This is a genomic window from Pseudomonas brassicacearum subsp. neoaurantiaca (assembly GCF_013608025.1).
Classification (GTDB): domain Bacteria; phylum Pseudomonadota; class Gammaproteobacteria; order Pseudomonadales; family Pseudomonadaceae; genus Aquipseudomonas.
Genome location: NZ_VDLV01000020.1, coordinates 88511 through 143769, shown reverse-complemented (window position 1 = coordinate 143769; position 55259 = coordinate 88511). Strand labels below are relative to the sequence as shown.

56 protein-coding genes, 1 tRNA gene, 2 pseudogenes and 1 riboswitch (1 of these 60 cut by a window edge) are annotated in these 55259 nt (G+C 60.1%); of the genes and pseudogenes, 33 read left to right on the top strand and 26 right to left on the bottom strand.

Going from position 1 to position 55259, the window contains the following annotated elements; translation table 11 throughout:
• The 7 genes from FHK92_RS14210 to FHK92_RS14180 form a co-directional block, all read right to left on the bottom strand.
• A protein-coding gene (locus FHK92_RS14210) for a di-heme oxidoreductase family protein (RefSeq protein ID WP_181288585.1) crosses the window boundary here: on the bottom strand, positions 1-203 show its 5' portion. Its footprint begins 1225 nt before the window's first position; 203 of the gene's 1428 nt are visible here — the first part of the coding sequence; it begins with the start codon at positions 201-203; its stop codon lies off the left edge, out of view.
• A 242-nt stretch (positions 204-445) separates the two neighbouring features.
• Entirely contained in the window at positions 446-1786 is a 1341-nt protein-coding gene (locus FHK92_RS14205) for a sensor histidine kinase (RefSeq protein WP_181288584.1), read from the bottom strand.
• 68 nt (positions 1787-1854) lie between these two features.
• Positions 1855-2292, bottom strand: a complete 438-nt coding sequence (locus FHK92_RS14200) for a Spy/CpxP family protein refolding chaperone (protein WP_181288583.1) — start codon at positions 2290-2292, stop codon at positions 1855-1857.
• A 272-nt stretch (positions 2293-2564) separates the two neighbouring features.
• Positions 2565-3242 carry a response regulator transcription factor gene (locus FHK92_RS14195; protein ID WP_181288582.1) on the bottom strand — a complete coding sequence of 226 codons (678 nt, stop codon included), beginning with the start codon at positions 3240-3242 and terminating at the stop codon, positions 2565-2567.
• A gap of 7 nt (positions 3243-3249) precedes the next feature.
• Positions 3250-3660: a translation initiation factor 2 gene (locus FHK92_RS14190; RefSeq protein WP_181288581.1), complete on the bottom strand. Its 411-nt coding sequence runs from the start codon at positions 3658-3660 to the stop codon at positions 3250-3252.
• A gap of 112 nt (positions 3661-3772) precedes the next feature.
• Complete coding sequence (locus tag FHK92_RS14185) at positions 3773-4072, bottom strand: YciI family protein (protein WP_181288580.1); 300 nt, start codon at positions 4070-4072, stop codon at positions 3773-3775.
• A gap of 1 nt (position 4073) precedes the next feature.
• Positions 4074-4670 carry a septation protein A gene (locus tag FHK92_RS14180; protein ID WP_030142498.1) on the bottom strand — a complete coding sequence of 199 codons (597 nt, stop codon included), beginning with the start codon at positions 4668-4670 and terminating at the stop codon, positions 4074-4076.
• A gap of 87 nt (positions 4671-4757) precedes the next feature.
• On the opposite strand from FHK92_RS14180, the gene FHK92_RS14175 reads away from it, so the two are divergent.
• The 5 genes from FHK92_RS14175 to rluB all read left to right on the top strand — a co-directional run bounded on the left by FHK92_RS14175 (position 4758) and on the right by rluB (position 9613).
• A complete protein-coding gene (locus FHK92_RS14175; protein WP_181288579.1) occupies positions 4758-5621 on the top strand; it encodes a PHP domain-containing protein in 864 nt (287 codons plus the stop codon).
• A gap of 13 nt (positions 5622-5634) precedes the next feature.
• Positions 5635-6264, top strand: a complete 630-nt coding sequence (locus FHK92_RS14170) for an L-threonylcarbamoyladenylate synthase (protein ID WP_181288578.1) — start codon at positions 5635-5637, stop codon at positions 6262-6264.
• Positions 6265-6396: 132 nt separating this feature from the next.
• Entirely contained in the window at positions 6397-7095 is a 699-nt protein-coding gene (locus tag FHK92_RS14165) for a segregation and condensation protein A (protein WP_160893268.1), read from the top strand.
• Positions 7096-7106: 11 nt separating this feature from the next.
• The gene (gene scpB, locus FHK92_RS14160) at positions 7107-8057 is read left to right on the top strand and encodes an SMC-Scp complex subunit ScpB (protein ID WP_181288577.1); all 951 of its coding nucleotides are present in this window, start codon (positions 7107-7109) and stop codon (positions 8055-8057) included.
• Between the two features lie 320 nt (positions 8058-8377).
• Complete coding sequence (gene rluB, locus FHK92_RS14155; protein ID WP_030142493.1) at positions 8378-9613, top strand: 23S rRNA pseudouridine(2605) synthase RluB; 1236 nt, start codon at positions 8378-8380, stop codon at positions 9611-9613.
• 226 nt (positions 9614-9839) lie between these two features.
• Here rluB and FHK92_RS14150 read toward each other — a convergent pair whose 3' ends face one another.
• Positions 9840-10805: a leucyl aminopeptidase gene (locus tag FHK92_RS14150; protein WP_181288576.1), complete on the bottom strand. Its 966-nt coding sequence runs from the start codon at positions 10803-10805 to the stop codon at positions 9840-9842.
• Between the two features lie 84 nt (positions 10806-10889).
• On the bottom strand, positions 10890-11027 hold the full coding sequence (locus FHK92_RS14145; RefSeq protein ID WP_003178782.1) for a hypothetical protein: 138 nt from the start codon (positions 11025-11027) through the stop codon (positions 10890-10892).
• 938 nt (positions 11028-11965) lie between these two features.
• On the opposite strand from FHK92_RS14145, the gene FHK92_RS14140 reads away from it, so the two are divergent.
• Positions 11966-13384 carry an amino acid permease gene (locus FHK92_RS14140; protein WP_181288575.1) on the top strand — a complete coding sequence of 473 codons (1419 nt, stop codon included), beginning with the start codon at positions 11966-11968 and terminating at the stop codon, positions 13382-13384.
• A gap of 220 nt (positions 13385-13604) precedes the next feature.
• Positions 13605-14018 carry an alternative ribosome rescue aminoacyl-tRNA hydrolase ArfB gene (gene arfB, locus FHK92_RS14135; protein WP_181288574.1) on the top strand — a complete coding sequence of 138 codons (414 nt, stop codon included), beginning with the start codon at positions 13605-13607 and terminating at the stop codon, positions 14016-14018.
• On the opposite strand, the gene FHK92_RS14130 is transcribed toward arfB, so the two are convergent.
• From FHK92_RS14130 to FHK92_RS14120, 3 genes are all read right to left on the bottom strand, one after another.
• Positions 14015-15214, bottom strand: coding sequence for an MFS transporter (locus tag FHK92_RS14130; protein WP_181288573.1), 1200 nt, complete (start codon positions 15212-15214; stop codon positions 14015-14017). The two genes, arfB and FHK92_RS14130, sit on opposite strands and share 4 nt — an antisense overlap.
• Positions 15215-15297: 83 nt before the next feature.
• Complete coding sequence (locus tag FHK92_RS14125; RefSeq protein ID WP_181288572.1) at positions 15298-15510, bottom strand: hypothetical protein; 213 nt, start codon at positions 15508-15510, stop codon at positions 15298-15300.
• Between the two features lie 75 nt (positions 15511-15585).
• Positions 15586-15729 carry a hypothetical protein gene (locus FHK92_RS14120; protein ID WP_181288571.1) on the bottom strand — a complete coding sequence of 48 codons (144 nt, stop codon included), beginning with the start codon at positions 15727-15729 and terminating at the stop codon, positions 15586-15588.
• Positions 15730-15809: 80 nt separating this feature from the next.
• Between FHK92_RS14120 and FHK92_RS28145 the strand changes: the two are divergent.
• Positions 15810-16757: pseudogene (locus FHK92_RS28145) on the top strand (HAMP domain-containing protein); the annotation flags it as partial.
• 117 nt (positions 16758-16874) lie between these two features.
• Complete coding sequence (locus FHK92_RS28140) at positions 16875-17642, top strand: methyl-accepting chemotaxis protein (protein ID WP_375154612.1); 768 nt, start codon at positions 16875-16877, stop codon at positions 17640-17642.
• Positions 17643-17829: 187 nt separating this feature from the next.
• On the opposite strand, the gene FHK92_RS14110 is transcribed toward FHK92_RS28140, so the two are convergent.
• The 3 genes from FHK92_RS14110 to FHK92_RS14100 form a co-directional block, all read right to left on the bottom strand.
• Complete coding sequence (locus tag FHK92_RS14110; protein WP_181288569.1) at positions 17830-18852, bottom strand: transporter; 1023 nt, start codon at positions 18850-18852, stop codon at positions 17830-17832.
• A 172-nt stretch (positions 18853-19024) separates the two neighbouring features.
• The gene (locus FHK92_RS14105) at positions 19025-19330 is read right to left on the bottom strand and encodes a PepSY domain-containing protein (protein ID WP_030142484.1); all 306 of its coding nucleotides are present in this window, start codon (positions 19328-19330) and stop codon (positions 19025-19027) included.
• Between the two features lie 122 nt (positions 19331-19452).
• Complete coding sequence (locus FHK92_RS14100; RefSeq protein WP_181288568.1) at positions 19453-20580, bottom strand: glycerophosphodiester phosphodiesterase; 1128 nt, start codon at positions 20578-20580, stop codon at positions 19453-19455.
• A gap of 239 nt (positions 20581-20819) precedes the next feature.
• Here FHK92_RS14100 and FHK92_RS14095 point away from each other — a divergent pair, with 239 nt between their 5' ends.
• Entirely contained in the window at positions 20820-21146 is a 327-nt protein-coding gene (locus tag FHK92_RS14095) for a DUF2025 family protein (protein ID WP_181288567.1), read from the top strand.
• A gap of 212 nt (positions 21147-21358) precedes the next feature.
• Here the strand turns inward: FHK92_RS14095 and FHK92_RS14090 are convergent, their stop codons facing one another.
• Entirely contained in the window at positions 21359-21676 is a 318-nt protein-coding gene (locus FHK92_RS14090; protein WP_181288566.1) for an antibiotic biosynthesis monooxygenase family protein, read from the bottom strand.
• Positions 21673-22383: a CTP synthase C-terminal region-related (seleno)protein gene (locus tag FHK92_RS14085; RefSeq protein WP_181288565.1), complete on the bottom strand. Its 711-nt coding sequence runs from the start codon at positions 22381-22383 to the stop codon at positions 21673-21675. Before FHK92_RS14085 ends, FHK92_RS14090 begins: the two co-directional genes overlap by 4 nt.
• A gap of 14 nt (positions 22384-22397) precedes the next feature.
• Here FHK92_RS14085 and FHK92_RS14080 point away from each other — a divergent pair, with 14 nt between their 5' ends.
• The gene (locus tag FHK92_RS14080; protein ID WP_181288564.1) at positions 22398-23345 is read left to right on the top strand and encodes a LysR family transcriptional regulator; all 948 of its coding nucleotides are present in this window, start codon (positions 22398-22400) and stop codon (positions 23343-23345) included.
• A 3-nt stretch (positions 23346-23348) separates the two neighbouring features.
• Here the strand turns inward: FHK92_RS14080 and FHK92_RS14075 are convergent, their stop codons facing one another.
• Positions 23349-23957, bottom strand: a complete 609-nt coding sequence (locus FHK92_RS14075; RefSeq protein ID WP_181288563.1) for a TetR/AcrR family transcriptional regulator — start codon at positions 23955-23957, stop codon at positions 23349-23351.
• A gap of 183 nt (positions 23958-24140) precedes the next feature.
• Here FHK92_RS14075 and FHK92_RS14070 point away from each other — a divergent pair, with 183 nt between their 5' ends.
• Entirely contained in the window at positions 24141-25181 is a 1041-nt protein-coding gene (locus tag FHK92_RS14070; RefSeq protein WP_181288734.1) for an MBL fold metallo-hydrolase, read from the top strand.
• A gap of 11 nt (positions 25182-25192) precedes the next feature.
• Here the strand turns inward: FHK92_RS14070 and FHK92_RS14065 are convergent, their stop codons facing one another.
• Positions 25193-25510 carry a helix-turn-helix domain-containing protein gene (locus FHK92_RS14065; RefSeq protein WP_181288562.1) on the bottom strand — a complete coding sequence of 106 codons (318 nt, stop codon included), beginning with the start codon at positions 25508-25510 and terminating at the stop codon, positions 25193-25195.
• A gap of 82 nt (positions 25511-25592) precedes the next feature.
• Positions 25593-26368 (bottom strand): annotated as a pseudogene (locus tag FHK92_RS14060) (AraC family transcriptional regulator).
• 112 nt (positions 26369-26480) lie between these two features.
• Here FHK92_RS14060 and FHK92_RS14055 point away from each other — a divergent pair.
• From FHK92_RS14055 to FHK92_RS14045, 3 genes are read left to right on the top strand one after another with little or no spacing between them, the layout of a single operon-like run.
• Complete coding sequence (locus FHK92_RS14055) at positions 26481-27296, top strand: sulfite exporter TauE/SafE family protein (RefSeq protein ID WP_181288561.1); 816 nt, start codon at positions 26481-26483, stop codon at positions 27294-27296.
• Positions 27297-27340: 44 nt separating this feature from the next.
• Positions 27341-27691, top strand: coding sequence for a hypothetical protein (locus FHK92_RS14050; RefSeq protein WP_181288560.1), 351 nt, complete (start codon positions 27341-27343; stop codon positions 27689-27691).
• A gap of 18 nt (positions 27692-27709) precedes the next feature.
• Positions 27710-28405 carry a DUF6933 domain-containing protein gene (locus FHK92_RS14045; protein ID WP_181288559.1) on the top strand — a complete coding sequence of 232 codons (696 nt, stop codon included), beginning with the start codon at positions 27710-27712 and terminating at the stop codon, positions 28403-28405.
• 19 nt (positions 28406-28424) lie between these two features.
• Here the strand turns inward: FHK92_RS14045 and FHK92_RS14040 are convergent, their stop codons facing one another.
• From FHK92_RS14040 to FHK92_RS14020, 5 genes are all read right to left on the bottom strand, one after another.
• Entirely contained in the window at positions 28425-29408 is a 984-nt protein-coding gene (locus FHK92_RS14040; protein ID WP_181288558.1) for a hypothetical protein, read from the bottom strand.
• Positions 29409-29678: 270 nt separating this feature from the next.
• Positions 29679-30188, bottom strand: coding sequence for a BRO-N domain-containing protein (locus tag FHK92_RS14035; protein WP_181288557.1), 510 nt, complete (start codon positions 30186-30188; stop codon positions 29679-29681).
• A gap of 392 nt (positions 30189-30580) precedes the next feature.
• Positions 30581-31831: a ribonucleotide-diphosphate reductase subunit beta gene (locus FHK92_RS14030; protein ID WP_181288556.1), complete on the bottom strand. Its 1251-nt coding sequence runs from the start codon at positions 31829-31831 to the stop codon at positions 30581-30583.
• A 489-nt stretch (positions 31832-32320) separates the two neighbouring features.
• Positions 32321-32536, bottom strand: coding sequence for a hypothetical protein (locus FHK92_RS14025; RefSeq protein WP_181288555.1), 216 nt, complete (start codon positions 32534-32536; stop codon positions 32321-32323).
• A gap of 29 nt (positions 32537-32565) precedes the next feature.
• Positions 32566-32829, bottom strand: coding sequence for a DUF2790 domain-containing protein (locus tag FHK92_RS14020; protein WP_181288554.1), 264 nt, complete (start codon positions 32827-32829; stop codon positions 32566-32568).
• A gap of 431 nt (positions 32830-33260) precedes the next feature.
• Between FHK92_RS14020 and acs the strand changes: the two genes are divergently transcribed.
• From acs to astE, 13 genes are all read left to right on the top strand, one after another.
• Positions 33261-35216, top strand: a complete 1956-nt coding sequence (gene acs / locus FHK92_RS14015) for an acetate--CoA ligase (RefSeq protein WP_181288553.1) — start codon at positions 33261-33263, stop codon at positions 35214-35216.
• A gap of 764 nt (positions 35217-35980) precedes the next feature.
• Entirely contained in the window at positions 35981-36754 is a 774-nt protein-coding gene (locus FHK92_RS14010; protein ID WP_181288552.1) for an ABC transporter substrate-binding protein, read from the top strand.
• A 90-nt stretch (positions 36755-36844) separates the two neighbouring features.
• Positions 36845-37534 carry an ABC transporter permease gene (locus FHK92_RS14005; protein ID WP_181288551.1) on the top strand — a complete coding sequence of 230 codons (690 nt, stop codon included), beginning with the start codon at positions 36845-36847 and terminating at the stop codon, positions 37532-37534.
• Positions 37531-38229, top strand: a complete 699-nt coding sequence (locus tag FHK92_RS14000; RefSeq protein ID WP_030142460.1) for an ABC transporter permease — start codon at positions 37531-37533, stop codon at positions 38227-38229. The genes FHK92_RS14005 and FHK92_RS14000 overlap by 4 nt, the downstream gene beginning before the upstream one ends.
• Before the next feature lie 56 nt (positions 38230-38285).
• On the top strand, positions 38286-39050 hold the full coding sequence (locus FHK92_RS13995) for an ABC transporter ATP-binding protein (RefSeq protein WP_181288550.1): 765 nt from the start codon (positions 38286-38288) through the stop codon (positions 39048-39050).
• 113 nt (positions 39051-39163) lie between these two features.
• Positions 39164-40144: a transcriptional regulator ArgR gene (gene argR / locus FHK92_RS13990; protein WP_030142458.1), complete on the top strand. Its 981-nt coding sequence runs from the start codon at positions 39164-39166 to the stop codon at positions 40142-40144.
• A gap of 359 nt (positions 40145-40503) precedes the next feature.
• Positions 40504-41724 carry an aspartate aminotransferase family protein gene (locus tag FHK92_RS13985; protein WP_181288549.1) on the top strand — a complete coding sequence of 407 codons (1221 nt, stop codon included), beginning with the start codon at positions 40504-40506 and terminating at the stop codon, positions 41722-41724.
• Positions 41725-41958: 234 nt separating this feature from the next.
• Positions 41959-42978, top strand: a complete 1020-nt coding sequence (aruF, locus tag FHK92_RS13980; protein WP_030142456.1) for an arginine/ornithine succinyltransferase subunit alpha — start codon at positions 41959-41961, stop codon at positions 42976-42978.
• Between the two features lie 47 nt (positions 42979-43025).
• Positions 43026-44051, top strand: a complete 1026-nt coding sequence (gene astA, locus FHK92_RS13975; protein ID WP_030142455.1) for an arginine N-succinyltransferase — start codon at positions 43026-43028, stop codon at positions 44049-44051.
• Complete coding sequence (gene astD, locus FHK92_RS13970) at positions 44048-45517, top strand: succinylglutamate-semialdehyde dehydrogenase (RefSeq protein WP_181288733.1); 1470 nt, start codon at positions 44048-44050, stop codon at positions 45515-45517. Before astA ends, astD begins: the two co-directional genes overlap by 4 nt.
• Before the next feature lie 131 nt (positions 45518-45648).
• Complete coding sequence (gene astB / locus FHK92_RS13965; protein WP_181288548.1) at positions 45649-46995, top strand: N-succinylarginine dihydrolase; 1347 nt, start codon at positions 45649-45651, stop codon at positions 46993-46995.
• Between the two features lie 69 nt (positions 46996-47064).
• Complete coding sequence (locus tag FHK92_RS13960) at positions 47065-47352, top strand: topoisomerase II (protein WP_181288547.1); 288 nt, start codon at positions 47065-47067, stop codon at positions 47350-47352.
• 12 nt (positions 47353-47364) lie between these two features.
• A complete protein-coding gene (gene astE / locus FHK92_RS13955) occupies positions 47365-48372 on the top strand; it encodes a succinylglutamate desuccinylase (RefSeq protein WP_181288546.1) in 1008 nt (335 codons plus the stop codon).
• A 126-nt stretch (positions 48373-48498) separates the two neighbouring features.
• Here the strand turns inward: astE and FHK92_RS13950 are convergent, their stop codons facing one another.
• Entirely contained in the window at positions 48499-49008 is a 510-nt protein-coding gene (locus tag FHK92_RS13950; protein WP_181288545.1) for a 6,7-dimethyl-8-ribityllumazine synthase, read from the bottom strand.
• Between the two features lie 98 nt (positions 49009-49106).
• A riboswitch (FMN riboswitch) is annotated at positions 49107-49274 on the bottom strand.
• Positions 49275-49526: 252 nt separating this feature from the next.
• On the opposite strand from FHK92_RS13950, the gene ltaE reads away from it, so the two are divergent.
• The 5 genes from ltaE to FHK92_RS13925 all read left to right on the top strand — a co-directional run bounded on the left by ltaE (position 49527) and on the right by FHK92_RS13925 (position 55153).
• Positions 49527-50531, top strand: coding sequence for a low-specificity L-threonine aldolase (gene ltaE, locus FHK92_RS13945; RefSeq protein ID WP_181288544.1), 1005 nt, complete (start codon positions 49527-49529; stop codon positions 50529-50531).
• 146 nt (positions 50532-50677) lie between these two features.
• Positions 50678-53299 carry an alanine--tRNA ligase gene (alaS, locus tag FHK92_RS13940; RefSeq protein ID WP_181288543.1) on the top strand — a complete coding sequence of 874 codons (2622 nt, stop codon included), beginning with the start codon at positions 50678-50680 and terminating at the stop codon, positions 53297-53299.
• 85 nt (positions 53300-53384) lie between these two features.
• Positions 53385-54626: an aspartate kinase gene (locus FHK92_RS13935; protein WP_030142447.1), complete on the top strand. Its 1242-nt coding sequence runs from the start codon at positions 53385-53387 to the stop codon at positions 54624-54626.
• A 185-nt stretch (positions 54627-54811) separates the two neighbouring features.
• Positions 54812-55000 carry a carbon storage regulator CsrA gene (csrA, locus tag FHK92_RS13930; protein ID WP_003178872.1) on the top strand — a complete coding sequence of 63 codons (189 nt, stop codon included), beginning with the start codon at positions 54812-54814 and terminating at the stop codon, positions 54998-55000.
• 62 nt (positions 55001-55062) lie between these two features.
• Positions 55063-55153, top strand: a tRNA-Ser gene (locus FHK92_RS13925).
• Positions 55154-55259 lie beyond the last annotated feature (106 nt).

Sequence of the window (55259 nt, the reverse complement as noted above, 5' to 3'; positions counted from 1 at the left end):
CCAACGCTGAAATCCACGCGCCGCGAGGGCGGCAGGTTGGCCGAAGGCAGGGAAAAGGCATTCTGGTCGGCCTTGCGTACCGTCGCGTTGCCACCGGACTTGGCTTCGCCGGGTTCGGCCTGGGTGAAACGCGGGGCGTCATCGCAGGCACTCAGGCCCAAGGCCAACAGCAGAGCGCATAAGCGAAGAGGCAACGACGGCATCGGAAATCCTGCGGGACGAGTAAAACGCGGGCGCAAAGTCTAACAGGGCGGGGCGGTTTGAATAAGAGGAATTATCGTTTGGTTGTATTCATTGTGGCGAGGGGATTTATCCCCGTTGGGGTGCGAAGCGCCCCCCATATATGCCTGCCATCGCGTTGAATCAGATAAACCAAGGGGCTGCTGCGCAGCCCAGCGGGGATAAATCCCCTCGCCACAGATTTTTGCTCGTCGCATTGCCAGTCTTATGGCTGCGCTACCGCCCCTGGCACCAACGGCAATTCCAGCGTCGCGATAAACCCGCCCTCGGGATGGTTGGCCAATACCAGCGCGCCGCCATGACGTTCGGCGGCGCGGCGGGCGATCGCCAGGCCCAGGCCGTGGCCGGCAGCGGTCTGGCCGGGAGCGCGGTAGAACGGTTCGCCCAGTTGGCTCAGATGCTCGGCCTCGACGCCCGGCCCATGGTCACGCACGCTGATCAGGATCCGTTCCCCTTGGTGAGTCGCGCGCATCTCGACGGGCTGCCCATTTGGACTGAAGCGCAGGGCGTTGCGCAACAAATTGTCCACCGCACGCTCGATCATCGTCGGCCAGCCCTTGAGGGTCAGGTTCGGCTCGGTTTCCAGCTGCACGATTTGCTCAGGCGAAGCCATTTGGGCATCTTTTTGCAGATTGATCAGCAGCCCGTTGAGATCGACCTCTTCGGCACTGGCATTGTCGGCATCGACGCGAGCCAGGACCAGGATTTCGCTGATCAGCGCTTCCAGGCGATCACACTCACGCGTCAGGCGCGGCCAGAGCTTTTCGCGCTCTTCTGGGCTGGCTCGCTCTGCCAGTGCCAGGGCGATGCGCAGCCTGGCCAGGGGCGAGCGCAATTCGTGGGAAACATCGCGCAGTAATTGGCGCTGGCTGGCGATCAGGCTTTGCAGGCGCGCACCCATGCGGTTGAAATCCGTGGCCAGCACGCCAAATTCGTCGCGGCGGTTAGCCAGCTTGGCGAGGCTGTTCTGCTGATAGGCCGCTTGTCCCAGGTCATGCACCGCGCCGCGCAGGCGGCTCAGCGGTCGGGTGATGGAAAGAGTCACCAACAGGCTGAACAGCGTCAGCACCACCAGCGCGATCGCCAGTGCACTGAGGGGCCAGAGCAGGCTTTCGCGGTGCCAGGCGTCTAGCTCGGGATGCGGGATGCGATAGATAAACAGGTACGTGTCGCCGGTCTTGGCGCTGGTGAACTCGTCGGTCAGGCGCCGCCAGGGCAGGCGTCGGTCGTCGTTGTTCTGGCGCGCCTCGAAAGCAGCGGCACGGTGCGGGAAAGTGCCGCGCACCACCGGGTCGCCACTTTCATTGAGCACCTGGACGTCGATGTGATACTGGCGCTTGCGCTGTTGGAGGATGTCCTGGGCGGCGTCTTCGCCCTGGCTTTCGTAAGTCTGCGTCCATTCTTCGGCCAGGGTGTTGAGACCCGGATGGCGGCTGAGGATCCAGGCGTCCTGGTTCAACATGTGGCCCATCAGAATCGAAAGTCCCGCCACCAGAGCGATGGCCAGCCAGAAACTGGCCAGGACGCGCCAGAACAATGAACGCACGGATTTATCCTCGCAAACAAAGAAAGCCCAACGGCGGTGTGCCGTTGGGCTGCTGATACTTCAGGGCATTATTGCGCTTTTTGCGGTTGTTGCGCTTTCCAGGCCTTGAATTCGGCCCACTCGGCCCGACGTTCGGCCTGCTTCTTCTGGATCGCGTCGAATTCTTTCTGCTGTTCCGGCTTCAACAGTCCGCGGATCTGCGCATCGATCTTTTGATGCCGAGCCTCCATTTCGTCCTTCATGGCCTTCTGGTCGGCTGGCGACAGCTTGGCCAGGTATTTGTCCACCAGCTCACGTTGCTCGTGGCGTTGTTCGCCCATGATCCGACGAATCTGCTGGCGTTGCTCGTGGCTCAGGTCCAGTTGGCTGTAGGGACCTCTGTCATGCATCTGGCCACCGTGGCGCGGGCCGTCCATCGGGCCCATCGGGCCAGGACCTTCGGGCATGGCCATGGCAACGGTCGGCAGGGCAGCAGCGAACATCAGGGCGGTGAGGGTCTTGCGCATGGTGTTTCTCCTTGTCTCGTTCCCGGTCAGTTCCGGATGTGTGCAGATTACGGAGATCAAGGTCAGCGGCGGTCAGGGGTGGGTAAAGCTTGGGTAAAGACGGTTTGGTGCAGACCTGACAAACCCAGGGGCGAACACTAATCCCCGTGGCGAGGGAGCTTGCTCCCGCTGGGCTGCGCAGCGGCCCCAAAGATCTTGCGGTTGCTGCGCAACCGAGCGGGAGCAAGCTCCCTCGCCACAGGGTTAGCCATGTTCCTCGGTCCAAGCAGTGTTCAGAGGCTGTAGTAATAACCGCGACTACGCAGGGCGACGATTCGCGGACGGCCATCTGGATGAGGGCCGATTTTCTTGCGCAGATTACTCACGTGCATGTCCAGGCTGCGGTCGTACAGGGTCAGCTTGCGGCCCAGAGCGAGCTGCGCCAGCTCCTGCTTGTCCAGCGGTTCGCCTGGCTGCTTGAGCAGTGCTTCGAGCAGGCGGCTTTCGGACACAGTGAGCGTCTGTTCCTGCTCGTCGATGCTGACGACGCCGCGTACCGGGCTGAAGGTCAGATCGCCCAGTTCTATCTGGCTGGACACGGCCGTCGGGTGGCTGCGCCGCAGCACGGCGCGCAGGCGGGCGGTCAGTTCCCGAGGGTCGCAGGGTTTGGCGAGGTAGTCATCGGCGCCCAGTTCCAGGCCAAGAATGCGGTCCAGCGGTTCGCCACGGGCCGAGAGCATCAGCACCGGCAGTTCCGGGTGATCGTTGCGCAATTGCTTGAGCAGTTCCAGGCCACTGCCATCGGGCAGCATCACATCCAGTACTACCGCCGCCGGGGCGGTTTCGGCCAGGGCCTTGCGGGCGCTCTGGCCATCGTGGCAAGCGCGGACTTGGAACCCTTCCTGGCTCAACCAACTTACGAGGAGCTCGCACAGCTCCTGGTCATCATCTATCAGTAACAGCTCGCTCATGACTCACTCAATTTAGCCATTGCCGACGTTGTCTACGTCCACCGCTGGCAAAGATACCGCAGAGCAGGGCCAATAGCGCTACCCCGGCGCCCACCACGAACCATTGCTGCTGTTCGGTCAGCAGGCGTGGCAGGGGACTGGCCTGGGCTTCCTTGAGCTGCAGTTTCAAGCGCTGGTTTTCCTGGCGCAACCGTCCCACCAGCGCGCTTTCGCGTTCGCCGTTGGTGTTCTGTAATTGTTGGGTGAGCTCTTCACGCATGCGCTCGCTGTCTTTCAAGCGTTGCTGCAATTCGGCGATCTGGCCGCCTGCGCTCAACGACAAGGGCGTCGAATGGCCGGCTTCGGAGGTTTCCTCGCCATGGGCGGGAGCCCCGATCGCCAACGTGACCAACAACAGGCACAACGGACCTTTGCGCATTGCAGCTCCTGAATTCCAATCAAGATTTAGATTAGACAGGTTGTCGGCAGGCGGACGAGAACAATGAGCCATTGAGCGCAATGAGCCAGGAAGGCTCATCGCGCCGGGGGAATTACGGCAGGACTTGCTTGAACGGCTTGACCTCTACATTGGCATAGACGCCGGCTGCCACGAACTGGTCGGCCTTGGCCCAGGCTTGCGCGGCGGCCAGGGACTCGAACTCGGCCACGATCAGGCTGCCCGTAAAACCGGCAGCGCCCGGGTCGTTGCTGTCCACCGCCGGGTGCGGGCCGGCCAGCACGATGCGGCCTTCGGCCTTGAGCTGTTGCAGGCGCTCCAGATGCTCGGGTCGGGCGGCCAGGCGTTTTTCCAGGGAGTTGGCGACGTCGGTGGCGATGATTGCGTAGAGCATGTCAGTCCTCGGTTTTTGGCGTGGTGGGATCGGCATCGTGCAAGTGGCGGGACAGGTAGATGCCCTGGCCAATCAGGAACAGCAACGTCATGCCCAGGCTGCCGAAGACCTTGAAGTCGACCCAGTACTCCTGGAACGTGAACGCAACGAACAGGTTGGCGGCGCCACAGAACAGGAAAAACGCGATCCAGGCGATGTTCAAGCGGGTCCAGATCAGCTCTGGCAGGTTGATGGCATGGCCCATGATGCGCTTGATCAGCAGACGGTCGCCGATGAAGTGGCTGCCGATGAAGGCCAGGGCAAACAGCCAGTTGACCACCGGTGCCTTCCATTTGAGGAAGGTTTCGCTGTGGAAGGCCAGGGTCAGGCTGCCGAACACGAGGCAGGCGATCAGGGTCAGCCACTGGCTCTTCTCCAGCTTGCGCTGGGAGATGAACAGCGCGCCGTAGACCACCAGGGAGCTGATGATCAGCACCGCGGTGGCGCTGTAGATACCGCCTACAGTCAAGGAGTGACCGGCGATATCGACGGTCCGCGGATCAAGTTTGTAGACGATGAAAAACAGCAGGAGCGGGATGAAATCGATGAATTGTTTCACAGTGGCAGCCAGAAGCAGGATGTGGCGGCATAATAACAAACATCCTTGGCCGCGATAGGGCCAGCTGATTTGAGGTAACAAAGTCCCGTGAATGTTGATTTGCACTGCCATAGCACGGCCTCCGATGGCGCCCTGGCGCCTGCGGTTCTGGTGGCGCGGGCGTTCGAGCACGGCGTGCGAGTCCTGGCCCTGACCGATCACGATACCCTCGAAGGCCTCGACGAGGCCCGCAGCGCCGCGACCGCGCTGGGCATGCAGTTGGTCAACGGGGTCGAATTGTCCTGTACGTGGGGCGGGGCGACCATTCATGTGCTGGGCTATGGTTTTGACGTGCATGCGCCGTCCCTGGTCCAGGCCATTGCCGAGTTGCGTGATGGTCGTTGGCTGCGCTCCGAGGAGATCAGCCGCAAGCTCTCGCTCAAGGGCATGCCTGGCGCGCTGGAAGGTGCCCGGCAGATCCAGCAGGCGTTGGGCGACAGCGGCAACGCGCCGGCCCGGCCGCATTTTGCCGACTGGATGGTGCGCGAAGGTTTCGTCAAGGACCGCGCCGAAGCCTTCCGCAAATGGTTGGGAGCCGGCAAGCTGGGGGACGTCAAGCAGCATTGGCCGACGCTCGAGGAGACGGTCGGGACGCTGCGGGCCGCCGGCGCCTGGATCAGCCTGGCGCATCCCTGGCACTATGATTTCACCCGCAGCAAGCGCCGCCGCCTGATAGCCGACTATATTCAAGCAGGGGGCCATGCCATCGAAGTGGTCAATGGCCATCAGCCGGCCGAGCAGGTCGGCAGCCTGGCGATCCTCGCTCGGGAGTTTGGACTGCTGGTGAGCGCCGGCAGCGATTTCCATGGCCCGGGGGGCTGGTCCGAGATTGGCGAATACCGCCCGTTGCCGGAAGATCTGCCACCACTATGGTGTAGATTCAAACATGATCCCGTTATCGCCGACGTCTGAACAGGTAGAACACGTGAGTCAATTTTTCCAGATTCATCCGGAAAACCCGCAAGCGCGCCTGATCAAACAGGCCGTGGAGATCATCCGGGGTGGTGGTGTGGTGGTCTATCCCACTGACTCGTCCTACGCCATCGGTTGCCAGATCGGCGACAAGAATGCCGTCGAGCGGGTACGACGCCTGCGTCAGTTGGATGACAAGCACAACTTCGCGCTCATCTGCAGCGATCTTTCGCAGTTGGGGTTGTTCGCCAAGATCGATACCGGCACTTTCCGGCTGCTCAAGGCCCATCTACCGGGCCCCTATACGTTTATCCTGAATGCTACCCGGGAAGTCCCGCGGCTGTTGCTGCATCCAAAAAAACGCACCATTGGCCTGCGCGTGCCGAGCCACCCCATTGCCTTGGCGCTGCTGGCGGAGCTGGGTGAGCCGTTGATGAGCGTGACGCTGATCATGCCCGGCGAGACCGATCCGCTGACTGACCCTTACGAAATCCGCCAGTTGCTCGAACATCAGGTCGACCTGATCATCGACGGCGGTTTCGGTGGCATGAAGGCCTCCACGGTGATCAACCTGGCCGACGGCGAGCCGCAGGTGGTGCGCGTCGGCTGCGGCGACCCGACGCCGTTCATGGTCGAGGCCTGAATGTCCGTTGTGGAAACCGCCGTCGACAGCGTAGACAGCCAGGCCGGTGCGCAGCAGGAGCTGCCATTCGCCATGGTCTATGGCCAGGCGGTCATGGAAATGCCGCTGGACCTGTACATTCCGCCGGATGCGCTGGAGGTTTTCCTCGAAGCCTTCGAAGGCCCCCTCGACCTGCTGCTGTATCTGATCCGCAAACAGAACATCAACATCCTCGACATTCCCGTGGCGGAAATCACCCGCCAGTACATGGGCTACGTCGAGCTGATGCAGTCGGTGCGCCTGGAGCTTGCCGCGGAATACCTGGTGATGGCGGCCATGCTGGCCGAAATCAAGTCGCGCATGCTGCTGCCGCGCTCAGCCGAAATCGAAGAGGAAGAAGACGATCCTCGGGCCGAGCTGATCCGCCGCTTGCAGGAATACGAGCGCTTCAAGGTGGCCGCCGAAGGCATCGACGGCCTGAGCCGGGTTGGGCGCGATGTGGTGGTGCCCAAACTCGATGCCCCCGAGGCACGGGCGCGCAAGTTGTTGCCCGACGTCAGCCTGGAAGAATTGCTGATGTCCATGGCCGAGGTCCTGCGCCGGGGCGATATGTTTGAAAGTCACCAGGTCAGTCGCGAAGCGCTGTCCACCCGCGAGCGCATGAGCGATGTGCTGGAACGACTCAAGGGTGGCGGCTTCGTGCCGTTCGTCGAGCTGTTCACCGCCGAGGAAGGGCGGCTGGGCGTGGTGGTGACGTTTATGGCGGTCCTGGAATTGGTCAAGGAATCCTTGGTCGAGCTGGTGCAGAATGAGCCGTTCGCAGCGATCCATGTGCGGGCACGAGCCGAATAACGAGCAAATCAATGAATCTGACTGAACCCCGCGAGCTGGCCCCCTTGCTTGAAGCTTTCCTGTTGGCTTCGGGAAAGCCGCAATCGATGGAGCGTCTGTTCGAACTCTTCGAAGAAGGCGAACGGCCCGAGCCGGCCGTGTTCAAGAAAGCCCTGACGTTGCTAGGTAAATCCTGCGAGGGGCGGGCGTTTGAACTCAAGGAAGTGGCGTCCGGGTACCGCCTGCAAATCCGTGAGAAGTTCGCGCCGTGGGTCGGACGCCTGTGGGAAGAACGGCCGCAGCGCTACTCCAGGGCACTGCTCGAAACCATGGCGCTGATCGCCTATCGCCAACCGATCACTCGCGGCGAGATCGAGGATGTACGCGGCGTGGCGGTCAACAGCAACATCGTCAAGACCTTGCTGGAGCGCGAGTGGATCCGCGTCGTCGGTTATCGCGACGTGCCAGGCAAGCCGGCCATGTTTGCCACCACCAAGGCCTTTCTCGATCACTTCAACCTGAAGAACCTCGACGATCTACCGCCGCTGGCCGAATTGCGGGAGCTGGAGCCCGAGCCAATGCTGGAGTTCGACGACGCTCCGGTGCCCCAGGGCTTGCAGGAACTGGCCGACGCCAGTGCCGAGCCCGAAGAGCCGAAGGAAGAGACCAGTTTCCATTCGTTGTTGCTGGAGCTGGACACGATGGAGCAGGGCCTGAAGACCGACTTCGACGACTTGCTGCGTGAAGGTCCGGGCCCTGAAGAGGAGACGGATGAACCGACGCTGCCGCTGAGTGAAATCGAGCACGCGCCGGAGCCCGAGCCCGAAGAGGACATCCTTGGCGTCGCCGAAGCCCGGGAAAAATTGCTGGCCGCCGTCGCCGCCCTCCAGCCTCCGGAGCCCGAACTGAGCGACGAAGAGGCCGAAGCCCGCGCCTTGGCCGAAGCGATCGAGAACGAACGGCGCCAGCTCGACGACGATTGATCATGCTGATTTCACCGCGAATCCTTGTGGGAGCGAGCTTGCTCGCGATAGCGGTCTGATAGCCAACATCGTTGTTGAATGCAGGATAGCTATCGCGAGCAAGCTCGCTCCCACAATGGATCTGTAAAGATTCAATTGCCTGTGGCGCTGTCACCAGTCGGCGGAAAAAGCGCCAAGGGCATTTCGATCAGCTAGTCTCTGATGCGCAATCATCTCAACGAGCGTATGATTCGCGACCCTTTGGCGATCCCTTCGCCGAAAGACCCGTTTTCAAAGCGCCAGGCCAAGCCTGGTTCGACCACACCGGGAGGTGCCCAGAAATGAACGACCAAGACCAGAACGACAGCCAGGAAATCGGCCCAGCAGGCGAAAAACTGCAAAAAGTCCTCGCCCGCATCGGCGTCGGTTCGCGCCGTGACGTGGAAGCCTGGATCACCCAGGGCCGCATCAAGGTCAACGGCAAAGATGCCACCTTGGGCCTGCGCGTCGACATGCACGACGCCATCACCATCGATGGCAAGGTGATCAAGCGTGAAGAGGCCGCCGAAACGGTGCGCCGCGTGATCATGTACAACAAGCCCGACGGCGAGATCTGCACCCGTGACGACCCGGAAGGCCGTCCGACCGTGTTCGACAAGATGCCGCGCCCGAAAGAGGGCCGCTGGATCAACATCGGTCGCCTGGACATCAACACCACCGGTTTGCTGATGTTCACCACCGACGGTGAGCTGGCGAACCGTCTGATGCACCCGTCCTACGAAATGGACCGTGAATACGCCGTGCGCGTGCGTGGCGAAGTCGATGACGAGATGATCGAGCGTCTCAAGGCCGGCGTCGTGCTGGAAGACGGCCCGGCGCGTTTTACCGACATCAAGCAGGCGCCGGGCGGTGAAGGTTTCAACCACTGGTACCACTGCGTGGTGATGGAAGGTCGCAACCGCGAAGTGCGCCGTTTGTGGGAATCCCAGGGCCTGGTGGTCAGCCGCCTGAAGCGCGTGCGTTTCGGCCCGGTATTCCTCAACTCCGACCTGCCGATGGGCCGCTGGCGTGAAATGACCCAGCAGGAAGTCGACATCCTGGCAGCCGAAGTGGGCCTCAAGCCTGTGGCAATGCCGCAGATGACTGCCAAGAGCAAGGACAAGCTGGAGCGGATGCAGCGCAAGTCCTCGCGTCCAATGGGCAAGACCGAGCGCGTGCGTACGCTGCGCCCGGCGGCCGATGGAGTAGCGACTGGCCCGCGTCCTTCCCGTGAGCCGCAGATCGAAGGCGAACGTCCGGCTCGCAAGCCAGCACCGCGTCAGGACGGCGAACGTGGCCCGCGTGCGCCACGTCCGGCCAATGGTCGTACCGAGCGTGGCGAAGGCCGCGGAGCCCCGGCTGGTCGCGGTACGCCAGTAGCCGATCGTCCGGCCGACACCAAGCGTCCGGCCAAGCCTGCACCGAAAAAGCGTCCGGGCATCATCCTGGCCGATCGCGATGCTCCGTCGGGCAAGCGCCGTGGTGCCCCGGCCGGTTCGGGACAGCGTCCAGGGTTTGGACGTCGTAAGCCGGAGTGAGGCAGCGGTGAGTTTTTAGCTGCAAGCTGCAAGAAAAAACGCCAACCGTTGGGTTGGCGTTTTTTTTGTGCCTGGCTCTTAGCGATGCATTGCCTTTGAGTCCGCCTTCGCGAGCAAGCTCGCTCCCACAGGGACCATGTCGAGCACAAACCTATGGTTCACTGAAGATCAACTGTGGGAGCGAGCTTGCTCGCGATGGCGTCCGCAGCCAACAATCGATTCCAGCCTAAAGCACAAACCGCCCATCAAACATCGGCTCTTTATCCAGCGCCAGCACACCGCTTTCGAAAATCAGATCCAAGTGATGGCTACCCTTGGCCCCGCCGCCGAGTCCCAAGTGCAGGCCACAATGGCGTTCTTCAAAACCAGCATTGCGGGCGTACAGGCTCTTGACCCCTTCGTTGGTGCCGATCCCCAGTTCTTCGATGCGCCGGTTGGACGGATTGGCGTCCAGGTACCGGTTGAAATCGTGTTCCAGGCCCGGGACATCGGTGGCGATCTTCTGGATGGTCGAATCTTCGATCCACAACTCCAACGGCGATTGCAGCACGCCATATTTGCGTGCGAACGGAATTGTGCTCAGGAAAGTCCCTACGAACTTCACCCGACCATTGATGGTGTCGCTGTGGGTGGCGATTTCGCCTGGAGCCAGGTCGTAGTTGCCGACGCCGTTGATGTCGGTCCACTTCTTGACGTTGTTCAGCGCGGTGTCGAAATACGAGCCGTGCTCATCCTCGAAGCTCAATGTGGTGGCTTGGGACATGCGGCGGATCAGGTGGCTGTTGAGCCCGGCGATGCGTTGGGGAATGACGCTGAAGGTGTCGTAGAAGTACTCGCCGTAGTCCTTGAACAACAGCGATTTTTTCCAATTGTCCGCCATCACGGCCTGCAGCGCGCGGACAAAGTCCGGGCCGTCGGGGCGTGGGTTGGGCAGGGTGGATGAATCGTAGAAGAAAATGTACAGATCGCTGTCGGCAATAGCCTGGGACAGGCGCTCCGTGGGCTCGAGGTCCAGGCGCATGGCGCTGAAACGAAACGGCGAAGTGCTTCCGGCTTGTTCGGCAATGTTGCCGACCAGCGCTTCGTAATCGGCGGTGTGGCCGAGCAACACCTTGGCGAGCTGGACGCCGGCCAGGGCGGGATGATGTTCAAGGTAGTAAAGGAAATGTGAGATGGCTCGTTGTGTGTCCATGCTTATTCTTCCCTGACGATAGATTTGGCTTCCTGACAGCAGGATGCGGAGCCGACCGGCCGGATCAGCTCCGCCGGGTATCGCTTACAGAGGCCACATCGCCGTGCCGAACGGAACGACGGCGTCGGCTTGCATCATTTCAACGGCGGCTTCATGGGTCGGTGCCTCGAACCATTCGTCCAGTTGCAGTTCGGTTTCCAAGTCTTTGTCCAGTGCTTGCATAGTGAATCTCCTAGATGACTTTTACGGAAAACGCGGGCCGATTCGGCGGGTAATACCCGGCTGAATCGGCACCGCAAAAACTCGCCGGCACGATGCCTGGGCAAGTGGCTGAAAACCTAGTCGAGGGTTTTTTGGAATGCAAAAAATTATTTTATTTTTTTTGTTTGAACTTTTTGTTCCATTTTTTCGTAGGGAAATTAGCCGTTTAAAAACAGTCGTCTGGTGGGTTTTCTTCGTTAGGTAGCTACCTACCGTCAATTTGTGGTCAGGGTCCGCAAACACCCTCGACGGAAAATATGCTTTACGCGTTGTAAAGAAATGATTACGAAAAAAGCCACTCGTGCGGGTCGTAGAGGCAGGTTTTTCCTGTTGTAAGAAAAAGCTTCCGCATGGCCCCGGCGTGGACCGTTTCCGCAGCTCTGGCCCGCTTGTTTCAATGCTTCTTCAGGGGTGAGATGCGCTCCATGCCTGTCGTGCAGGTGAATAACAAAAAGGAGGCGCAATGAACGCCGTAGCTCCGTTTCCATTCTCCCGTGGTGGCGTTTTTCGCGCTCCGCACTTCAACGGCTCGCAAGAGCCCGGACCTGTTTTCGCAGCCGCTCGAAATGTTCGAGGCGGCCCCGTGCGATCCCGGCAAATGACACGCTGATCTGGTGGTGTCTGGCAGCAGGGGGTCAGCGGTGTACAATGCGCCGCGTTTTACTGTGACCCTTCGCGTAGCCACGCACTTTCAAGGTTATCCGCCTTGTTCACTCCGCCACGCCACAAGCGTGTCGGGTTCGATTTCGTCACAGATAAAAACAAACAGGTGACGCATGACCGTTGTAAAAACGCTGAATTCCTGGTGCCTGCGCTGGGGTTTGATCGGCGCTGCTTGAGATCCGATTCGAGCGGCAACGTCTAACGAACATCATCAAACCTTGCGTGAGACCCTTTTCATGAGTGGACAAAACTCGCATTCAGGCGAGCTGAAGCGCGGCCTGAAAAATCGCCACATTCAATTGATCGCCCTCGGCGGCGCGATCGGCACTGGTCTGTTCCTGGGTTCGGCGGGGGTGCTGAAATCAGCCGGCCCGTCGATGATCCTCGGCTACGCCATTTGCGGCTTCATCGCCTTCATGATCATGCGCCAGCTGGGCGAAATGATCGTCGAAGAGCCGGTGGCCGGGTCATTCAGTCATTTTGCCCACAAGTACTGGGGCGGTTTCGCAGGGTTCCTGTCGGGTTGGAACTGCTGGATCCTGTACATCCTGGTGGGCATGTCCGAGCTGACGGCGGTCGGCAAATACATCCATTACTGGGCGCCGGACATTCCGACCTGGGCCTCGGCGGCGGCGTTCTTCATCCTGATCAATGCGATCAACCTGGCCAACGTCAAAGTCTTCGGCGAGGCCGAGTTCTGGTTCGCGATCATCAAGGTCGTGGCGATCGTCGGCATGATCGCCCTGGGCAGCTACCTGCTGGTCAGCGGTCACGGCGGCCCGCAAGCGTCGGTCACCAACCTGTGGTCCCACGGTGGGTTTTTCCCCAACGGCGTGAGCGGCCTGGTCATGGCCATGGCGATCATCATGTTCTCCTTCGGTGGCCTGGAGATGCTCGGTTTCACCGCCGCTGAAGCCGACAAGCCGAAGACCGTGATTCCCAAGGCCATCAACCAAGTGATCTACCGGATCCTGATTTTCTACATCGGTGCCTTGGTGGTGTTGTTGTCCCTCACGCCTTGGGACAGCCTTTTGGCCACCCTTAACGCTTCCGGCGATGCCTACAGCGGCAGCCCGTTCGTGCAGGTGTTTTCGATGTTGGGCAGCAACACCGCTGCGCACATCCTCAACTTCGTGGTCCTGACCGCCGCATTGTCGGTGTACAACAGCGGCACCTACTGCAACAGCCGCATGTTGCTGGGCATGGCCGAGCAGGGCGATGCGCCCCGGGCCCTGGCGAAAATCGACAAGCGCGGCGTGCCGGTGCGCTCGATCCTCGCCTCGGCGGCGGTCACACTGGTGGCGGTGCTGCTCAATTACCTGATTCCCCAGCATGCGCTGGAGCTGCTGATGTCGTTGGTGGTCGCGACCCTGGTGATCAACTGGGCGATGATCAGCTACTCGCACTTCAAGTTCCGCCAGCATATGAACCAGTCTCGCCAGACGCCGCTGTTCAAGGCGTTGTGGTACCCATATGGCAACTACGTCTGCCTGGCGTTCGTGGTGTTCATCCTCGGCGTGATGCTGCTGATCCCCGGCATCCAGATATCGGTGTATGCGATTCCGGTGTGGGTGGTGTTCATGTGGGTGTGCTATGTGATCAAGAACAAGCGCGAGGCTCGGCATGAGCTGGCTGTGGCGGCTGCCGCCAAGTAAGCATCGCTGAAAGAAGACGAACCCGGCCGAGTGCCGGGTTTGTTGTTTCAGACCACATACAAATCCCCTGTGGGAGCGAGCTTGCTCGCGAAAGCGGTGTATCAGTTCTAGAAATGTCGACTGTACCGCCGCCTTCGCGAGCAGGCTCGCTCCCACAAGGGGCTAGGTGTTGTCTCTGGGATTCGCGGTATCCTGTGGAACCTGACACCGGACACTTTCCATGCTGGTCATTTCCAATACCGTGCACATTCCGGACGCCGAGATCGAGCTGACGGCTATTCGCGCCCAGGGCGCCGGGGGCCAGAACGTCAACAAGGTTTCCAGCGCTGTGCACTTGCGCTTCGACATCCCGGCCTCGTCGCTGCCCGAGTTCTACAAGGAACGGCTGCTGGCCCTGCGCGACAGTCGCATCACCGGTGACGGCGTGTTGATCATCAAGGCCCAGCAATACCGCACCCAGGAACAGAACCGTGCCGATGCGCTGGAGCGCCTGGTCGAACTGATCCTCAGTGCCACCAAGATCGAAAAGAAACGCCGCCCGACCAAACCGACCCTCGGCTCGAAAAAACGTCGCCTCGAATCGAAGACCAAGCGCGGTTCGATCAAGGCCGGGCGCGGCAAGGTGGATTTCTAGTTTTTCTCCCGCTCTTCACGGTAGCGAGGCGCCTGACGGTACAGGTAGACGCTCAATGCCAACCCACCCAAGGCCGCCAACGCAGCGAAAAGAAAGATCGAGGCAAAGCCGAAACCGGCGGCTATCGCCCCGGCCAGCGGGCCGGTGACGCCTAGCGATAAATCGATGAACAGCGAATAAGCCCCCACCGCCGCCCCACGGCTGGAGGCCGGCACCAGGTTGACGGCTTCCACGCCCAACGCCGGGAATACCAGCGAGAAACCGAAACCACTCAACGCCGCGCCCGCCAAGGCCCACTGCGCATCGGGCGCCAGCCACAACAGCAACAAACCCAGGGTTTCCACCGACAGGCAGGCAATCGCGACCCTGAACCCTCCGAGACGGTTGATCAAGTTGCCGAACAGCAGGCGCGCACCGATGAAGCAGGCACCGAACAGGCTCAGGCAAAGCACGGCGTTGTCCCAGTGCTGCGTGGCGTAGTACAGCGTGATGAACGTAGCGATCGTGCCAAACCCGATGGAGCCCAGGGCCAAGCCGCAGCCGTGGGGCAATACGCGCCCCAGCACATGCATGAACGGCAGGCGCTCGCCGACGACGATGGGCGCGGCGGTTTTCGGCCAGGCCAATGCCAGCCCGAGCACGGCCAGCAGGATGATGCTGAAGCCCATGCTCCAAAGTCCGAGTGATTTCACCAGCCACACTCCTAATGGCGCGCCGATCGCCAGCGCGCCGTAACTGGCGATGCCGTTCCACGAAATGACTTTGGCGGTATTCGCCGAGCCGACCCGGCCGATGCCCCAGCCGATCGAGCCCGAGCCCACCAGGCTTTCGGCGCTGCCCAGCACCAGGCGACCGATCAGCAGGCTGGTCAGGCTCAGGACCGGCGTGCCTGCGGTCCAGGCAGAAGCCAGCATGAACACGCCGCTCAAACCACACCCGGCCAGGCCGAACATGACCGCGCGCTTGCTGCCCAGGTTGTCGATGATGCGTCCCGCATAAGGACGGCTAAGCAGCGTGGCCAAGTATTGGACGCTGATCACCAGCCCGGCGATTACCGCGCCGAACCCCAGCTCGCCGTGGACGAACCCGGGCAGCACGGCCAAGGGGATACCGATGTTCAAATAGCCGATGAAGGTAAACAGGACGATGGATACGACTTGCAGCGTGACCGCCATGGGGCGCTGGAGATCTGGCATGGGAAAAGGGTCCACGGGAAAGCAGGATAGATAGGCTGCTTATGATAACGGTGACCGTGTGGGTGGCGCGCGGAAAAGTAAAACTATTTGCCGGACGGCGGTTCGGCGGTGGTTTTGCCTGCGACCATGTGCGCAGTGACCAGCGCGGCAATGGCATTTTCCTCCGTGCCGAACCGAGTCAACAGGGCGGCTTGTTTCTCGGGAGAGAGGCGGGTCCAGATCTCGACCATTTTCTCGGTGGTGCCAATCAGCACGCTGGCTTGGGCCGGGCTGAAAGAGGAGGTGTCGTCGGTCATGGCGCGGGACTCGGATTCAGGCGGTGTGGAAAGCGCATCTTAGCGCTTTCCACACAGTCTGGTGTTGCGGGTGGATCAGTCTTCGTTGTCGGCCTGGCGGCGTTCAATGGTTTGCTGCTGCTCGGGTTGCTGGGCGTCGGGTTGCCCTGCGGCTTGCAGCGGGGTCGTCTGCTCAGGTTCGTGCAGGCTTGGGAAGGGGAGATTAGGGATCTCGTGCATATCGCGCTCCTCGCAAAGTCTGTTGATCGATCGGGTAGATCCGCGCTTATACAAAGCGTGGGCAGGATACCCCAGGAGAAATGACAAAAAGACTTTCAATCCAGGTGGGGCGACCGGTGGGCTTGTCTGGACAGGTCATGTCCAGCCAGCGAAAACGTCATCGCTACCGGCGGTCGCCACGGCTCAAGAACGGGCGTCGCAGGCCGATGCCGAGTACATATCCTCCACATCCAGTCGCGAGAGTGGACCCTGGACATGGAGGTCCTTTTTTCGAAGAGATCGACTCCATGTTTCTACAAAAATCCCTGAGAGCGCAGATTCTGGCCCTGCTGGGCGGTAGCCTGCTGGCAATGCTGCTGATCGCCCTGGCGTCCTTTCATTTCCTGTCTGATGGCATCCGCAATTATCGCAACCTGATCGACGGCCCGTTGCATGCGTCGCAATTGATCGATGAGGCCAATCTGCAATTCAAGGTACAGGTCCAGGAATGGAAGAACGTCTTGTTGCGTGGCAAAGAGCCCGCGGACCTGGATAAATATTGGAAGCAGTTCGAGGCACGTCAGCATGATGTCCAGGCACTGCTGGGAGAGTTGGGCAACCATGGCGGTGTCCCGGCGCCAATCAGGACGCGTATCGAACATCTGCGAGCCGAGCATGCGCAGTTGGGCAGCGCCTATCAAAAGGGCCGCGATGTGTTTGTCTCTTCAGGTGCCAACGCGGCGGCGGGAGATGCAGCGGTCAAGGGCGCGGATCGTGCGGCCAGTGAGCAAATGAGCGAACTCGTGGAGGAGCTGCACAAGCTGGGCAACGAAGAGTCGGTATTGATCAGCGCAGGTGCGGACCGCACGATCATGCTGGGTATCGTGGTCATGTTGGTTTCAGGCCTGCTGATCGGCCTGCTCAGCCTGTGGTTGATCAATCGCAACCTGGTGCAGCCAATCCGCGCCTTGATCGACTATGTCACCCAGCTGAGCCTTGGACGTTTTGCCGAGCGTGTCACCAGCAATCGCCAGGATGAGTTGGGCAATCTTGCTGTAGCGGCCAACACACTGCGTGGGTTCCTCGCCGAAACCTTCACCCGCTTGCAGCGCAGCGCCACGGAGCTGGACAGCGCCAGCGGTGAGCTCAATGCCATCGCCAGCCTGATGAGCCAAGGCACCAGCGAGCAATTCGAACGCACCGATCAAGTCGCAACAGCGATGAACGAGATGTCCGCCACCGCCCAAGAAGTCGCACGTCATGCTGCCGACGCGGCACGGGCCGCCGATGACGCCGATCAGTCGGCGCAGCAGGGCGAGAAGGTCATGCAAGGCACCATCCACACCATCACCCGGATGCGCGGCGAAATCGCCAACACTGCCACGGTCATTCGCCGCCTGGAAACCGACAGCGGGCGCATCGGCAAGGTGTTGGAAGTGATTCGCGGGATCGCCGAGCAGACCAACCTGCTGGCTCTCAACGCTGCCATCGAGGCCGCGCGGGCCGGCGAGGCCGGGCGCGGTTTTGCCGTGGTGGCTGACGAAGTGCGCAGCCTGGCTCAGCGCACCGCGTCGTCGATCATCGAGATCAACCAGATCATCCAGACCGTTCAAACAGGCGCGGTGGACGCGGCCCAGGCCATCGAGAGCGGCCAGTCGCGCAGCGAAGAAAGTGTCGAGCAGGTGACTCAGGCCGGCGAGATGCTCGAACGTATCACCGAGGCAGTGGAAGCGATTCGCGACATGAACCGGCAGATTGCCACGGCGGCGGAGGAACAGACCTCCGTGGCCGAGGACATCTCGCGCAACCTGACTGAAATCACCAGTATCGCCAGCACCAACCTGGACAATGTGCAGCGTACTGAAGCGGCCAGTCGGGATTTGCATGGGTTGTCAGGGCAGTTGAACGAGGTGACGGCGCGGTTGAGTGCCTGATTATCTTTAGTTATTAGCGCTAATATCTGTGGCGAGGGGATTTATCCCCGCTGGGCTGCGTAGCGGCCCCAAACCAAGCAACCCGGTTTGTCAGAAAGACTGAGGTTCACGTCTTCAGGGCTGCTACGCAGCCCAACGGGGATAAATCCCCTCGCCACAAATTAATACGGGGCGCAGAGGACAGGGTTCAATAATCGCGCCGCTTGCGAAACGCCCATCGGCCGGCGATCAGGGTGAAGGTCGCCACGAGCGCCACCAGGATCCAGAAACCCTCCGGATCGCTGGCCAGTGGCACGCCGCCGACGTTCATGCCGAAGAAACCGGCAATGATGTTGATGGGCAATGCCAGTACCGTGACCACCGTCAGGGTGAACAGGGTACGGTTGCTCTGTTCGTTGAGGTTGGCGGCGATTTCTTCCTGCAGCAGCTTGATGCGTTCGCCGAGGGCCGTGAGGTCATTGATGATCAGGGCAAACTCCTCGGTGGATTTGCGCAGCTCCTTGACGTCTTCTTTCTGCAGCCATTGCGGCGGGCGATTGAGCAGGCGCAGCAATGACCCGGGCTCCAGGGCCAGCAGGCGTTGCAAGCGCACCAGCACCCGGCGTTGGCTGCCCAGTTCGGCGCGGTTGGTGGACAGGCGTGAAGACAGCAACTGATCCTCGATCTGATCAACGCTGAGGCTGGTCTTGCGCACGATCTGCGTCAGCACCTCGCCCTGGTCGCGCAGCAAATGCACAAGCAACTCCAAAGGCGACCGAAAGCATTCGCCGGCCTTGACCGATGAGCGAAGCTTGTCGACCGAGTGCAGCGGTTGCAGGCGTGCACTGACAATCAGCCGACTGCTCACGCAAACCCACAACGTGGACACATCCGAGGACACCAGGTTGCTGAGGTTGAACACCACATCGTTCACCACGGCCAGCAAGGCCGAGTCCACATGCTCGATGCGCGTCGAGCGCGAGCCTTCGTGCAGGGCTTCGAAGAATTCCTGGGGCAAGGCCAGGTGACTTTTCATCCAGCGTTCGCAGGCCGCGTGAGCCAGGTTCAGGTGCAGCCAGAGGAATTCATCGGCATCCTGCGGCTGTTGCAGGCTTCGCAGCGCCTGGGCCGAGTCAAGCTCGCGTCCACGTTCGCCGGGGCGAAAGCGGAACCCGTAAAGCAGGCCGAACAGGTCCGGGTCGCGATGGCTTTGGTCGATGCTGTGGTTCATGAAGGCTCGCTGGCGGGAGTGCCTGTCGCGGCGATGACAGGTTCACTTGAGCGGCATCATTGCAGGGTTCTTTGAAGGTTTTGTGACGGTTGGGCTGCGGCGACGGGCTTGGACAACGTTCATGAAAAAGCCGCGCAACTTCAAGTTGCGCGGCTTCTTTTATTTCCATGGATCAAGTGTCTTGTTTGTTCGACAAGACTTTGCCAGTGGTGGCGTCGAAATCAACGTCAAATTCCTTGCCATCGGCAGTTTTAAGTTCCACTTCATATTCGTAGCCGTTGAAGTGGTTATCCAGGTCGGTGTCGGTGATGGTGGCGCCCGGGTGCAACTTCAGGGCTTCAGCGTTCATCGACTCGAGGGATTTGATCTTGCCGTCCTTGACCAATTGAGGAATCTGGTCGATGCGTACATCGGCCTGGGCCAGGCCAGCGGTAAGGGTCAGGGCGGCAGCGGTAAACAGGGCAGTCAAAGTTTTCATATGTCTTTCCTTGGTGTCGTTAAAGGGTGATTGGTTTAAGTGGGGCCAGATTATCTCTGGCAACTTAATTCACCCTTAATTCGGAAAACTTACAGCGACTGCCCCGATTCGGCACTGATGCTTCAGTAACCGTTCTTCTCCAATAGTTGCGCCACACTGCCGGTTTCGGGACGCTTGAAGTACTTGAGCAACTCACTGGACCGGTTGGTGAAAATGCCATCTACGCCGGCATCCATCACGTTCTTGAAGTCCACCGGCTCATCCACGGTGTAGACATGTACCAGCAGACCCTGCTGATGGGTGTACTGGTTCATCCACGGTTTCACCAGGTCCGAATAGCTCTGGCTGCCGCCATGGGTCAACGCCGCTGAAGGTCCGGTGCCGATGGCGCCATGGGCCTTGGCGTACTGGATCCATTGCTCGAACTCGGCCTTGTCCTTGGGCTCTTGCCTGGCGTAGTAGGCGGCCTTATCGGTTTCGCCGGATTCGGCGAATGTCACTTTTGATTTAGGCTCGATGTTGCCTTCTCCCACCCACAGCAGCAGGATTTTCGGCACCTTGGGCATTTCCTGATGAAGCAGTTCCAGGCTGCTCTTCTCGAACGTTTGCAAGACCACTTTGCCTTTGCCCTGACCCACGCCGGTGGCGCGTTTGGCCAGCTTGGACCCGGACGGACTCAGCCAGCCGCGGTCCTGCAACTTATCCTTGAGGTCGCGTTCGATGCCGGGAAACAGCTTGGGCTCCTTGGTCTCGATGTACAGTCCTGGTTTCTGCTGGGGGTTGCCCTCGGCGATGTTGATGACTTCGTCCAGCGTCAGGATCTTCAGGCCCACGAAGGAAGGCCGAGCACGGTCCGGATAAGCCGCGTTGAACCAACTGCCGGCGTCCAGCGTCTTGAGTTCGGCCATGGTGAATGCGTTGGCGCTACTGTCCTTGCGCTCGGGAAACTTGGTCGCGACATCGGTGGTGCGCAGCAGGCTGTCGTCGTGCAGGACGAACAGGACGCCGTCCTTGCTGCGTTGCAGGTCGAGCTCCAGATAATCCGCTCCCAGGTCCCGCGCCAGCTTGTAGGCTGCAGCGGTGGATTCCGGTGCGTCGAACGATGCGCCGCGATGGGCGATGACCGCTGGATGGGGAATACCCTGTTGGGTTGCCAGGGCCTTCGGACTTGGCGTTTCGAGGGCGTGTGCCTGGCCGATGCCGAGCAACAGGCTGAGCATCAGGGCGCTACGGGTAAAGGTGACAGGCATGCTCGAGATCCTTTCGTGGTTTCTGTAAAGCCTCTCTTTTAACAATTGAACGCTGCGGACGCTATCGCCATACCGACATTGACCTGCGTAAAGCAGATTTCCCACGCACTTTCAAACCACTTTGAAGTACCCTTGGCCGCACCAGTTTCCCCGCCAGAGGGAAACCTGAACATCATTCGCTTGCCCTGCGTGTAAACCACTGATCAGACGTCCCTCGGGACGCATCCATGAGGTTTACCATGCGCATCACTTCGACACTCATCTGCCAGGCCGCCGACCAGCTCAAAGGTTTTGTAGGCCTGAACCGCAAGACCGGCCGATACATCGTGCGTTTCAGCGAAGACGCTTTTGGCATGGACGTCGCCGATGACGGCATCATCCCCACCAGCGAATTTGCCTGGGCCCCGGCGGCAGACGGCACCATGGCCCTCAAGCGCGAGCGAATCCAGTTGCTGTTGGACCAGAACGTTGACGACCGGATCAACCTCACCGAGCCGCTGCGTGTGTACATGGCCCGCAGCGATCTGCCGGAAATTGTTGCGGTGCGGCAGTTGGTCGAAGGCTGAGCCCTTGATTCGGAAGTGAAAAAAACTGTGGGGCCCATTAGGATTTTTGGAACGGCACGGTCCTGTGGCGAGGGAGCTTGCTCCCGCTGGGTCGCGCAGCGGCCCCCAAAAAAAACGATGAGCGCTGCGCACTCAAGCGGGAGCAAGCTCCCTCGCCACAAAAGCTTCACGGTTATCACGCTACAGATTGATCAACGGTCAACGCTGTGACGTCAGATTGGGCGTTGGAAGGCGTATTCCCTTTCTACCTTGCACACCCTCGTCTGGAAATGCACATACCAGGTCGATCGGCCACGTTCCCGGATCGCGACGTGTTCGGGGTGCTGCTTCCAGGCCAGGATGGCGGCCTCGTCGCTCCAATAGGAAACAGTGATTCCCAGGCCATCGTCGCCACGGGCCGATTCGACGCCCAGAAATCCGGGTTGCTCCCGGGCGAGGGCCAGCATGTGCCCGGCGGCTTCGGCGTAGCCTTGGTCCCCCTCGGTACGCAGGGAGGTGAAAATCACGGCGTAATAATAAGGGGCGCTCATGGCGTTTTCCTCGCGCAGGCTTCGACAAACGCCCTGACCAGTGGCGGCACGCGGCCTTCCAGTGCGGCGCGTTCAGGCTGGAACAATGTTGCGACAAAGAAAGGATGATCCTGCAGCTCCACCGCCCGCAGGTCGCCGGCCGAATCCCTTGCTACGGCGCGCAGGCGCTGGCTCAGCAAGTCTTTTTCAAAATCCGGATTAACCCCGAATCGGCAATGGTAGCCCTCGAACGCGGTCTGTCGGCCATAAGCCTCGGCAATCAACGAGCCGCCATCAAACTGAAGGCTGTCAATGGTTTCGACCAAGGCACAGCTCAGTGGCGTCAGCAATGCCCGTTCAGCTCCGGGGGACGTTTCGCCATGCGCAGCGTCAGCCCAGCCCATCACATTGCGGGCATATTCCAGAACGGCATGCTGAAAGCCCCCGCAGGTGCCGAGGAAAGGGAGACGCTCTTCGCGGGCAAAACGAATCGCACGCAGGGCGCCATCTTCATTTCGGTAGGGACTGCCGGGGACGCACCAGACACCGTCGAAGTCATTCAACAACGTATCGTCGACAAGCCCGTTGGTGCCCAGCCACTGGAAGCGAATACCGTGGTCCGTCTGCCTGCCGGCCAGCTCCAGTGCGAGGGGGATCGCCCGGTGAGCGGTGATCTGAGGGTCGTGGTCGCCGACCAGGGCGATGTTTAGAGCACGCTGTTTTTCCATGGGTGGCTCGCCGCTTGTTGATTCCTGGTTGCCACTATAAATTGGCGTCCACGCAATCAATATTGGCGTTTACCCAAGTGATCAATGCAGCCACGCACTATCGTCTGGACTATCCCGATCTGTCCCTCATCCTCGCGCTGGTCCGTGGCGGCTCTCTGGCTCGGGCGGCTCGGCTGCTGGCGGTGGATGTCTCCACCGTCTTTCGCGCGGTACGTCGTTTGGAGGCCGCCCTCGGTCAACCCTTGTTCGACAAAAGCCGTTCGGGTTACTTGCCCACGAGCCTGGCCCAGGCGTTGGCCGAACAAGCCGAACGGGCGGAACAAGCCTTGGAGGCCGCGCGGGTGGGGGTTGAGCAGGGCGGCGAGGTCATCAGCGGGACGGTGCGCTTGACCTGCAGCGACTCAGTCCTGCAAGCGTTGTTGTTGCCGGCGCTCGCGCGTTTCATGCCGGCTTATCCGGCGTTGAGCCTTGAACTGAGCACCTCGAACGACTTTGCCAACCTGAGCCGCCGCGATGCCGACGTTGCGTTGCGATTGACCCGTACACCGCCGGAGCACCTGGTCGGTCGCAACCTGGGCAGTGTGGCTTACCGGGTATGTGCCGGAGCCGAATATCTGCGCTCGGCGAATACGCGAGAGCTGGCGTCCATGACTTGGATCGCGCCGGATGATTTCCTGCCCGATCACCCCACCGTGGCCTGGCGTCGCCAATATCTGCCCGGCGTAATGCCCGCCTATCGTTGTAACAGCATGCTCTCGGTTACCGAACTGGTGCGGGCAGGCCTGGGCGTCGCGGCGCTGCCGGACTTCTTGATCGATGCAAGCAAGGGCTTGATGCCTTTGGGCGAACCGCTGGAGGGTTACGACACCGCGCTGTGGCTGCTGACCCGTCCGGATTGCCGGGCCTTGCGCTCGGTGGTGACCTTGTTCGATGAGTTGGGGCGTAATCTGCGATGGGGCTGATATTCAGGCCTGGTAGCGACTGAGGAACATATCGAGCGCCGACTCGATCACCCGTGTCTGCTCCTCTTGGGTCAGGCTTGGCTGGCCCATCGAAACCTGCGGCCAGAACGCGAACGTCTTGAGCAGTCCATGCATCTGTTGGGCGGCAAAGGCCGGCTCCACGGGTTTCAATCGACCATCGGCCTGGGCTTGGCGAATCCAGGCCGTCAGGCCTTCTTCGCGTTCCCCCATGCGCGACACCATGTCCTGGGCTCGCTCCGGGGAGTGAATCGTCGCGGCGATGGCGATGCGTGCCAGGTCGAGGAAGTTCTCGTCCGCCAGCAGGTGCAGTTTGGCTTGCAGCAGCGTTTGCAGTTGCTCTCGTAGTGGCGTTTGAGAGCGGTAGGGCATGTCCTGTTCCGCAGTGATGCTGTTCCATAACCGATTCAGAATTTCGGCGAACAGTTCTTCCTTGCTCGGGAAATGGTTGTACACCGTGCGCTTGGATACGCCGGCGGTCGCCGCGATCCTGTCCATGCTGGTGACCTCGAAACCGCTGCTGCGGAATTCGGCAATCGCGGCCTGGAGGATGGCTTCGCGTTTTCGCTCGGTGAGGCGTTGCGGTGCGGTCATGGGCATTCGTCGGTTGAAAGACAGAATTTATACTCGGCAGTTTACTTGGCTGGAGGATTCATGCAATGTAGAAACTACACCGAGTGGTGTAGTTTTAGTCTGGCGGCTGAGCGTGCATGCGGCCAATCCAGCGTCCACAACGGCGAAGCGCAACGGCGCCGACGCCCTTGGAGTTATCGCATCATGACCATTTCTTCTCCGGATAACCCTGCATCGCGACAAGAACAGGGCAAGTATCGCAATCATGCCTTCACACCGCGTGAAGGCTTTGGCACTACCCTGCGCATCATCTGGAACATGATCTTCCACAAGCCGCACTCCACCCGTCCTGCGGGAGCCATCGACGTTCAACCGCTGACGCGTGCCGCGCTGCTGGCCGCGCCGAACCACAGCGTCTTCCGCCTCGGCCATTCCACCGTATTGCTCAAGCTGCGGGATAAATTCTGGCTGACCGACCCGGTATTTTCCGAACGCGCCTCACCCGTGCAATGGGCCGGTCCCAAGCGTTTTCATCAACCACCTATCAGCCTGGAAGAGTTGCCACCCATCGAAGCGGTGATCCTTTCCCACGATCATTACGACCACCTCGACCACCAGGCCATTCTCAAGCTGGCAACCAAGACCCGCCACTTCCTGACGCCCCTGGGCGTAGGCGACACCCTGATCAAATGGGGCGTCGACGCCAGCAAGGTACGCCAACTGGACTGGTGGCAAGGCACCGAGGTGGACGGCATCGAGTTCGTTGCCACGCCCTCCCAGCATTTTTCCGGACGCGGCCTGTTCGATAGCAACAGCACCTTATGGGCCTCGTGGGTCATGATCGACGGCGCCACACGAATTTTCTTCAGCGGCGACACCGGGTACTTCGACGGTTTCAAACGCATCGGCGAACGATACGGGCCGTTCGACCTGACGCTGATGGAAACCGGCGCGTACAACGTCGATTGGCCTCATGTCCACATGCAGCCGGAACAGACCTTGCAGGCCCATATCGATCTGAAGGGCCGCTGGCTATTGCCAATCCACAACGGCACGTTCGACCTGGCGATGCATGCCTGGTATGAACCCTTCGATCGCATCCTGGCCTTGGCCTGGGAACGCAACGTCTGCATCACCACGCCCCAAATGGGCGAAGCCTTCACACTGACGCAACCACAATGTGGCCGTGCCTGGTGGCTGGATGTGGAATCCCCGGGATACCAAGATCAGGCCGGTATCGCCTAGAACCTGTGGTTTTACTCGATCATTGCGTAATCGGATCGCCCCATCGGGTCTGGCGTCGCGCCCTTGATGTTCATGCCGCGCCCCGGTGCGAAGCCGGGGAAGAATACCAGGCCCTCCGCTTCCAGGCGAAACGCCAAGGCCAGGCGGGTCACGTCGAGTAACTCGCCACCGGCCTCGAAGCGTCGGATAGCCTTGACCGAGACGCCGGACTGCCGGGACAGTTCCTCGACACTCCAGCCCAACATGGCACGGGCCTGTGCACTGTGGGCGGGGGTGAATTGATAGACAGCGATGCGTTCCAGGGTGGTTTTGATTGCGAGAGAGGCCATGAGCAGCTCCAAAGCGGCGGATTTAAAAAATACTGTGTTTTTGTACAGTTGTTTTGAGGCCGCTTCAATCTCATTTTTTTGATCAACGACCAGCGGTCATCTCCAACCAGGTGCTCGGAGCATGGCCGAGCGTGCGGCGAAACATGGTGGAAAATGCCGCTGGGCTGTCATAGCCCAAGTCCAGGGCGATGCGCGTCACCGAGTCCCCGCCAGCCAGGCGAGGCAGCGCCGACATCACGCATGCCTGTTGACGCCATTGACTGAAACTCAGGCCGGTGTGCCGACTGAACAGCCGGTTAAACGTGCGTAAGCTGATGTGCAACTGCGCCGCCCATTTCACAGGCGAGGCATGGGCGTCAGGGTGCGTCAGGAACGCCTGGCATAGTTCGAGCAGCTGTGGATCCCGTGGCATGGGAAGGTGCAGCGGCAGATGGGGCTGCGCAGCAGTTCGTGCAATAGCAGGCCTATCAGTACGCCGTCCCGTCCCGCCTCGTCGTATTCCGGCGCAAGCTCGACGGCTTCCATCAACAACTGACGCATCAAGGGCGACACGCTGATGACTTGGCAGCGTGAATCCATGGCCGTTACCGTGGCCGGTTCGATGTAGAGACTGCGCGTACTCACGCCCAGCATCAGTACTTCATGATCGACCCCCGGCGGAATCCACACTGCCCGTTGCGGTGGCACCACCCAGTTGCCATCCGCCGTGCTGACCTGCATCACCCCGGTGGCGCCATAAAGCAACTGTGCGCGGCGATGGCGATGCAACGGCAATATTTGCCCGTGAGCGTAATCGGTGCCGATGGCGACTACTGCCCTGGGTATTGCATCCAATAAATCGATCGAGCTGTTGCGCACCGGTGAGTACTCGCGATTGGCGTAAACGCGAGTATTGTTGGCCTGTTTGCTACGGCGAGCCAAGCTTGGCGTTCTTATCGTAGACGTCTTCCCATTTCACGGATTCGCCGCGATGTTATATGTATTGCTTGCCTGTTTTGGCTGCCTGAGTGGCGTGACGGCTGTGTTGTTCGGCTTCGGCGGCGGATTCGTCGTGGTGCCCTTGCTGTATCGCATGCTCACCGGCAGTCACGGCGCCGACGACCCAATCGGCCAATCGGCGATGCACATTGCGGTGGCCACCTCGACCTGCGTGATGATCGTCAACGCGCTGATCGCCACCCGAAAACAGCATCGCGCCGGTCAGATGATTCGCCATTATCTGTGGCCTTTCGGCGGTTTCATCGCCTTGGGCGCGATCTTTGGTGCGATGGCTGCCATAGAGACGAATGGCGAGATTATCCGCTGCGCCTTCATTGCCTACTTGGGCCTGACCATCCTGGATTGCCTGCTGCGGCGGGGGTTTCTGAGCCACACCAGCGGTGCCGCTTCACGTCCCATGGCGATAATGGAAACCACACTGGGCGGCGCGACCATTGGCGTCATCGCCACGTTTCTGGGAGTCGGAGGCAGTGTCATGACCGTGCCGTTGTTGCGTGGCTGCGGATTGAGCATGTCCCAGGCGACTTCAATGGCCAACCCGCTAAGCGTGCCGGTGGCCCTGGCCGGAACTGTGACCTACATGGCCTTGGCCAGCTTCACCGAGGTAGACTTCGGCCCGTGGTTTGTCGGGTACGTCGACTTGCTGGCCTTTTTTGCGCTGATACTCGGCGCGTTATTGGGCATTCGTCTGGCAACGCCGTGGATTGGGCGGATACCGGATGGGCTTCACGCTTGGGTCTATATTGGTTTGTTGGTCGTTGTGATGTTCGGCATATCGATACAATAAATCGCCGTTCAGTGTTGCTCTATGTCTTGTTGAAGGAGGATGGCATGTCGGTATCCGATAGTGACTGGAAGCTTTACAACGGACTCCGCGATGTGGCGCTGGAGCGCTTCTGCCAAGGTGTTCTTTCGGATGCCCAGGCGGTGGCTCAGAACGAAGTTTTATCGGCTCACGCTCGATATCGCACGCTCTACGGACTCATGCGGGAGCGGGACAAAAGCTTGGCGATGGCGTTCAACGTAGGTCGACGTCGAGACATTTCCTTATCGTTGAGATTGCTGATCGCGTACTACCTGCTGAGCGACGAGGAATTGGCGATTCTGAGCGAGGAGCTTCGTGAAAGGGTTTCTGACGCTGTTCGCCAACCCTTCGAGATTGAATGGGCGGAAGACGCCTGATATTTTCCGAGAATTTAGATGCTGATTTTCAACTGCACCGAAGCGGCCAGCAATTTTTTCAGCCGCGTGAGCAAAGGTAAGAAAGTCACTCCGGTAGAGAAACCACCATCATCCGTTATCGAGGACGATGAACTGGGTGAGTTCGACGAACAATGGCTGGTTCATGTGATTACTGTGCAGCGCAAGCACGTGTTGTTTGTCATCCATGTGCGAACCCGTTATTGCATGATTTTCGCCAGTGCTAAAAAAGCGGACATCGAAGGTTTTGTTCACCGGTTTTCCGAACGATGGATCAATGGCTTGATGCGCCACGCGGGGCAGCATGATCTTCTTCGCTGGGTCGATGATGAGCCGATGATGGAGCGCTTTGCGAAATGTTGCGGTGAGTACGTCTTTTACAAGCGTGGTCATCGCGGTGCTCAAAAGCACATTAACGAAATTTCCTGGACGTTCGAGGACTGCGCCGCGGAGTGGGGAACGTTACCCTCTGATGAGTTCTCTGCGGGCCGCTTCGATGGCGGCATGAACGATGTCCCAAGAAGCACTAAGGAATACAAGGGCTACCACTACCCGGACGAGGAAATGGTTGTTCATTGGTTGCGACGTTATGGCGGCTTGGATGAATCGGCCGTCGAGGCAGCGCGTGAGCGGCGCATGGAAGTAAAACGGGAGATATGGGCGTTCGAACGGCAACTTGCTCAAGAGGCACAATGAAAAGACCAGCTGCTACAAGTTACTTATCGGCCAACCCCGGCGCCTCCCGAATAATGAAGTGATCCAGGTTCCCGATCTTGGCACTGAACACCCCGAACGTTTCTTCGGGGTTTTTCTTGCTCGGCACCTGTTTGAACTCCGGCGTCACGCCATAAAAAAAGCAATACAACGGCGCGTCACTGTCGATGGCGTGCTTGATCTCTGCCAGGAACGCTTTGCGCTTGCGGTAGTTGTCGATCAGCTTCTTGCTCAGGTAAACGTTGACCGAGTAAGGCTTCTTCTTCGCCTCGTCTGGCTGCTTGAACCAGACCTTTGCTTCGAAATCGATGCGAAAGCTCAGCGTGTAATCCTTGATCTCCTTTATCTTGCCCCAGTAAATCAAGCCTTTGTTGTCCTGCAAGTACTCGATCTTCTTGAAGAACGATCCATAGGGCGCCGTGTGCTCGCCAATCTTCAACGGCTTGCGCTTGAGCAGGTCCTTGTTATCAAAGTTCGAGACGAAACACTCCACGGGGTGGGCGAAGACACTGGTCTTGTCAGGTGTCGAATCCTGCGCGGAAGGAGCGTTATCACTGTGGGACGATAGGGTGGGCGACGTAGGCCGAGTCGCCTCAATATCCTTCGATGGATCGGGCGGCTTGCGCACGTACTGGCGCCGAGTCAGCAACAGCTCCGACGGAAAGTGCTCTTCACGGTCGTCATCTGCCTCAACACTTTCCGCATCCAGGCCGGGTGTTTTCGGACTGACGTAAGGACAGCCTTCGATATGCCGGGTAGTAGGCTGATTCTTGAAATGTGGCGTGCGGATGTAATTGACGTTCTTGGCATTGAACGTCGTCAACCGATTCCCCTCATCAAACGCCGCCCGACAGGCATCGTTGGGGCACTGAAAGCGCTCCTTGGCCGAATCGAATGCCATGGTCTCGTCGAAATTCAGATCCCGAACGTCATAGATCGAAAGCTTGGCATCGAGGCTGAGGCAGTAGGCAGTGTCGAATTTCATCGGGGCTCGGGTCCGTGAGAGGAAGTGTATTAATACCGAAGGACGCGGCGGGCTGCACCCAAAGTTTCAACCCACCACAAAGCTTCTATGGGAGCGAGCTTGCTCGCGATTCCCCAAACAGACCCCGCCATCAAACCCGCCACCCACCTGCGCCCTGATACCAACCCGTGGCGAGGGAGCTTGCTCCCGCTGGGCTGCGCAGCAGCCCCAATTCCATATGACCAACAAAAAACTGCCGCCCGAACACGGACGACGGCTTCTGATTGAATCTCAAAACCCCCGCAAAATCCGAGAAGCTCTCCGCCACCATGACTCATGCTGTCCAAACGGATCATCCACCAGCACCGCCGGCATATCCCGCAAGCGGATCCATGGCTCATCCTGCCAGTGCAGCATGCAGAGCGACATCTTCGGCCAATCCAACACGCTCAACGTAGGCCGTTCCACCCTATGCGAGTAGCGCTCATCCCGCAGGGTCGGCACTACCTGATGCGTGATCCACTCACGCAGTAACCGATACTCAGGACAGTAGTGATACACCAGCAACGCATAGACGCCCGACTCGCTCAGCATCAGACGCTCTTCAGTCAAGCCGTGAACATGCACGAGCATCATTCGGCGCTGGTCAGGGTCAAGCTTGCGGGTCATGCGCTCGTCGAGGTGCTTGCTCATCAAACGCCCCAAATCGGAGGCGCTGAACCAAGCCTGGTTTTCAACCAGGAGGGCAGGAAGATTAACGTTATGACGGGTAAAAACCGCCGGAGTGTAAGCGTCAGGCATGACGGGTCTCCGAGATATACGGAGAGCAGGGCTGAGTTTTGGTGGGCATAACTACCTCTACGTTCGAAGGTTAGCGGCGCGAGCCCGACGTAGAGGATCTAAAAAAATCCCAACTAGCTATCTTCTCCCACAGAATTGCAATGTCGTCAGACAGTACGCGATTCAATGTTCGGCGATTAGCTACTACGTTGGGCGTTTCTTAGGCACCTGCGACTAAGATAGGTAACGAGGCGATGCGGCGTCAATACGGAACGATTCCGAGTTTTGCGTAGGGTAAAGGTAGCGTGACAGCCACAGAGCTAAACGCAGTTTTGCTCCCGCAGAAAACTAAAAACCCCGTTCTCACGGGGTTTCTAGTTAAGTCGCTAATGGTTCAACTTAGGACTTGGAAATCAATCCCAGCTCAAAGCCCCACCCGTCTGATACTCAATCACGCGCGTCTCAAAGAAGTTCTTCTCTTTCTTCAAGTCCATGATCTCGCTCATCCAAGGGAACGGGTTAGTCGTGCCTGGATACTCTTCCTTCAAGCCAATCTGCGACAGACGACGGTTAGCGATGAACTTGAGGTAGTCCTCCATCATCGCCGCGTTCATCCCCAATACACCGCGAGGCATGGTGTCGCGGGCGTATTCGATTTCCAGTTGGGTCCCTTGCAGGATCATCTGGGTCGCTTCTTCTTTCATCTCGGCATCCCACAGGTGTGGGTTTTCGATCTTGATCTGGTTGATCACGTCGATGCCGAAGTTCAGGTGCATGGATTCGTCGCGCAGGATGTACTGGAACTGCTCGGCGACGCCGGTCATTTTGTTGCGGCGGCCCATGGAGAGGATCTGGGTGAAGCCGCAGTAGAAGAAGATGCCTTCCAGGACGCAGTAGTAGGCGATCAGGTTGCGCAGCAGCTCTTTGTCGGTTTCCGAGGTGCCGGTTTCGAACTTCGGATCGGAGATCGAACGGGTGTATTTCAGGCCCCAGGCGGCTTTTTTCGCGACCGATGGGATCTCGTGGTACATGTTGAAGATTTCGCCTTCATCCATGGCCAGCGATTCGATGCAGTACTGGTAGGCGTGGGTGTGGATCGCCTCTTCGAAAGCCTGGCGCAGGATGTACTGGCGGCATTCCGGGTTGGTGATCAGGCGGTACACGGCCAGGACCAGGTTGTTGGCAACCAGGGAGTCGGCGGTGGAGAAGAAGCCCAGGTTGCGCATCACGATGCGGCGTTCGTCGTCGGTCAGGCCTTCCGGGTTTTTCCAGAGGGCGATGTCGGCGGTCATGTTGACTTCTTGCGGCATCCAGTGGTTTGCGCAGCCGTCCAGGTACTTCTGCCAGGCCCAGTCGTATTTGAATGGCACGAGCTGGTTGAGGTCGGCGCGGCAGTTGATCATGCGCTTTTCATCGACGGCGACACGGGCGGAGGCGCCTTCGAGTTCGGCGAGGCCTTCGGCGACGTCGAGTTTGTCGAGAGCGGCCTTGGCGCGAATGATCGCAGCCGAGTCGCTGGCCGTCACGGCGCGGGCTTCGAGCGCGGCGGCACCGCCGGCGCTGTCGAGGCGGTCCATGTTGGCTTCAGAAGCGTGGCCGGCGTTGGCGCCTTTTACAGCGACTTCGCCACTGTCTTCTTTGTCGAATTCGTCCCAGCTCAGCATGACGTGTCGTCTCCTGCGTGAGGGCCAGATGCCCGATGAAGGCCTACTGGCCGCGGTGGATCTTGAAAAATCGTTTGTTGCAGCAGCTGACGCAGGCAATAAACAGAAAAATGTACGGGTCATTCCGGAGCAGCGGTGAACGCGAGGAGGCGACTGGCCCCTGCGTGGGCTCCAGGCTGGCGTGATCCCCTGTAAGGGAATATTGCAGGCCCGTTTAAGGCGGCATTATAAGGACTTTTTTGCCTACGTGCTGCGGCGAAATAGCTCACAGAAGGAGCGGCGGGGGGTATATCCGCGTGGGAGCGAGGGTTTACAAGGCTTTGGCCGTTGAAGATTTTTTTTGCAGGGTGCGGATCAAGGTTTTTTTTGATCAAAAAACCAGCGTTTTTTGCGGTTTTGCACTACATGTTGTGTCTTTGGAGGGTTTTCGGCGGTTTCAGACACAACCTGGCCCGACCGAAATCGGGCCATGGAAGTTGCCAGTAATGATCAGTCGGTACGCGCCGAATCGGCATGATCGCGGTCATCGGTGGCGACTGTCGCCGTGTGCGCGCGACCGTGAGCGTCGGTGGCGATCGTGGCGGTATCCACCAGGTCGGAGCGCTTGATTGCGGCAGCGGAACCGGTGCGATCAAAACCGTCGGCGGCGAAGGTATTGGCAGCCAGTACGGACAGGGTCAGGGCGAGGATCAGTTTGCTTTTCATGAGGGTTGGTCCTGGTTTGATTAGGTTGATCAGCCGTTGGAGCAACCGTTGCCCATGACGCTATAGCGCAGGATGTGGCGTTGGCCCTTGGAGTCGTCGTATTCCATCTTTGCCGGGACCACTTCGCAGACATTCGGAATGTCGCTCATGTAGATAACCTTGGCGATGTCCAGGTGAGTGGAGTAGGTGTACTCCTCAATGGCCGGTTTTTGCTGTGCGGCATCGGTCGGGGCCTCATCCGCCATCGCGGTGGCGCACAGGCTGCCGAGGACCAGAACCCATAAAGCTTTCATCTGTATTTCACCTTTTTTGAGGTCGAGTGGGGTCACGCAACCTTTTTGGGGTTGCGTGTGGAGCAAGTGTTGGAAGTTGGATCAACGGCCTTCGTGGGGGCTGCGTTGCGTCAATCGTTTTTGCCGGTTGGCGAGGTGGATTCTAGAAGTCGCGGGCAGGGGTAAAACAGACTCGGTTTTGATAAACACTGTTGGTTGATCTGGTAATAATCGTCGCAGGAACCAGTGGCTGTCTGTTGAATCGGTGTTGGATTTACCACCGTCTTCGCGAGCAGGCTCGCTCCCACATGAAGATATCTTCAGGTGGCTTTGCGGGTTAGTACCGACATTTTGTAGGGACTTGTTACTACCATCGTCGAATGGTTCTATAGGCCCGCCCCAAGCTACAACGGAACCATACAAAAACAACTATTGTCACCGAGGTAAGAAAGATGAGTGCGGCTTCTGTGTATCCCGTTCGTCCCGAGGTTGCGGCCAACACGCTGACTGACGAGGCGACCTACAAGGCCATGTACCAGCAGTCGGTCGTCAACCCCGATGGCTTCTGGCGCGAGCAGGCCAAGCGCCTCGATTGGATCAAGCCTTTCACCACGGTGAAGCAGACTTCTTTCGACGATCACCATGTCGACATCAAGTGGTTTGCCGACGGCACTTTGAACGTTTCCTACAACTGCCTCGACCGTCACCTGGCCGAGCGCGGCGATCAAATCGCGATCATCTGGGAGGGCGATGACCCGTCCGAGAGTCGCAACATCACCTATCGCGAGCTGCACGAAGAGGTCTGCAAGTTCGCCAACGCCCTGCGCGGCCAGGACGTGCACCGTGGCGACGTGGTGACGATCTACATGCCGATGATCCCTGAAGCCGTGGTTGCCATGCTGGCCTGTGCCCGCATCGGCGCGATCCACTCGGTGGTGTTCGGTGGTTTCTCTCCGGAAGCCCTGGCAGGCCGGATCATCGACTGCAAATCCAAAGTGGTGATCACCGCCGACGAAGGCATTCGTGCCGGCAAGAAGATCCCGCTCAAGGCCAACGTCGATGACGCGCTGACCAACCCGGAAACCAGCAGCATCCAGAAAGTCATCGTGTGCAAGCGCACGGCGGGCAGCATCAAGTGGAACCAGCACCGTGACATCTGGTACGAAGACCTGATGAAGGTCGCCGGCACCGTTTGCGCGCCGAAGGAAATGGGCGCCGAAGAAGCGCTGTTCATCCTCTATACCTCCGGCTCCACCGGCAAGCCCAAGGGCGTGCAGCACACCACCGCCGGCTACTTGCTGTACGCGGCGCTGACCCATGAGCGCGTGTTCGACTACAAGCCGGGTGATGTCTACTGGTGCACCGCCGACGTGGGTTGGGTCACCGGCCACAGCTATATCGTCTACGGCCCGCTGGCCAATGGCGCGACCACGCTGCTGTTCGAAGGCGTGCCGAACTATCCGGATATCACCCGGGTGGCCAAGGTCATCGACAAGCACAAGGTGAACATCCTCTACACCGCGCCAACCGCGATCCGCGCGATGATGGCGTCGGGCACCGCTGCGGTGGAGGGCGCCGATGGCAGCAGCCTGCGCCTGTTGGGTTCGGTCGGCGAGCCGATCAACCCGGAAGCCTGGGACTGGTACTACAAGAATGTCGGCAAGGAGCGTTGCCCGATCGTCGACACCTGGTGGCAGACCGAAACCGGTGGCGTGCTGATCAGCCCACTGCCAGGCGCCACGGCGCTGAAGCCAGGTTCGGCCACGCGTCCGTTCTTCGGTGTGGTGCCGGCGCTGGTGGACAACCTCGGCAACCTGATCGAAGGCGCCTCCGAAGGCAACCTGGTGATCCTCGATTCGTGGCCGGGCCAGGCGCGTACGCTGTACGGCGACCATGACCGCTTTGTCGACACCTACTTCAAGACATTCAGTGGTATGTACTTCACCGGTGACGGCGCTCGTCGTGACGAGGACGGCTACTACTGGATCACCGGTCGGGTGGACGACGTGCTCAACGTCTCCGGCCACCGCATGGGTACGGCCGAGATCGAAAGTGCCATGGTTGCCCACCCGAAAGTCGCCGAAGCGGCGGTGGTGGGCGTGCCGCACGACATCAAGGGGCAGGGCATCTATGTCTACGTCACGTTGAACGCCGGCGAAGAAACCAGCGAAGCCCTGCGCCTGGAACTGAAAAACTGGGTTCGCAAGGAGATCGGTCCGATTGCTTCGCCGGACGTGATCCAGTGGGCGCCAGGGCTGCCGAAAACCCGCTCCGGCAAGATCATGCGCCGCATCCTGCGCAAGATCGCCACGGCGGAATACGATGGGTTGGGGGATATCTCCACCTTGGCCGATCCGGGTGTGGTGGCGCATCTGATCGAAACGCACAAGACCATGAACGTTGCCTGACGCTAGCGTGTAGTACCCAAAAGCCCCACCCGGCGTATGCCGGGTGGGGTTTTTTTGTGTGTGTCTGATAACACTTTGTGGCGAGGGGATTTGTCCCCGCTGGGCTGCGAAGCTGCCCCAAAATCTGTCGCCTCGGTGTTTCAGGGGGGATTGTGCTCAACCTTATTGGGGCTGCTGCGCAGCCCAGCGGGGATAAATCCCCTCGCCACAGGTGCGGTGTTCGAACGAGCGCGGCGTCTGGTTTGGGGCTGCTTCGCAGCCCAGCGGGAGCAAGCTCCCTCGCCACGGGTTTGGTGGATGAATAAATATCGGCGTTTAAAGTAGGAGGTATCTGAACGTTACCGGTGTTTCGAAATGTGTAACCAAAGGCGCCACAACGGGGCGATGCGAAACGCGGAGCCCCGCAATAGGGCGGTTGCAGGCGTCTGTAAAAACAAGCCGACACGCTGTGCTTGCCGGATTAGAAGGGTTTGCGAATAATGGGCCCGCTATTTGCAACTATGATTGGTTCCCTTTCTGTTGCTCTTGCATGAATTTGCGGGGCTGTCAATGTGCTCGAACAGCTTTCTCGGTGCTTCTGTAATTTGTTGTCGCATTGAAGAAATATCGGCTTCGGGCCTGTCGTTAGAATGCCGATCACTCGCTCGTCGTGGCGTGCGTTGAAAACGCGTGCCATCGGATGCAGCACCAAAGTTCGTTTACCCATTCGCATATTGGGCTGTTGCTCACTCTGCCGTTTTGCCCTTTACCGATGGAGTCCCAAGATGAAGAAACTTGTGCTGCTTGGCGCCCTGGCACTGTCCGTGCTGTCCCTGCCGACCTTCGCCGATGAGAAACCCCTGAAGATCGGTATCGAAGCGGCTTACCCTCCGTTCGCCTCCAAGGCTCCGGACGGCAGTATCGTCGGTTTCGACTACGACATCGGCAATGCGCTGTGCGAAGAGATGAAGGTCAAGTGCGTGTGGGTCGAACAGGAATTCGACGGCCTGATCCCGGCGCTGAAGGTGCGCAAGATCGACGCGATCCTGTCGTCCATGTCGATCACTGAAGATCGCAAGAAGTCCGTCGACTTCACCAACAAGTACTACAACACCCCGGCCCGTCTGGTGATGAAGGCCGGTACCCAGGTCAGCGACAGCCTGGCTGAGCTCAAGGGCAAGAACATCGGCGTGCAGCGCGGTTCGATCCACGAGCGTTTCGCCCGCGAAGTCCTCGCCCCGCTGGGTGCCGAGATCAAGCCGTACGGTTCGCAGAACGAAATCTACCTGGACGTCTCCGCCGGCCGCCTCGACGGCACCGTGGCAGACGCTACGCTGTTGGATGACGGCTTCCTCAAGACCGACGCCGGCAAGGGCTTTGCGTTCGTCGGCCCGGCCTTCACCGACGTCAAGTACTTTGGCGACGGCGTCGGGATCGCGGTTCGCAAGGGCGATGCGCTGAAAGACAAGATCAGCACTGCAATTGCTGCCATTCGCGAGAACGGCAAGTACAAGCAAATCCAGGACAAGTACTTCGCCTTCGATATCTACGGCAAGTAAGCACGTCCCGCCACTCGTGCGAAATGGCGCAAGCAACAGGATCCCTGCGGTTTGCGCCATTTTTTCATCCCACTTTCGAGGACCTGAATCATGTTGAAAGGCTACGGGGCTGTCATCCTCGATGGCGCATGGTTGACGCTTCAGCTCGCCTTGTCGTCCATGGCCCTGGCCATCGTCCTGGGGTTGATTGGTGTCGCGTTGCGCCTCTCGCCGGTGCGTTGGCTGGCGTGGCTGGGCGACCTGTATTCCACGGTTATCCGCGGCATTCCCGACCTGGTGCTGATCCTGCTGATCTTCTACGGCGGCCAGGACCTGCTCAACCGCGTCGCGCCAATGCTCGGCTATGACGACTACATCGACCTGAACCCGCTGGCGGCCGGTATCGGCACCCTGGGCTTCATCTTCGGTGCGTACCTGTCGGAAACCTTTCGCGGTGCCTTCATGTCGATTCCCAAGGGGCAAGCCGAGGCGGGCATGGCGTACGGCATGAACGGCTTCCAGGTGTTTTTCCGGGTGCTGGTGCCGCAGATGATTCGCCTGGCGATCCCAGGCTTCACCAACAACTGGCTGGTGCTGACCAAGGCCACCGCGCTGATTTCGGTGGTGGGCCTGCAAGACATGATGTTCAAGGCCAAGCAGGCGGCGGATGCCACTCGCGAGCCTTTCACCTTCTTCCTCGCGGTGGCGGCGATGTACCTGGTGATCACCAGTGTCTCGTTGCTGGCATTGCGTCACCTTGAGAAGCGCTACTCGGTAGGCGTAAGGGCGGCTGATCTATGATCTTCGACTACAACGTCATCTATGAAGCCTTGCCGCTGTACTTCAGTGGCTTGCTGACCACTTTGAAGCTGTTGGCCCTGTCGCTGTTCTTCGGCCTGTTGGCGGCGCTGCCCCTGGGGTTGATGCGGGTGTCGAAGCAGCCGATCGTCAACATGACGGCCTGGCTCTACACCTATGTGATTCGCGGCACGCCGATGCTGGTGCAGCTGTTCCTGATCTACTACGGGCTGGCGCAGTTCGCCATCGTGCGCGAGAGCTTCCTCTGGCCTTGGCTGTCCAGCGCAACGTTCTGTGCGTGCCTGGCGTTCGCCATCAACACCAGCGCCTACACCGCCGAAATCATCGCCGGCAGCCTGCGGGCCACGCCCAATGGCGAGATCGAGGCGGCCAAGGCCATGGGCATGTCTCGCTACAAGTTGTATCGCCGGATCCTGCTGCCGTCGGCCCTGCGCCGGGCACTGCCGCAGTACAGCAACGAAGTGATCATGATGTTGCAGACCACCAGTCTCGCGTCCATCGTGACCCTGATCGACATCACCGGTGCCGCGCGCACGGTGAACGCGCAGTATTACTTGCCGTTCGAGGCCTACATCACCGCCGGTGTGTTCTACCTGTGCCTGACCTTCATCCTGGTGCGCCTGTTCAAACTGGCCGAGCGCCGCTGGCTGGGTTACCTGGCGCCGCGCAAGCACTGATAACGCATCGATCCGATCGACTGCTCAACGACTGACGTTTTGTGAGAACCGACCGCATGTACAAGCTTGAAGTCCAAGACCTGCATAAACGCTATGGCAGTCACGAAGTGCTCAAGGGCGTGTCCCTGAAGGCCGCCGCTGGCGATGTGATCAGCATCATTGGCTCCAGTGGCTCCGGCAAGAGTACTTTCCTGCGTTGCATCAACCTGCTTGAGCAACCCCACGCCGGCAAGATCCTGCTCAACAACGAAGAGCTGAAACTGGTCGCCGGCAAGGACGGCGCCATGAAGGCCGCGGACCCCAAGCAACTGCAGCGCATGCGTTCGCGGTTGTCGATGGTGTTCCAGCATTTCAACCTGTGGTCCCACATGACTGCGCTGGAAAACATCATCGAAGCGCCGGTCCATGTGCTGGGCGTGCCCAAGGCCGAAGCCCGCGAAAAGGCCGAGCACTACCTGAACAAGGTCGGCGTGGCCCATCGCAAGGATGCCTATCCGGGCCATATGTCTGGCGGCGAGCAGCAGCGCGTGGCGATTGCCCGTGCGCTGGCGATGGAGCCGGAAGTGATGCTGTTCGATGAGCCGACCTCGGCCCTCGACCCGGAATTGGTCGGTGACGTGCTCAAGGTGATGCAGGCCCTGGCGCTGGAAGGCCGGACCATGGTGGTGGTGACCCACGAAATGGGCTTTGCCCGTGAAGTGTCGAACCAGCTGGTGTTCCTGCACAAAGGCATCGTTGAAGAAAGCGGCAACCCGCGCGAAGTGCTGGTCAATCCGCAATCGGAGCGCCTGCAGCAATTCCTGTCGGGCAGCCTCAAGTAATCGCTCCCGTTACGTAGCTGATTTGGATCATGCTGCGCGTCATGCGCCAGATGGTCTAATTTGGTTGCAGCCGCTTTTGGCTTTAACACTGTTTTCGCTTCGGATTGCCCGCCATGACTGCCCATCGAATAGGTTTCCTGATTTGGCCCAGCACTAAAGCCTTGACGCTGGCGCTGGCCGAGGAGGCCTTGCGTGTCGCTCAGCGAGTGCATCCGGACGTGGTCTACGAGCTGTCGTTTCTTCAGGCCGAGCCTCCGACCGAGGGCGCCTGGCAACTGCCGGGCGAACCGTGGGCGGGCAAGCTCGAAGGTTTGCAGAAGCTGTTCCTGGTGGCCGATGAGCCACCGACTGCGCTGGCTTCGCCGCTGAGCAGTGCGCTTAAACAATTGGTGCGGGCCGGTTGCGTCATCGGTGGTTTGTCCGCCGGCGTCTATCCCTTGGCCCAGTTGGGTTTGCTCGATGGCTATCGGGCTGCCGTGCACTGGCGCTGGCAGGATGATTTCTCCGAGCGCTTCCCCAAGGTCATCGCCACCAGCCATCTGTTTGACTGGGATCGCGATCGCCTGAGCGCTTGCGGCGGCATGTCGGTGTTGGACTTGTTGTTGGCGGTGCTGGCCCGTGATCACGGCGCCGAACTGGCTGGCGCGGTGTCGGAAGAACTGGTGGTCGAGCGCATTCGCGAGGGCGGCGAGCGCCAGCGCATTCCGTTGCAGAACCGCTTGGGTTCCAGCCATCCGAAGCTCACCCAGGCCGTGCTGCTGATGGAGGCCAACATCGAGGAGCCGCTGACCACCGACGAAATCGCCCAGCATGTGTGCGTGTCCCGCCGGCAACTGGAGCGGATCTTCAAGCAGTACCTCAACCGCGTACCCAGCCAGTATTACTTGGAGCTGCGCCTGAACAAGGCTCGGCAGATGCTGATGCAGACCAGCAAATCGATCATCCAGATCGGCCTGTCCTGCGGTTTTTCTTCCGGCCCTCATTTTTCCAGTGCCTATCGCAACTTCTTTGGCGCGACACCGCGGGAAGACCGCAACCAGCGCCGTAGCAGCAGCCCGTTTGAATTGTCCTCGGTACCGTCCGAACGCGGCTAAGCGGCAAGACTGCGGATAGGGCGGTCAATACATAAAATTGTGGGAGCGAGCTTGCTCGCGATGGCGGAGTATCAGTCAATGCTGAAGGTGACTGACACTGCGCCATCGCGAGCAAGCTCGCTCCCACAGGTGTTTTGTGTCTGGCAGCGCAAATGTGAATGCGAGCGCCTCAAATACACTGGCAACGTTTAAACTGCGCCTTTGCGACGCTATTTGTCGCATTGCCGTAAACCCGCGAAAAACGTGGGTTGGCGCTATAAGAAGTTGTCGCTTGGCGGCAAGGCCGGGCTGAAAACTGTCCTTACAATCCTTACCAAGCCCGCCAGTTCCCGGCGGGTGTTCCTCTTCAGGAGACTCCGATGTCCGTTGAGCAAGCCGCGGTACAACGCGCCGATTTCGACCAGGTGATGGTTCCGAACTATGCACCTGCTGCCTTCATCCCTGTGCGTGGTGCCGGTTCCCGCGTGTGGGATCAATCCGGTCGCGAACTGATCGATTTTGCGGGCGGTATCGCAGTCAACGTTCTGGGCCATGCCCACCCGGCGCTGGTTGGAGCCTTGACTGAACAGGCCAACAAGCTGTGGCACGTATCGAACGTTTTCACCAATGAGCCGGCCTTGCGCCTGGCCCATAAGCTGGTCGACGCGACCTTCGCCGAACGTGCTTTCTTCTGCAACTCCGGTGCCGAAGCCAACGAGGCCGCTTTCAAGCTGGCCCGTCGTGTCGGGTTCGATCGGTTCGGCAGCGAAAAATACGAAATCATCGCCGCGCTCAACAGTTTCCATGGCCGTACGCTGTTCACCGTCAACGTCGGCGGGCAGTCGAAGTATTCCGACGGTTTCGGTCCTAAAATCACCGGTATCACCCACGTTCCTTACAACGACCTGGCGGCTCTGAAAGCGGCGGTCTCGGACAAGACCTGCGCGGTCGTGCTGGAACCGATCCAGGGCGAGGGCGGTGTATTGCCGGCCGAATTGGCTTACCTGCAAGGCGCCCGCGAACTGTGCGACGCGCATAACGCGTTGCTGGTGTTCGACGAAGTGCAGACCGGCATGGGCCGCAGTGGCGAGCTGTTCGCCTACATGCATTACGGCGTGGTGCCGGACATCCTCACCAGCGCCAAGAGCCTGGGCGGCGGCTTCCCGATCGCGGCGATGCTCACCACCGAAGCGCTGGCCAAGCATCTGGTCGTCGGCACCCACGGCACCACCTACGGCGGCAACCCGCTGGCCTGCGCGGTGGCCGAGGCAGTGATCGACGTGGTCAACACGCCTGAGGTGCTCAATGGCGTCAAGGCCAAGCACGACAAGTTCAAGACCCGCCTGTTGCAGATTGGCGAGAAGTACGGCCTGTTCACCCAAGTGCGTGGCCTGGGCCTGCTGATCGGGTGCGTGCTGAACGACGCCTGGAAGGGCAAGGCCAAGGACATCTTCAATGCCGCCGAACAGGAAGGCCTGATGATCCTGCAAGCCGGCCCGGACGTGATTCGTTTCGCCCCGAGTCTGGTGGTGGAAGATGCCGACATCGACGCCGGCCTGGATCGCTTCGAGCGGGCCGCGGCGAAGTTGACCCAAGGCTGAACTGGACTGGATCCCTTGTGGGAGCGAGCTTGCTCGCGATGGCGTTGGTTCAGCCTGCACTGATGTTGAATGTGCCGCCGCTATCGCGAGCAAGCTCGCTCCCACAGGAGTCTTGCAGCGGCTGAAAAATCGAAGACCGCCGCAGATGCAATGCGGGCCAGGGTATTCGTTTAGTTTTTTTCTGTGTATCGACCCTTTGGTCGAACCGTTTATTTCAAGTTAAGGAGTGACACCATGCTGGTGATGCGCCCCGCGCAAATGGCTGATCTGGGCGAGGTACAGCGTCTGGCTGCGGACAGCCCGATCGGTGTCACTTCCTTGCCGGACGACGTGGAACGCCTGAGCGACAAGATCGCCGCGAGCGAAGCCTCGTTCGCCGCCGAAGTCAGTTTCAACGGTGAAGAGAGCTATTTCTTCGTTCTCGAAGACACCGCCACCGGCAAGCTGGTGGGCTGCTCGGCGATCGTTGCGTCGGCGGGGTATTCCGAGCCGTTCTACAGCTTTCGCAACGAGACCTTCGTCCATGCGTCCCGCGAACTGAAGATCCATAACAAGATCCACGTGCTTTCCCAATGCCACGACCTGACCGGCAACAGCCTGTTGACGAGTTTCTACGTGGTGCCGGAACTGGTCGGGTCGCCCTGGGCCGAACTCAACTCCCGTGGGCGCCTGCTGTTCGTCGCCAGCCATCCGGAGCGCTTCGCCGATTCGGTGGTGACCGAGATCGTTGGCTACAGCGATGAAAATGGTGACTCGCCGTTCTGGGACGCCATCGGTCGCAACTTCTTCGACCTCAACTACGCCGCCGCCGAGCGTCTGTGCGGGCTGAAAAGCCGGACCTTCCTCGCCGAGCTGATGCCGCATTACCCGATCTACGTGCCGCTGTTACCCGATGCCGCCCAGGAAGCCATGGGCCAGGTCCACCCACGTGCACAGATCACGTTCGACATCCTGATGCGCGAGGGTTTCGAGACCGATCACTACATCGACATCTTTGACGGCGGCCCGACCTTGCATGCCCGCGTCTCGGGGATCCGCTCGATCGCCCAGAGCCGCGTGGTGCCGGTCAAGATCGGCGAAGCCGTCAAGGGCGCCGGTCGCCAATACCTGGTGGCCAACGCCCAATTGCAGGACTACCGCGCCGTGCTGCTCGACCTCGACTACGCGCCAGGCAAGCCTGTGACGCTGGACATGGAAGCAGCCGAAGCCCTGGGCGTCGGTGAAGGCGCCAGCGTGCGCCTGGTGGCGGTTTAACAGCAGTGTTTCGCGGGTGGCGTGAGCGGCCCGTCTGAGGAGATAGCATGATCGTTCGTCCCGTACGCAGCAGCGATTTACCCGCTCTGATCGCCCTGGCCCGCAGCACCGGCACCGGCCTGACCACGTTGCCGGCCAATGAAGAGCGCCTGGCCCATCGGGTTGGCTGGGCCGAGAAGACGTTTCGCGGCGAAGCCGGGCGTGGTGACGCAGACTACCTGTTCGTGCTCGAAGACGATGACGGTCGCGTGGTGGGCATTTCCGCCATCGCTGGCGCCGTGGGGTTGCGTGAGCCCTGGTACAACTTCCGGGTCGGCCTGACGGTCAGTGCTTCCCAGGAACTGAACATCTATCGGGAAATCCCGACGCTGTTCCTGGCCAACGACCTGACGGGCAATTCCGAGCTGTGCTCGTTGTTCCTCCATGCGGACTACCGCAACGGCCTCAATGGCCGGATGCTGGCCAAGGCGCGGATGCTGTTCATCGCCGAGTTCCCACAGCTTTTCGGCAACAAGATCATCGCCGAAATGCGCGGTATGTCGGACGAAAATGGTCGCTCACCTTTCTGGGAAAGCCTGGGTCGGCATTTCTTCAAGATGGAATTCAGCCAGGCTGATTACCTGACCGGCGTCGGCAACAAGGCGTTCATCGCTGAGCTAATGCCCAAGTTCCCGCTGTACACCTGCTTCCTCTCCGAGGACGCACGGGCTGTGATCGGCCAGGTTCATCCCGACACCGAACCGGCGCTGTCGATGCTCAAGAGCGAAGGCTTCAGCTACCAGGGCTACGTCGACATCTTCGATGCCGGCCCGGCCGTCGAGTGCGAAACCGGCAAGATCCGTGCGATCCGCGACAGCCAGGCGCTGGTGCTGGCCATCGGCACGCCGGGCGATGACGCCACGCCGTTCCTCATTCATAACCGCAAATGCCAGGACTGCCGCATCACGGCGGCGCCGGCGCGCTTTGCCGCGGGCACCCTGGTGGTCGATCCGCTAACGGCCAAACGTCTTCAACTCAACGCTGGCGACCAGGTGCGTGCCGTGGCGTTGTCCGCTGCTCGGGAGTCGAAATAATGAAATCGTTGTACATCGCTGGAAGTTGGCTGGAAGGCCAGGGCGACGCTTTTGAGTCGTTGAACCCGGTGACCCAGCAAGTGCTGTGGTCGGGAAGAGGCGCCACGGCGGCGCAGGTGGAATCCGCAGTGCAAGCGGCGCGCCAGGCATTCCCTGACTGGGCGCGGCGTCCGCTGGACGAACGTATCCAGGTGCTGGAAGCGTTTGCCGGCACCCTGAAGACTCACGCTGACGAATTGGCCCGCTGCATCGGTGAGGAAACCGGCAAGCCCTTGTGGGAAGCGGCCACCGAAGTCACCAGCATGATCAACAAGGTCGCCATTTCGGTGCAGAGCTACCGCGAGCGTACCGGCGAAAAGAGTGGCCCGTTGGGCGACGCCACCGCCGTGCTGCGCCACAAGCCCCACGGCGTGGTGGCAGTGTTCGGCCCTTACAACTTCCCCGGCCACTTGCCCAACGGGCACATTGTGCCGGCACTGTTGGCGGGCAACTGCGTGCTGTTCAAGCCTAGCGAGCTTACGCCGAAAGTCGCTGAGCTGACGGTCAAGTGCTGGGTCGAGGCCGGCCTGCCGGCGGGCGTGTTGAACCTGCTGCAAGGCGCGCGGGAAACTGGTATCGCCCTGGCGGCGGAGCCGGGCATTGACGGGCTGTTCTTCACCGGGTCCAGCCGTACCGGCAACCTGCTGCACCAACAGTTCTCCGGTCGTCCGGACAAGATCCTCGCGCTGGAGATGGGCGGCAACAATCCGCTGGTGGTGGATGAGGTGGCCGATGTCGATGCGGCGGTCTACACCATCATTCAATCCGCGTTCATCTCCGCCGGCCAACGCTGCACTTGTGCGCGCCGCCTGTTGGTGCCGGAAGGCCCGTGGGGCGATGCCTTGCTGGCGCGCCTGGTGCAGGTCAGTTCGACCATTGAAGTTGGGCGGTTTGACCAGCAACCGGCGCCGTTCATGGGCTCGGTGGTTTCCCTGGCTGCCGCGAAGGCCTTGATGGATGCGCAGAATCATTTGTTGGGCAAGGGCGCCGTGCCGCTGCTGGCCATGACCCAACCGCAGCCCCAGGCGGCGTTGTTGACGCCAGGGATCCTTGATGTCACCGCTGTGACCGAGCGTCCCGACGAGGAATTGTTCGGGCCATTGCTGCAGGTTATCCGTTACAAAGACTTCGCCGGTGCGATCGCCGAAGCCAACAATACTCAATATGGCCTGGCCGCCGGCTTGCTTTCGGATTCTCAGGAACGCTACGAGCAGTTCTGGTTGCAAAGCCGTGCGGGCATCGTCAACTGGAACAAACAACTGACCGGCGCCGCCAGCAGCGCGCCGTTCGGCGGTGTCGGCGCCTCGGGCAACCATCGCGCCAGCGCTTATTACGCGGCGGATTATTGCGCGTATCCGGTGGCTTCGCTGGAGACGCCGAGCCTGGTCATGCCTGTGAGCCTGACGCCTGGCGTAAAAATGGTTTAAGCCCTAATCGCGAGCAAGCTCGCTCCCACAAGGACAGTGCAAGACCCTGTGGGAGCGAGCTTGCTCGCGATAGCCGCGACGCGGCTGTTACTCGATGCCTATAAAAAACAGATTCTCGTGGAGCCTCGCTGATGAAATCCTATGAAGTCAACTTTGACGGTCTAGTGGGGCCGACCCATAACTACGGCGGGCTCTCCTACGGCAACGTAGCCTCCCAGAGCAACAGCCAGCAATGCTCCAACCCCAAGGAAGCGGCGCTGCAGGGCCTGGCGAAAATGAAAGCGCTGATGAACATGGGGTTCAAGCAAGGTGTGCTGGCGCCACAGGAACGTCCGGACGTGGCGGCCCTGCGCCGGCTGGGCTTTGCCGGCACTGACGCGCAGGTCATCCAGCAGGCCGCGAAAGAAGCGATGCCGCTGCTGGTCGCCAGTTGCTCGGCGTCGAGCATGTGGGTCGCCAACGCCGCCACCGTCAGCCCGAGCGCCGACACGGCTGACGGCCGCGTGCATTTCACCGCCGCCAACCTGAACTGCAAATACCACCGCAGCATCGAGCATCCGACCACCAGTCGCGTGCTGGGGGCGATGTTCGCCAACCAGCAACACTTCGCCCACCACGCCGCGCTGCCAGCCGTGGCGCAATTCGGTGACGAAGGCGCGGCCAACCACACGCGTTTCTGCCGCGCCTATGGCGAGGCTGGCGTCGAGTTCTTCGTGTTCGGTCGCAGTGCGTTCGACAGTCGTTTCCCGTCGCCACAAAAGTACCCGGCGCGCCAGACCCTCGAAGCCTCCCGCGCCGTCGCTCGCCTGCATGGCTTGAGTGAGGAGGGCGTGGTGTACGCCCAGCAGAACCCGGCGGTGATCGACCAGGGCGTTTTCCACAACGACGTGATCGCGGTGGGCAACGGCGAGGTCCTGTTCTACCACGAGGACGCGTTCCTCGAGACCGAGAAAATGCTGGCCGAGCTGAGCGGCAAACTCGCCAAGGTCGGTGGGAAATTTCAATCGGTGTGCGTACCGCGTTCGGCGGTCACCGTCGATGACGCGGTACGTTCCTACCTGTTCAACAGCCAATTGCTGTCGCGTGCCGATGGCTCGATGCTGTTGATCGTGCCGGAAGAATGCCGTAGCAACGAACGCGTCTGGCAATACCTGCAAGGCCTGACCAGCTCTGGCGGAGTCATCCGTGAAGTGAAGGTCTTCGACCTCAAGCAAAGCATGCAGAACGGTGGCGGCCCGGCTTGCCTGCGATTGCGCGTGGCGCTGAATGAAACCGAGCTGGCGGCCGTCAACCCAGGGGTTATCATGACCGCGCCGCTGTACGATTCGCTGACCCAATGGGTCGAGACTCACTACCGCGACCGTATGACCGAAAACGACCTGGCGGACCCGCAATTGCTGCTTGAATGCCGGTCGGCCCTGGATGAGCTGACACAAATCCTTAAACTTGGCTCGGTCTATCCTTTCCAGATCAATTGAAAGCGCGCGCGACCTGACTACAGTCAAAGCAGGGCGCGTTGCCTTATCCCCAGACGAGAATGTAAAAACATGAGCGATACCCTGCAGCTGATCCTTGAAGACACCGACGGCACGCAACTGGAAACCTCCTGCACCCGCGTCGCGGTGATGTGGCAAGGCAAGGAGCTGTGGATCCAGCAGGACGGCCGTGGCCAGCTGCTGATCGGCGTCGATGTCGAGGAAGGGGACGAGGAATACGCCAACTTGCTGTTGCGCCCATTGGCGACCAACCTGGTCAGCCTGCAGCTGGAAATGGAGCCGGCGGACCTGGGCGATGACGACCATGTCCATGGCCCGGATTGCGGCCACGACCATTAAGGAAATCGCACTATGCTCGCCCTCGGCAAACTGCTTGAACTGACCCTCGCCGGCCGTGAACCGGCGGAGAAGACTCAACTGACTGTCGAAGGCGTACGGATGCGCTGGTTGAGCGAGGGCGCGCTGGAGGTCAAGCCGCCCGAGGCCCGGGATAACGGCCTGGACCTGTTGTTGTCGGCCGGTATCCACGGCAACGAAACTGCGCCGATCGAATTGCTCGATCGCCTGCTGCATGACATTGCCCGTGGCGACCTGAAGCCACGGGCACGTATTCTGTTCCTGTTCGGCAACCCCGAGGCGATCCGTCGCGGCGAGCGTTTTGTCGAGCAGGACGTCAATCGCCTGTTCAATGGTCGCCATGAGCTGAGCGGCGGCCCCGAGGCACTGCGCGCCTGTGAGTTGGAACGGTTGGCCGCGAGCTTCTTCAGCGTGCCGGACCGCAGTCGCCTGCATTACGATCTGCATACCGCCATTCGTGGCTCGAAGATCGAGCAGTTCGCGCTGTATCCATGGAAAGAAGGTCGCCAGCACTCACGCCGTGAACTGGCGCGCCTGCGTGCAGCGGGCATGGAGGCGGTGCTGTTGCAGAACAAGCCATCCATCGTGTTCAGCGCCTACACCTACGACCAGCTCGGCGCCGAGTCCTTCACCCTCGAATTGGGCAAGGCCCGGCCATTCGGCCAGAACGACGGCGTCAATGTCAGCCTGCTGGAAACGCGCCTGCAACAGATCATCGAAGGCAACGAGCCGGAGATGGAAGACAGCCTCGACGGCCTGCAACTGTTCAGCGTCGCGCGGGAAATCATCAAGCACAGCGACAGCTTCCGCCTGAACCTGCCGGCGGACATCGAAAACTTCTCTGAACTTGGAAAAGGCTATGTGCTGGCCGAGGACATCGCCCAGACCCGCTGGGTGATCGAGGAGGAGGGTGCGCGAATCATCTTCCCGAACCCCAAGGTCAAGAATGGCTTGCGGGCGGGGATTCTGATCGTGCCGGCGACGGATGAAAACCTGGCCTAAAGCCCAGGCCAAACCATTGTGGGAGCGAGCTTGCTCGCGATTGCGGTGCTTCAGTCCATGTAGAGGGTGACTGACAGTCCGCTATCGCGAGCAAGCTCGCTCCCACAGGTTTTTTGGAGAGGGGCTTTAGACCGCTACCGCCCGCTGCTCACTGCGACGCAGCGCCCGCATCTTGTGCAGCGTATCGGCGCAGGTCTTCGCCGCTTCCTCGCCCTTGTGCACGAAGTGCTCGAAGAAGAACTTCTGATGTTCTTCCCCCGCATGGAAGTGATGCGGCGTCAGCACGACCGAGAACACCGGCACTTCGGTTTCCAGTTGGACCTGCATCAGGCCGCTGATCACCGATTGGGCGACGAACTCGTGACGGTAGATGCCGCCGTCCACCACCAGGCCGGCGGCGACGATGCCGGCGTAGCGACCGGTCTTGGCCAGCAGCATGGCGTGCAGCGGAATTTCGAAGGCGCCGCCGACTTCGAAGAAGTCAATGTCACTTTCCTGATAGCCCTGGCTGATCATTTCGGCGACGAAGCCTTTACGGCTCTGGTCGACGATTTCCTTGTGCCAGCAGGCCTGGATGAACGCGACGCGCTCGCCCGGATGGTTTTTGGTCTTGCTGTCGATTGCGGTGGGTTGCATGTTCTGGTTCCTGTTTGTGTGAAAAACAGGGCGTCATGAATCGAAGGGGATTCGAGGGTACGCCGCGCACAGAGTCGCAGTCGGCCCTTGGGTGTCAATCCCGTTCTCTCTTCATCCGGACTATGACCGTCGGCCCCGGGATCACACCGGGTCTGCTGACCTTGTCGCTGCACCGCAAAAGCCGTGTAGTGCCAAGCGCTCGCGGGCTATGCGCATTGCGCGCAATTACCGCCGGTGGGGAATTGCACCCCGCCCTGAGAACGTTTTGCCGACACATTTTGTGACGGCGGACGATTTTTAACACATAACCCCTGTGGGAGCGAGCTTGCTCGCGATAGCGGTGGTTCAGCTTGCATCAATGCTGAATGTGCTGCCGCCATCGCGAGCAAGCTCGCTCCCACAGGGGATTTGGATAATCCGTTGGGTTAGTGTCGTCCTGGGCTTGATTATTCTTCGCCATGCCCGCAGTAATTGCCCTCCGAAAGGGAATTCCCCCACCAGAAACCGAGGCCAGATTCATGAGCGTTATCGATCTTCGCAGCGACACGGTCACCCAACCTTCCGCCGGCATGCTGGATGCCATGGCCTGCGCGCCGACCGGCGACGATGTGTATGGCGAAGACCCGACCGTCAATCGCCTCGAAGCCGAACTGGCCAAGCGCCTGGGTTTTGCGGCAGCGTTGTTCGTGCCCACGGGCACCATGAGCAACCTGTTGGGGCTGATGGCCCACTGCGAACGCGGCGACGAATACATCGTTGGCCAGCAGGCCCACACCTACAAATACGAGGGTGGCGGTGCGGCGGTGCTCGGCTCGATCCAGCCGCAGCCTCTCGAAGTGCAGGCCGATGGCTCCCTCGACTTGGCGCAAGTCGCGGCGGCGATCAAGCCTGACGATTTTCACTTTGCCCGTACCCGGCTGCTGGCCCTGGAAAATACGATGCAGGGCAAGGTCCTGCCACTGGAATACCTGGCCCGGGCCCGTCGCTTCACTCAAGACAACGGCCTGGCGCTGCACCTGGACGGCGCGCGGCTGTATAACGCCGCGGTCAAATTGAATGTCGATGCCCGGGAAATCACGCAACATTTCGATTCGGTGTCGGTGTGCCTGTCGAAGGGACTGGGCGCTCCGGTGGGCTCGGTCCTGTGCGGCACGACTGAGCTGATCGGCAAGGCGCGTCGGCTGCGCAAAATGGTCGGCGGCGGCATGCGCCAGGCCGGGATCCTGGCAGCGGCGGGGCTGTATGCGCTGGATCATAATGTCCAGCGCTTGGCCGACGACCACGCCAATGCTCAGCGGCTCGCCGAGGGTTTGCGTGCGGCGGGCTACGAGGTCGAGCCGGTACAGACCAACATGGTCTACGTGCAAATGGGCGAGCGGGCCGAGGCGATCAAGGCGTTTGCCGGTGCGCGGGGCGTCAAGCTCAGCGCTGCGTCGCGCCTGCGAATGGTGACGCACATGGACGTGAGCGCGGCGCAAATCGATCAGGTGATCAGCACTTTCGTCGAATTTTCCCGCCAGTGACCCGCCAACCGGGCCAATTGAGCGTTTCTATCGCATAAACACGCTGTACCCCACGCAAAGGGCCGATATAATGCGGCCCTTTGCCGTTGCTTCGTCTGTTGACGTTATGCACAGGCCTTTGGCCGCAGCCTCCGTGGAAGAACCTAATGAAAAGCGCAGAAATCCGTGAAGCCTTCCTTCGCTTCTTCGAAGAGCAAGGCCACACCCGAGTAGCCTCCAGCTCTTTGATTCCGGGCAACGACCCGACCCTGCTGTTCACCAACGCGGGGATGAACCAGTTCAAGGATTGCTTCCTGGGCCAGGAAAAACGTGCCTACACCCGTGCGGTGAGCAGCCAGAAATGCGTGCGCGCCGGCGGCAAGCACAACGATCTGGAAAACGTCGGCTATACCGCTCGTCACCACACCTTCTTCGAAATGCTGGGCAACTTCAGCTTCGGTGACTATTTCAAACGCGACGCCATTACCTTCGCCTGGACCTTCCTGACGTCCGACAAGTGGCTGAACCTGCCCAAGGAAAAACTTTGGGTAACGGTCTACGCGACTGACGATGAAGCCTACGACATCTGGACCAAGGAAGTTGGCGTCCCGGCTGAGCGCATGGTGCGCATCGGCGACAACAAGGGCGCGCCTTACGCCTCCGACAACTTCTGGACCATGGGCGACACCGGCCCGTGCGGCCCTTGCACCGAGATCTTCTACGACCACGGCGCCGACATCTGGGGCGGCCCACCCGGCTCGCCGGAAGAAGACGGCGATCGCTACATCGAGATCTGGAACAACGTCTTCATGCAGTTCAACCGCACCGCCGATGGCGTGTTGCATCCGCTGCCAGCGCCGTCGGTCGACACCGGCATGGGCCTGGAGCGGATCAGTGCGGTGCTGCAGCACGTTCACTCCAACTACGAAATCGACCTATTCCAGAGCCTGTTGAGTGCGTCGGCCAAGGCCATCGGTTGCACCAACGACAACCAGGCTTCGCTGAAAGTAGTCGCCGACCACATCCGTTCCTGCGGCTTCCTGATCGCCGATGGCGTGCTGCCGTCCAACGAAGGCCGCGGCTACGTGCTGCGCCGGATCATCCGTCGCGCCTGCCGTCACGGCAACAAGCTCGGCGCCAAGGGCAGCTTCTTCTATCAAATCGTCGGAGCGCTGGTGGCCGAGATGGGCGAAGCCTTCCCGGAACTCAAGTCCCAGCAAGCGCACATCGAGCGCGTGCTCAAGGCTGAAGAAGAGCAATTCGCCAAGACCCTGGAGCAAGGCCTGAAGATCCTCGAGCAGGACCTGGCCGAACTCAAGGGCAACGTGGTCCCGGGCGACGTGGTGTTCAAACTCTACGACACCTACGGCTTCCCGATGGACCTGACTGGCGACATCGCCCGCGAACGCAACCTGACCCTCGACGAGGAAGGTTTCGAGCGCGAGATGGAAGCCCAGCGCGTGCGTGCGCGCTCCGCCAGCTCTTTCGGCATGGACTACAACAGCCTGGTCAAGGTTGACGTGGCCACCGAATTCACCGGCTACACCGCAACCACCGGTTCGGCCAAGATCGTCGCCATCTATAAGGATGGCCAGTCGGTCGACATCCTGAGCGAAGGCCAGGAAGGCGTGATCGTGCTGGACAAGACCCCGTTCTACGCCGAATCCGGCGGCCAGATCGGCGACTGCGGCTATTTGCAGGCCGGCAACTCGCGCTTCGACGTGCGTGATACCACCAAGACCGGCGGCGCGTTCCTTCACCACGGCGTGCTGGCTTCCGGCAGCCTGATGATCGCCGCTCCGGTGGCGGCCCATGTCGATGCAGAAGTTCGTCACGCGACCTCCCTGAACCACTCCGCCACGCACTTGCTGCACGCAGCCTTGCGCCAGGTGCTGGGCGAGCACGTCCAGCAGAAAGGCTCGTTGGTGGACAGCCAGCGCCTGCGCTTCGACTTCAGCCACTTCGAAGCGATCAAGCCTGAACAGCTCAAGGCGCTGGAAGACATCGTCAACGCCGAGATTCGCAAGAACTCCCCGGTAGAGACCGAGGAAACCGACATCGAGACTGCCAAGCGCAAGGGCGCGATGGCGCTGTTCGGCGAGAAGTACGGCGATAGCGTGCGCGTGCTGAGCATGGGCGACTTCTCCGTTGAGCTGTGTGGCGGCATCCACGCCAATCGCACCGGCGACATCGGCCTGCTGAAGATTGTCAGCGAAGGCGGCGTGGCCTCCGGCGTGCGGCGTATCGAGGCGGTGACTGGCGCTGCGGCGCTGGCGTACCTCAACGCGGCGGAAGAACAACTCAAGGAAGCGGCCAGCCTGATCAAGGGCAGTCGCGACAACTTGATCGACAAGCTGTCGGCTGTGCTGGAACGCAACCGCTCGCTGGAAAAGCAACTCGAGCAGTTGCAGGCCAAGGCTGCCAGCGCCGCGGGCGACGATCTGTCGGCCCAGGCGGTGGACGTCAAGGGCGTGAAAGTGCTGGCCGCGCGTCTTGACGGCCAGGATGGCAAGGCGCTGCTGGCGCTGGTTGATCAACTGAAAAACAAACTCGGCCGCGCAGTGATCCTGCTCGGCGGTGTCCATGAGGAAAAGGTCGTTCTCGTCGCAGGCGTGACCAAAGACCTGACTGGCCAACTCAAAGCCGGTGATTTGATGAAGCAGGCCGCTGCAGCAGTGGGCGGGAAGGGCGGTGGTCGTCCGGACATGGCGCAAGGCGGCGGTACCGACGCCGGCGCATTGGACGCGGCACTGGCCCAGACCGTTGCATTTGTAGAGCAGGGTATTTAAGACGGCGCTCCGGGCTCGCCAAGGTGGGCCCGGCCGCTGTTGATTGATTATTTGGGCGCCCTTCATGGGCAGAGGCGGCTTTGAAATGGCTTTGATCGTACAGAAATTTGGAGGCACCTCGGTCGGCACCGTCGAGAGAATCGAACAAGTCGCCGACAAGGTTAAGAAATTCCGTGAAGCGGGCGACGACCTTGTAGTCGTGCTGTCGGCAATGAGCGGCGAGACCAACCGTCTGATCGATCTGGCCAAGCAAATCAGCGGCGACCAGCAACCGGTTCCCCGCGAGCTGGACGTGATCGTTTCCACGGGCGAGCAGGTGACTATTGCCTTGCTGGCCATGGCGTTGATCAAGCGTGGCGTGCCGGCGGTGTCCTACACCGGCAACCAGGTTCGTATCCTGACGGACAGCGCGCACAACAAAGCGCGTATCCTGCAGATCGATGACCAGAAGATTCGCGGCGACCTGAAGGCCGGTCGCGTCGTAGTGGTCGCCGGTTTCCAGGGCGTGGACGAACACGGCAACATCACCACCCTGGGTCGTGGCGGTTCCGATACCACGGGCGTGGCGCTGGCGGCGGCCCTCAAGGCTGATGAATGCCAGATCTACACCGATGTCGATGGCGTCTACACCACCGATCCACGGGTCGTGCCCGTGGCTCAGCGCCTGGACAAGATTACCTTCGAAGAGATGCTGGAGATGGCCAGCCTCGGTTCCAAGGTGTTGCAGATCCGTGCGGTCGAATTCGCTGGCAAGTACAACGTTCCGCTGCGCGTCCTGCACAGCTTCAAGGAGGGTCCGGGCACCCTCATTACTATTGATGAAGAGGAATCCATGGAACAGCCGATCATTTCCGGCATCGCTTTCAACCGCGATGAAGCCAAGCTGACCATCCGTGGCGTGCCAGACACCCCCGGCGTGGCGTTCAAGATTCTCGGCCCGATCAGTGCCGCCAACATCGAAGTCGACATGATCGTGCAGAACGTCGCGCACGATAACACCACCGACTTCACCTTCACCGTGCACCGCAACGACTATCAGTCCGCCGAAGCTGTATTGAAGAAAACGGCTGGCGAGATCGGTGCCCGCGAAGTGGTCGGCGACACCAAGATCGCCAAGGTCTCGATCGTCGGTGTGGGCATGCGTTCTCACGCAGGCGTGGCCAGCCGCATGTTCGAGTCCCTGGCGAAGGAAAGCATCAATATCCAGATGATCTCCACGTCGGAAATCAAGGTTTCCGTGGTGATCGAAGAGAAGTACCTGGAGCTGGCCGTGCGCGCCCTGCACACGGCGTTTGAACTCGACGCTGCGGCCCGACAGGGCGAGTAAGGCGTTGCCTGGAGGGCGCGGTTTTTACCGCGCCCTTTGTTTTTCTGAATGGCGTGTCCCAAAACTGTTCTTTTGCGCGCGCTGGTCAATACTAGGCCTGTAGGCTGCGACCGTTTCGGTTGTAGGTCCCATGCCTTTTTTTTGCAGACGGTTGTCCCTTAAGTGAATTGCGTGAGGAGAAAGGTATGCTGATTCTGACCCGTCGGTGTGCAGAAAGCCTGATTATTGGCGATGGCGAAATCACCGTGACCGTGCTCGGCGTCAAAGGAAACCAGGTACGTATCGGCGTCAACGCCCCGAAAGAGGTTGCTGTACACCGGGAAGAAATCTACCTGCGTATCAAGAAAGAGAAGGACGACGAACCAAGCCATTAATTTTTATCGATTTTTATGTTTGCAAACGGGGATGAAGGTGGTTAATATACGCCCCGTGTTGCGGAGAGCTGGCCGAGTGGCCGAAGGCGCTCCCCTGCTAAGGGAGTACACCTCAAAAGGGTGTCGGGGGTTCGAATCCCCCGTTCTCCGCCATTATTCGTTTAGTGCGCTGTAATCTGGCTTGATCGGTAAGTGTTTGAAATTACTGAAAAAAGCGCTTTACAAAAAGATTTAGCGACCTATAATGCGCGGCATCAAA

What these genes read in the sequence shown, in the direction of transcription:
- FHK92_RS14090 (WP_181288566.1), bottom strand. Translation starts at nt 21,676, where the DNA reads ATGAGCGCCCCTTATTATTACGCCGTGATTTTCACCTCCCTGCGTACC.
- argR (WP_030142458.1), top strand. Translation starts at nt 39,164, where the DNA reads ATGACTGCCCATCGAATAGGTTTCCTGATTTGGCCCAGCACTAAAGCC.
- FHK92_RS14010 (WP_181288552.1), top strand. Translation starts at nt 35,981, where the DNA reads ATGAAGAAACTTGTGCTGCTTGGCGCCCTGGCACTGTCCGTGCTGTCC.
- FHK92_RS14070 (WP_181288734.1), top strand. Translation starts at nt 24,141, where the DNA reads ATGACCATTTCTTCTCCGGATAACCCTGCATCGCGACAAGAACAGGGC.
- FHK92_RS14190 (WP_181288581.1), bottom strand. Translation starts at nt 3,660, where the DNA reads ATGCGCAAAGGTCCGTTGTGCCTGTTGTTGGTCACGTTGGCGATCGGG.
- FHK92_RS14150 (WP_181288576.1), bottom strand. Translation starts at nt 10,805, where the DNA reads ATGGACACACAACGAGCCATCTCACATTTCCTTTACTACCTTGAACAT.
- FHK92_RS14065 (WP_181288562.1), bottom strand. Translation starts at nt 25,510, where the DNA reads ATGGCCTCTCTCGCAATCAAAACCACCCTGGAACGCATCGCTGTCTAT.
- FHK92_RS14110 (WP_181288569.1), bottom strand. Translation starts at nt 18,852, where the DNA reads ATGAACCACAGCATCGACCAAAGCCATCGCGACCCGGACCTGTTCGGC.
- FHK92_RS14145 (WP_003178782.1), bottom strand. Translation starts at nt 11,027, where the DNA reads ATGCAAGCACTGGACAAAGACTTGGAAACCGAACTGCAACTGGACGAA.
- acs (WP_181288553.1), top strand. Translation starts at nt 33,261, where the DNA reads ATGAGTGCGGCTTCTGTGTATCCCGTTCGTCCCGAGGTTGCGGCCAAC.
- FHK92_RS14105 (WP_030142484.1), bottom strand. Translation starts at nt 19,330, where the DNA reads ATGAAAACTTTGACTGCCCTGTTTACCGCTGCCGCCCTGACCCTTACC.
- rluB (WP_030142493.1), top strand. Translation starts at nt 8,378, where the DNA reads ATGAACGACCAAGACCAGAACGACAGCCAGGAAATCGGCCCAGCAGGC.
- FHK92_RS14200 (WP_181288583.1), bottom strand. Translation starts at nt 2,292, where the DNA reads ATGCGCAAGACCCTCACCGCCCTGATGTTCGCTGCTGCCCTGCCGACC.
- alaS (WP_181288543.1), top strand. Translation starts at nt 50,678, where the DNA reads ATGAAAAGCGCAGAAATCCGTGAAGCCTTCCTTCGCTTCTTCGAAGAG.
- astE (WP_181288546.1), top strand. Translation starts at nt 47,365, where the DNA reads ATGCTCGCCCTCGGCAAACTGCTTGAACTGACCCTCGCCGGCCGTGAA.
- scpB (WP_181288577.1), top strand. Translation starts at nt 7,107, where the DNA reads ATGAATCTGACTGAACCCCGCGAGCTGGCCCCCTTGCTTGAAGCTTTC.
- FHK92_RS14185 (WP_181288580.1), bottom strand. Translation starts at nt 4,072, where the DNA reads ATGCTCTACGCAATCATCGCCACCGACGTCGCCAACTCCCTGGAAAAA.
- astA (WP_030142455.1), top strand. Translation starts at nt 43,026, where the DNA reads ATGATCGTTCGTCCCGTACGCAGCAGCGATTTACCCGCTCTGATCGCC.
- aruF (WP_030142456.1), top strand. Translation starts at nt 41,959, where the DNA reads ATGCTGGTGATGCGCCCCGCGCAAATGGCTGATCTGGGCGAGGTACAG.
- FHK92_RS14085 (WP_181288565.1), bottom strand. Translation starts at nt 22,383, where the DNA reads ATGGAAAAACAGCGTGCTCTAAACATCGCCCTGGTCGGCGACCACGAC.
- FHK92_RS14195 (WP_181288582.1), bottom strand. Translation starts at nt 3,242, where the DNA reads ATGAGCGAGCTGTTACTGATAGATGATGACCAGGAGCTGTGCGAGCTC.
- FHK92_RS28140 (WP_375154612.1), top strand. Translation starts at nt 16,875, where the DNA reads ATGAGCCAAGGCACCAGCGAGCAATTCGAACGCACCGATCAAGTCGCA.
- FHK92_RS14045 (WP_181288559.1), top strand. Translation starts at nt 27,710, where the DNA reads ATGCTGATTTTCAACTGCACCGAAGCGGCCAGCAATTTTTTCAGCCGC.
- FHK92_RS14050 (WP_181288560.1), top strand. Translation starts at nt 27,341, where the DNA reads ATGTCGGTATCCGATAGTGACTGGAAGCTTTACAACGGACTCCGCGAT.
- FHK92_RS14120 (WP_181288571.1), bottom strand. Translation starts at nt 15,729, where the DNA reads ATGCACGAGATCCCTAATCTCCCCTTCCCAAGCCTGCACGAACCTGAG.
- FHK92_RS14100 (WP_181288568.1), bottom strand. Translation starts at nt 20,580, where the DNA reads ATGCCTGTCACCTTTACCCGTAGCGCCCTGATGCTCAGCCTGTTGCTC.
- FHK92_RS14140 (WP_181288575.1), top strand. Translation starts at nt 11,966, where the DNA reads ATGAGTGGACAAAACTCGCATTCAGGCGAGCTGAAGCGCGGCCTGAAA.
- FHK92_RS13950 (WP_181288545.1), bottom strand. Translation starts at nt 49,008, where the DNA reads ATGCAACCCACCGCAATCGACAGCAAGACCAAAAACCATCCGGGCGAG.
- FHK92_RS13960 (WP_181288547.1), top strand. Translation starts at nt 47,065, where the DNA reads ATGAGCGATACCCTGCAGCTGATCCTTGAAGACACCGACGGCACGCAA.
- FHK92_RS14035 (WP_181288557.1), bottom strand. Translation starts at nt 30,188, where the DNA reads ATGCCTGACGCTTACACTCCGGCGGTTTTTACCCGTCATAACGTTAAT.
- FHK92_RS14020 (WP_181288554.1), bottom strand. Translation starts at nt 32,829, where the DNA reads ATGAAAGCTTTATGGGTTCTGGTCCTCGGCAGCCTGTGCGCCACCGCG.
- FHK92_RS14000 (WP_030142460.1), top strand. Translation starts at nt 37,531, where the DNA reads ATGATCTTCGACTACAACGTCATCTATGAAGCCTTGCCGCTGTACTTC.
- FHK92_RS14030 (WP_181288556.1), bottom strand. Translation starts at nt 31,831, where the DNA reads ATGCTGAGCTGGGACGAATTCGACAAAGAAGACAGTGGCGAAGTCGCT.
- FHK92_RS13935 (WP_030142447.1), top strand. Translation starts at nt 53,385, where the DNA reads ATGGCTTTGATCGTACAGAAATTTGGAGGCACCTCGGTCGGCACCGTC.
- FHK92_RS14055 (WP_181288561.1), top strand. Translation starts at nt 26,481, where the DNA reads ATGTTATATGTATTGCTTGCCTGTTTTGGCTGCCTGAGTGGCGTGACG.
- FHK92_RS13985 (WP_181288549.1), top strand. Translation starts at nt 40,504, where the DNA reads ATGTCCGTTGAGCAAGCCGCGGTACAACGCGCCGATTTCGACCAGGTG.
- FHK92_RS14005 (WP_181288551.1), top strand. Translation starts at nt 36,845, where the DNA reads ATGTTGAAAGGCTACGGGGCTGTCATCCTCGATGGCGCATGGTTGACG.
- FHK92_RS14125 (WP_181288572.1), bottom strand. Translation starts at nt 15,510, where the DNA reads ATGACCGACGACACCTCCTCTTTCAGCCCGGCCCAAGCCAGCGTGCTG.
- FHK92_RS14025 (WP_181288555.1), bottom strand. Translation starts at nt 32,536, where the DNA reads ATGAAAAGCAAACTGATCCTCGCCCTGACCCTGTCCGTACTGGCTGCC.
- ltaE (WP_181288544.1), top strand. Translation starts at nt 49,527, where the DNA reads ATGAGCGTTATCGATCTTCGCAGCGACACGGTCACCCAACCTTCCGCC.
- FHK92_RS13995 (WP_181288550.1), top strand. Translation starts at nt 38,286, where the DNA reads ATGTACAAGCTTGAAGTCCAAGACCTGCATAAACGCTATGGCAGTCAC.
- arfB (WP_181288574.1), top strand. Translation starts at nt 13,605, where the DNA reads ATGCTGGTCATTTCCAATACCGTGCACATTCCGGACGCCGAGATCGAG.
- csrA (WP_003178872.1), top strand. Translation starts at nt 54,812, where the DNA reads ATGCTGATTCTGACCCGTCGGTGTGCAGAAAGCCTGATTATTGGCGAT.
- FHK92_RS14095 (WP_181288567.1), top strand. Translation starts at nt 20,820, where the DNA reads ATGCGCATCACTTCGACACTCATCTGCCAGGCCGCCGACCAGCTCAAA.
- astB (WP_181288548.1), top strand. Translation starts at nt 45,649, where the DNA reads ATGAAATCCTATGAAGTCAACTTTGACGGTCTAGTGGGGCCGACCCAT.
- FHK92_RS14130 (WP_181288573.1), bottom strand. Translation starts at nt 15,214, where the DNA reads ATGCCAGATCTCCAGCGCCCCATGGCGGTCACGCTGCAAGTCGTATCC.
- FHK92_RS14040 (WP_181288558.1), bottom strand. Translation starts at nt 29,408, where the DNA reads ATGAAATTCGACACTGCCTACTGCCTCAGCCTCGATGCCAAGCTTTCG.
- FHK92_RS14075 (WP_181288563.1), bottom strand. Translation starts at nt 23,957, where the DNA reads ATGACCGCACCGCAACGCCTCACCGAGCGAAAACGCGAAGCCATCCTC.